The organism is Castellaniella sp., from assembly GCF_047971665.1.
In the GTDB taxonomy this organism is placed as follows: domain Bacteria; phylum Pseudomonadota; class Gammaproteobacteria; order Burkholderiales; family Burkholderiaceae_B; genus Castellaniella.
Genome location: NZ_JBKEAA010000027.1, coordinates 112,643 through 170,313 on the forward strand (window position 1 = coordinate 112,643; position 57,671 = coordinate 170,313).

The following is a 57,671-nucleotide window of genomic DNA, read 5'->3' on the forward strand; positions in this document are numbered from 1 at the left end:
CGCAGACCTACCAGTCCGAGATCAACGGCAGGAAGGTCGAGCTCATTCAGCTCGATGACGCCTCGGACCCCAGCACGGCGGCGCGCAACGCCCGCAAGCTGATCGAGGAGGACAAGGTCGATGTCATCATCGGCACGGCCGGCTCGCCCGGCGCGCTGGCGATCGCCGCAGTGGCCCGGGAGTCCAAGACCCCGTTGATCTCGATTGCGCATGCCGCCCTGACGGGACCTGAAGCCGAGTGGGTCGTGACGGTCCCCCAGCCCGCCGGTCTGATGATCAGCGCCGTGGTCGATCACATGAAGAAATCCGGCGTCAAGACGCTGGGCTACATCGGTTTCTCGGACGCCTGGGGCGATCAGGTCTATGAGGCGCTGGAGAAGACGACGCCTGCGGCGGGCATCAAGGTCATGACCAATGAACGCTATGCGCGCAGCGACACTTCCGTGGCGGGCCAGGTGCTGAAGATCGTCGCCAAGCGTCCCGATGCAGTGATCACCGGCAATTCGGGCACGCCGGGCGCGCTGCCGTACCTGGCGCTGGCCGATCGCGGCTACAAGGGCAAGCTCTACGGCACTCACGCCCTGATCAATCCGGCCTTCATCAATGTGGCGCGCAGTTCCGTCGAGGGCTTGCTGGCGCCGACCGGGCCTGTCATCGTGGCCGAGCAGTTGCCTGAGAGCAATCCGATCCGCAAGGTGGCGATGGCCTACCGGGATGCCTACCAGAAGGCCAATGGCGAACCGGCGGCGGATGCCTTTTCCGCCTATTCCTTCGATGCCTGGCTGATCTTCCTGGATGCGGCCAGGCGCGCCTCTGCCAAGGCCGAGCCGGGCACACCCGAGTTCCGCCTGGCGTTGCGCGATGCGATCAACAGCACGAAGGAGCTGGTGGGCACGCATGCGGTCTACAACTTCAAGCCCGACACGACCTACGGCACGGACGAGCGTTCCCGCGTGGTGGTCCAGCTCGTGAAAGGACAGTGGAAGCTGGTTCCCTGAGTCATGATTCCGCCACCGGCGCCAGCCGGTGGCGGTCTGCGGCCGGCACTTGGAGAGACGTATGGCCTTGTTTCAGGAAATATTTGCGGCATCACGCGCATGGCGCTGGCTGATCCTCATCGGCGCATCCTGCCTGTCGTTCGTCGCCTGGGGCGCCGACCTGAAGATCGGCGTGATCAGTTCACTGACCGGGCCGGTCTCGGCGCTGGGCATCCCTTATGAAAAAGGGGTGCGCGTCGCCCATGCCCGGATGCCCGCGGTGGCGGGACATAAAGTCGAGGTCATTGTCCTGGATGATGCGTCCGATCCGGCCACCGCCGCCCGCAATGCGCGCAAGCTGATCAATGAGGACAAGGTGGATGTGTTGATCGGTACGTCGGGGGTGCCCGGCGCGATGGCCATTGCCGCTGTCGCTCAGGAATTGAAGACGCCGCTCATTTCTCCGACGCCTGTTTCTCTGCCTGGACCGGGACATGACTGGACCGTGTCGGCTTCGCAGCCGTTCCCGTTGATGGTGGCCGCCGTCGCCGGGCGAATGAAGGCCGAGGGGGTCAGGACGGTCGCATTTATCGGCTTTTCGGATGCCCTGGGCGATCTGGCCTATGACTCGCTGGTCCGCAGCGCGAAAGAACTGGACATCGAGGTTGTTGCCAATGAGCGCTACGCGCGTGGAGACATGTCAGTCGCCGGACAGGTACTGAGGATGATCAGCAAACGGCCGGATGCTGTCTTCGCGGGCAACAGCGGGACACCGGGTGCGTTGCCCTATCTGGAACTCGCGCACCGCCGTTATGCCGGACGGCTCTATGGTACGCACGGCCTGATCAATGCCGATTTCGTCCGGGTGGGCGGGGAGGCGATCGAGGGGCTTGAGGTGCCAAGCGGCCCCGTGCTGGTCGCCGAGCAGTTGCCGGCCGATGATCCGATCCGCGAAGTCTCGATGGCTTTTCGCGCCACCTATCAGAAGCTGTATGGCGCGCCGCCGACGGATGCGTTCTCGGCCTATACCCATGATGCTTATCTCGTGTTGGCGGATGCCGTCTCGCGGGTGCAGGGCGGTGCGCAACCGGGGACGCCGGAATATCGGCAGGCGCTCAAGGACGCCATCGTATCGACCCGGGAGCTGGTGGGGACCCACGGCATCTACAGCTTCAGGCCCGACAGCCGCTATGGCCTGGATGAGCGTTCAGTCGTCATTGTCCGCATGACGGGCGGGCAATGGAAGCTGGCTGTTCAGTCGCCCCCGGCGAGCCAGTGATCAGCGGTCTGTGGCGATGCAACGAAGGAATCTGACATCATGACATGGGATATCGTGCTCATTCTGGGCATCGACGGCCTGGCCAACGGTGCCATCTATCTGCTCGCAGGGCTGGGGCTGGTGCTGGTCTTTTCGGTCACGCGGGTCGTGTTCGTGCCATTCGGGGACATCGCCGCCTTTGCCGCGTTGAGTCTGGCCGCTTTCGAGGCGGGCCGGGTGCCTCCCACGATCGGTCTGGTGGTTTTTCTGACGATTGCGGCGCTGCTGACGGAACTGGCGAGCCTGGTGCGCAAGGGCGAAGGACGTCGCATGCCCCGCGCCTTGCTGATGTGGGGTGTGTTGCCCCTGATCCCCTGCCTGATTGCCTGGGGGGTCGCAAGCGCCGGGGCGCCGACACCCATTCAGGTCATTGCGTCGGTGTTGCTGGTGGTGCCGATGGCGCCGTTGCTGGCGCGGGTGGTGTTTCAGCCCATCGCCGATGCTTCCGTGCTGGTGCTGTTGATCGTTTCCCTGGCCCTGAGTTTCCTGCTTTCCGGCCTGGGTCTGCTGTTTTTCGGTCCCGAGGGCACCCGCACCACCCCCCTGGCAGCGGGATCGCTTCCGATCAGTGACGGCATCGAGGTCAGTGGCCAGGTGGCGCTCATGGTGGCGACGGCAATCGTGCTCAGCGGACTGTTCTACCTCGCTTTCGAGCGGACGGCGATGGGCAAGGCGCTGCGCGCAACGGCGATCAACCGCGTCGGCGCGCGGCTGGTGGGCATCCGCCCCGCCCGCACGGCCATGCTGGCCTACGGTTATTCGTCTCTGCTGGCGGGATTGATCGGCATCCTGATCGCGCCCGTCACCACCATGTACTACGACTCCGGCTTTCTCATCGGCCTGAAGGCCTTCGTGGCCGCCATCATCGGTGGACTGGTGAGTTATCCGGCCACCGCCCTGGGCGCTCTGGCCGTCGGTATTTTTGAGAGTTTCGCGTCCTTCTGGAGCGGTGCTCTCAAGGACGTGATCGTGTTCAGTCTGCTGATCCCCGTGCTGATGGTGCGCTCCTATCTGGCGAGCCACAACGAGGAGGAACTCGAGGAGATCGATCAATGAAACCGTTCGCCTCCAGAATCCTGATCGCGGCGCTGATCGTCGTGTTCCTCCTCATTCCCCAGTTTGTGGGGACCTTCACCGTCTCGCTGCTCAACGAGATCGGCATCGGCGCCCTGGTGGCGCTCGGGCTGGTCCTGCTGACCGGTGTGGGGGGCGCGACTTCGTTCGGCCAGGCCGCCTTTGTGGGCATCGCTGCCTATGCCAGCGCCTGGCTGACGACGGCCCAGGGGATGTCGCCCTGGCTGGGCCTGCCGTTCGCGCTGCTCCTGACGGGACTGTCCGCGCTGGCCATCGGCATGCTGACGTTGCGTCTGGGCGGGCATTTTCTGGCCCTGTCGACGATTGCCTGGGGCCTGTCGATCTCCATGCTGTTCGGCAATCTCGAGGCCCTGGGCCGTCATACCGGTCTCTCGGGCATCCCGCCCCTGGAACTGGGCGGCTGGTCGCTGATGGAGCCGCAGGCCATGTACTACCTCGTCTGGGTTGTGGTGGGTCTGGCGCTGCTGTTCAGCCGCAATCTGCTCGATTCCCGTCCGGGGCGCGCCATCCGGGGGTTGCGCGGCGGGGCGACGCTGCTTGCCAGTGTCGGCGCGGACGCCTACCGGCTGCGGCTTTCACTGTTCGTCATGGCGGCATTGCTGGCCGGCCTGGCGGGCTGGCTGTATGCGCACATGAACCGGTTCGTCAGTCCCTCGCCGTTCAGTGTGCATGCCAGTATCGAGTATCTGTTGATGGCGGTGGCCGGCGGTCTGGGCAGTCTGGCGGGCGCCCTGGGCGGATCCGGTCTGGTATTGATCCTCAAGAACGTGTTGCAGGATGTGCTGCCGTGGTTCACTCAGCGGGCAGGGCAGCTTGATGCCATTGTGTTCTCCGCGCTGTTCATCGCCTTGCTGCATTTTGCCCGCGGGGGGCTGATGTCCTTTGTGCGGCGCTGGCGCCGTCGTCATGAGGCCAGCCGGCCAGCGCCCGTGCATGCCGCGCCGGCCCGGCCGCTGCCGAATCGGGTCATGCCGGCCCGGGGGACCCCGATCCTTTCGGTGCAGGGGGCGGTCAAGCGTTTTGGCGGTCTGGTGGCCGTCAACGATGTCAGCTTCGAACTGAATGCGGGCGAGATCCTGGGCCTGATCGGCCCCAACGGCGCAGGCAAGTCGACCATGTTCAACCTGCTGACCGGCACGCTGCCCATGACGTCGGGCCGGGTCCGGTTCCTGGATCGCGACGTGTCCGGCCTGCGCCAGCTCGAGATCGCCCGCCTGGGACTGGGGCGGACCTTCCAGCACGTCAAGCTGCGGCCATACATGAGCCTGCTCGACAACGTGGCGCTGGGGGTTCATGCCAGGACGCGGCCCAGCATCCTGCGCGCCGGGCTGCGCCTGGACCGGGAGGAAGAGCGCCGGATCATGCTCGAGGCGAGCCGTCAGCTCGACCGGATCGATCTGGGCGAACGCGCTCACGAGATGGCCGGCAGCCTGCCGCTGGGGACCCAGCGCATCCTGGAGATCGCCCGCGCGCTGGCTTCCGATCCCGTGCTGCTGGTGCTCGATGAGCCTGCCGCGGGCTTGCGGCGTCAGGAAAAAATCGCGTTGGGCAATCTGCTGCGCAAGCTGCGCGATGACGGCATGACCATCCTGATCGTGGAACATGACATGGATTTCGTCATGAATCTGGTGGACCGGCTGGTGGTGATGAATTTCGGCTCCAAGCTGGTCGAGGGCGTGCCGGCGGCCGTGCGCGCCGACGAACGGGTGCAGGCCGCCTATCTGGGAGGAACCGCATGAGTGCGCCGATGCTGGAAATCGGAGACCTGCGGGTCTCGTATGGACGGGTGGAAGCGGTGCGAGGCGTCTCGATCGACCTGCAACCCGGACAGATCGTCTCGGTCATCGGTCCCAATGGCGCCGGCAAGACGACGCTGCTGTCCGCGGTGATGGGGCTGCTGCCCTCGCAGGGCACCTTGCGTTTCGGCGGCGAAAACCTGAGCGACCTGGACGTCGAAGCGCGTGTCGAGCGCGGCTTGTGCCTGGTGCCCGAGACGCGGGAGCTGTTCGGAGAACTCTCGGTGCTGGACAACCTGCAGCTCGGGGCATATTCGCGCCGGCTGCGGCCGCAGGCCTTGCGGGATCGGCTGGATTCCGTGTATGCGCGCTTTCCCCGGTTGCAAGAACGGCATGCGCAGCGCGCCGATACCCTGTCCGGAGGCGAGCGCCAGATGCTGGCGGTCGGCCGCGCGCTGATGTCGGCGCCGCGCCTGCTGATGCTCGATGAGCCAAGCCTGGGCCTGGCGCCGCTGATCGTGCAGGAAATCCTGGCGATCGTGCGTGCGTTGCGCCAGGATGGCGTGTCGATCCTGCTGGTCGAGCAGAATGCCCGGGCTGCGCTCGAAAGCTCCGACTTTGGTTATGTGCTGGAAACCGGGGAAATCGCCCTGTCGGGTGATTCATCGGTGCTGGCCGAGGATGCGCGGGTGCGTGCCACCTATCTGGGAGGAGGAACCGATGACGATGCATGAAGGATTGCCGCCCGAACAACGAACTGTGCCCAGGATGCTGGCGCGCCAGGCGGCGCTGTTCGGTGAGCGGCCGGCCTTGAGACTGGGCGAGGTCCGCTGGACGCATGCGGATGTGGCGCCGATCGCCGCGCGGCGGGCGGGCGCATTGCGCGCGGCCGGGGTGGGGCGTGGCGATCGCGTGGCGATCATGAGCTCGAACCGGGCAGAGGTCCTCGAGGCCTTCCTCGGCTGCGGCTGGTCGGGGGCGGTTGCCGTGCCGATCAATACGGCTTCCCGAGGGCCTCAGATCGAGTATTTTCTGGCCAATAGTCAGACCAGGCTGCTGGTCATCGAGGCGCAATATCTCGAGCGGCTGGCAACCGCCGATCTGGGCAAGACCTCGTTGAGGCAGATCTGGGTGCTGGATGGCGCCGCCGCGGCGGGCGCGATCGGCGAAGTCCCGTCCGGCCCCTGGCCGTCCGATGGACCGGCGCTGGAGGCCGAGGCGGTGGGACCGGGCGACACGCTCGCCATCCTCTATACCTCGGGGACGACGGGACCGTCCAAGGGGGTGCTCTGCCCGCATGCGCATTATTACTGGTGGGGCGTGAACACCTTGCGCGTCCTGGGGGTGACGCAAGATGATGTCCTGTGCACGACGCTGCCCCTGTTCCATGTCAATGCCCTCAATACCTATGCGCAGGCCGCGCTGGCCGGCTGCGAGGTCGTTTTCGAATCCAAATTCTCGGCGTCGGGCTTCTGGGCGTCGATGCATACCTGTGGCGCGACCGTGGTCTATCTGCTGGGCGCCATGGTGCCGATCCTGCTGGCGCAGCCGGAAGGAGCCGCCGAACGGACGCATCGCATCCGGATCGGGTTGGGACCGGGGGTTCCCGCCCAGGCGGGTGAGACCTTCCGGATGCGCACCGGGGTGCAACTGCTCGAGGGCTATGGCTCGACCGAGACGAACTTTGTCATCTGCACTGCGCCCGATTCTCCCCGGCGCGGCGTCATGGGCTGGATCATGCCGGGCTTTGAGGCGCGCGTGGCCGACGAGGACGATGTCGAAGTGGCCGATGGCGAGGCCGGTGAGTTGCTCTTGCGGGCACAGGAACCCTATGCCTTTGCCTCGGGGTATTTCAATATGCCCGAGAAGACCGTCGAGGCCTGGCGCAACCTCTGGTTCCATACCGGCGACCGGGTGCTGCGGGAAGCCGACGGGGCGTTCCGCTTCGTGGACCGGATCAAGGATGCCATCCGGCGGCGCGGCGAGAATATTTCTTCCTTCGAGGTCGAGCAGGTGCTGCTGAGCCATCCGGCCGTGGCTGCGGCGGCCGTTTATCCTGTCGGCTCCGACCTGGCCGAGGACGAGGTCATGGCCGCGCTGGTCGTGCGGCCCGGCCAGGACCTGGATCTGCCGGGACTGGCGAGCTGGTGCGAATCCAGGCTGCCGTATTTTGCGGTGCCGCGCTACATTGACGTGCTCGAGGATCTGCCGCGCACCGAGAACGGCAAGGTCCAGAAATACAAGCTGCGCGAGCGCGGCGTATCGGCGGTAACCTGGGAGCGTCCCCAGACCGCGCGCAAGCAGCGGACCTGAGCCGGGAGATTGCTTTATGCTTGAGGGCGGCTGTGTTCATCAGCACGAGGCGGCGGAGTCCGACATGAACGATAATGCGATAAAAAGGAGAATGCGTGTGACCGCTCATACCAAACATTTCCGTCTGGTGCAGTCTCTGGGCGATGACCACATCGGCCTGGAGGCGCGTGCGCAGATCGATGACCACATGGAGACCAAGATCTGGTTGCGCCTGCTGGCCTGCAGCACGCAGATCGAGCACCAGATCCGCCATCTGCTGCGGGTGCGTTTCGGCACCAGCCTGCCCCGGTTCGACTATCTGGCCCAGCTCGATCGCTATCCGGACGGCCTGCGCATGAACGTGTTGTCGCGCTACCTGATGGTCACGGGCGGCAATGTGACCGGCCTGACCGACCAGCTGGTCAAAGAGGGGCTGGTGCGCCGCATCGTCAATCCGGAGGACCGCCGGTCCTGGCGTGTGACGCTGACCGACAAGGGCCGGGTCGAATTCGCGGAAATGGCGGCCGAGCATGAGCGCTGGCTGGTCGAGATGTTCAATGGCCTGCCGGGCGAGAGCCGGGATGCCTTGTACGAGCACCTGGGCCATCTGCGGGTACACCTGGCCAATCGCCGGATCGAGGTCGAGGCCGCGCCGCCCGTGTCGCCTGCGCCGTCCGCGCCTCGGCGCAAGACCGGCAAGTCATCTTCCTGATTGGGGATATTCCCTATTGATCGCCCTTATGGCGCTCAATAGCATTACAACTAAATATATGATTTTGGATTTATTTATATGGAAAGAAGGAATGCTTCCGGCGTTGCGAGGAGCCGCAAGACATTCCGCAGCATCTCAGGCATTTAATTCGAAATTCAATTGAAATCGGAAATAAAAGGCGCGGCGTCATTCGACATGCCGACGCCTCCAGGCAGCAAGACGACAGGCCCCGATCCATGGAGACAAACATGACTGACACCACGTCCTTGCCTGCAAGCATCCGCTCGCAGGTCGAGCTGGAAGAACTCTTGCAGGAAATCCGCGCGCGTCGGCGGGAATTCGAGACCCTGGGGCATATTCCCCAGGAAATCATCGACCGGTTCAAGGCCCTGGGCATCTACCGTTCGCTGACGCCGGCGCGTTTCGGCGGGGTTGAATGTTCGCCCGGCGAGTTCTGCCGCCTGATCGAGCTGATTTCCGAGGCGGACGGCTCCACGGGCTGGGTCGCCAGTTTTGCCATGGGGCCCATCTATCTTTCGGCCTTGCCGGTGGCGACGCAGGAAAAGCTGTATGCCAGCGTCGGTGTGGACCTGGTCTTCGCCGGGGGGATTTTCCCTCCTCAGAAGGCGCCGGCCGTCGAGGGCGGTCTCAAGGTGTCCGGTCGCTGGCATTTTTCCAGCGGCAGCATGGGCGCGGATGTGGTGGGTGTCGGCGTCATTCCGACGCACGGGAATGATGCCGGTCTGCCCCGGATGGCGGTCATGCGTCGTGACCAGATCCGCATCGAGCAGAACTGGGACGTCATGGGCTTGAAGGCGACCGGCAGTAACGATCTGGTGGCCGATGGCGTGGTGGTGCCGGAGGACTGGACCTTCGTGCGGGGCGGCGCCTCGGCGCTGGAGACGCCGTTGTTCCGCTATCCTTCCCTGGCCCTGGCGGCGCAGGTCCTGGCCGTGGTCGCGCTGGGCATCGGACGAGGCGCCATCAACGAAGTCCTGCAGATGGCCGAAGGCCGCAAGTCCGTGACGGGCGCGCCGAATCTGGGTGAGCGCATTTATGCGCAGCTGGAGGTCGCGCGCATCGAGGCCGAATTGCGCGCGGCGCGCAGCTGGTTCTACGAGGCGATCGACGATGTCTGGCAAGTGCTCCTGGCGGGCGGTACGCCCGAGGACCACCTGGTCAGCATGTTGCGTCTGTCCACGACCCATGCCGCGCGGGTCGGAGCCGAGGTGGCCCGCCGCGCCCAGATGATCAGCGGCATGACCGGTGTCTATGAAAACAGTCCGTTGGCCCAGCAGGTGCGCGATGCCCAGATGGTGACTCAGCACGCCTTCATGGGCGACATCACCTACCAGAACGCGGGCGCCATGCTGTTCGGCCTGGCGCCTCTGCCGGGCTATCTCTGATCGCAACCCGCGCCCCACCTCAAGGAGAAACACATGGAAGACAAGAAATCGTTGCGCGTGCTGTTTTGCATCGGCGTGAATCAGAACTTCATGGATGGCAGCGCGCAGGACATGAAGGATGTCTGGCAGGCGTTCCTCACCATGATGCGCGGCATCCGCGATCTGCCCGGCGTCCGTGTGCTGGGCAATCTGGATGATGACCAGATCATGGTGGGCCCTTCGGTCCAGTTCCCCTGGACCACCTATGTGCTGGCCGATGTGCCGGATTACCAGACCGTGACGGCCGCCTGCAATCTGTTCCGGGTCACGCCCGTGGGTGACGGAGCGCACAAGCTGTGGAAATACATGCGGGTCGAGGCCCGCATCGGCCGCGAACTGGTCATCGATTGACCTCGGGTCCGATCCGTTCTCAGGAGAGATACCATGGATCAAATTGCGCTTGTCACCGGCGCTGCGCAGGGGCTGGGCCTGATCATTGCCCAGCGCCTGCATGCCGCCGGATTCAAGGTCGTCCTGACCGACCGCCAGCTGGACATGGCTCAGAAAGCAGCGGCGCAGATCGACGCCCGGGGCGAGACGGTGCTGCCCCTGAAGCTCGACGTCACGCGCAAGGCGGATTTCGAGCAGGCCCTGGCTGCCGTTCTGGCGCAGTGGGGCGATCTGCATGTCCTGGTCAACAATGCCGCCATGACCAAGGCCACGCCCGTGATGGACATAGGCCCCGAAGAGTTCGACGCGGTGCTGTCGATCAACCTGCGCGGGACGCTGTTCGGCTGTCAGGTCATGGGGGCCCACATGGTCGGCAAGGGCTATGGGCGCCTGGTCAACATGGGGTCTCTGGCCGGGCAGAACGGGGGGACGGCCACGGGCGCGCATTACGCGTGCTCCAAGGGGGCGATCATCACGCTGACCAAAGTTTTCGCGCGCGAGTTCGGCCCGCATGGCGTGACGGTGAACTCGGTTTCGCCCGGCCCCATGGATCTGCCCTCGGTGCGCGCGCTGGTGCCGCCCGACAAACTGGCGCAGATCGTGCAGGGCATTCCCGTCAGGCGCCTGGGCAATGCGCAATTCGTGGCTGATCAGGTGGTGCGGCTCGCCTCGCCCGAGGCCGACTTTGTCAACGGCGCCACCTGGGATGTCAATGGCGGTCTTTTCATGCGCTAGCGTGGATGGAACCGAGGAACGCAATAGGAGAGAATCATGATCGAGCCTTCAGTCGCGGTTCCCGTGTCGGTGCCGACAACCTGGCATTGGGCCTATAGTACGGATCATCAGGAGAGTACCGTGGCAGACATAGCTGCATTTCGCAACGCAATGGCCATGCTGGCCGGTGCGGTCAACATCATCACTACCGATGGCCCCAGCGGGATGGCCGGATTCACCGCGACCGCGGTGTGCAGTGTCACGGATCAGCCCCCCACGCTGCTGGTTTGCATGAACCGCTCATCCTTCGCGCACCGGTTCTTCCAGGGCAACGACGTCCTGTGCGTCAATGTGCTCGGGGCTGCGAACAAGGACGCGCCCGCCATCTTCGCGGATCGCAACATCCAGATGGAGGATCGGTTTGCGCGGGTCCCCTGGAGCCGGCTCGTCACGGGCAGTCCTCTGATCGATGGCGCCATCGTCAGCTTCGACTGTCGGATCAATGCCATCAATGCGGTCGGTTCTCACAGCATTTTCCTGTGTGAGGTCCAGGATATCCGGCGCGGCGCGGCGCAGGGCGGGCTGGTGTATTTCAACCGCGATTATCACCAGGTAGGCGCTGATGTACCGCTGGTCCCTCCGACCAAGAATTGAGGCGGTGCCCGGTTCAGGTCGAGGCTTTGAAATTCTGATTGACATGAATTTACTTCATAAGTAAATTAAATAGAAATAAATTAAATTCCCGGATTCCAGGAGACATGAGATGAAGATCGTTTGCATCGGCGGTGGACCCGCGGGTCTGTATCTGGCGCTTCTCATGAAGAAGCTGAATGCGCAGCACGAGGTGGTCGTCGTCGAGCGGAACCGGCCTTACGACACGTTCGGCTGGGGCGTGGTGTTTTCCGACGCCACCATGGACAACATGCGACAGTGGGACCGGGAAACGGCCGACGAGATCCAGGAGGCCTTCAACCACTGGGACGACATCGAGCTGCGTTTCAAGGGGCGCACCATCCGGTCCGGCGGTCACGGTTTTGTGGGGATCGGGCGCAAAAAACTGCTGAATATCCTGCAGGCGCGTTGCGAGCAACTGGGGGTGGAACTGGTCTTCGAGACCGAGGTGAATTCGGATGAGGACTATCCGGATGCGGACCTGATCATTGCCAGTGACGGCATTTTTTCCAAGATCCGGGACAAGTACGCCGACACCTTCAAGCCGGATATCGTCACGCGGCCCAATCGCTATATCTGGCTGGGCACGAACAAGCTCTACGATGCCTTCACGTTCGACTTCCGCAAGACCGAGCACGGCTGGTTCCAGGCGCACATCTACAAGTTCGACGAGAAGACCACCACCTTCATCGTCGAATGCCCCGAGCATGTCTGGCTGGCGCACGGCCTGGACAAGGCCGACCAGCAGCAGTCGATCGCCTTCTGCGAAAAACTGTTCAACGAAGGCAATCTCGAGGGGGCCGCGCTGATGACCAATGCGCGTCACCTGCGTGGCGCGGCGTGGTTGAATTTCCAGCGCGTGGTGTGTGATCAATGGTGGCTCAAGAACAAGCACGGCAGCCATGTCGTGCTGATGGGCGATGCGGTGCATACCGCCCATTTCGCAATCGGTTCGGGCACCAAGCTGGCGATCGAGGATGCCATTGAACTGACGCGCCAGTTCCAGTTGCTGGGCGACGGCGTGGCGCACCTGCCTGAAGTGCTGACCGCCTACCAGGAGGCCCGCCGCATCGAGACCCTGCGGCTGCAGAATGCGGCCTGGAATGCGATGGAATGGTTCGAGGTCTGCGGCGAGCGCTATTGCGACCAGTTCGAACCCGAGCAGTTCATGTATTCCATGCTGACGCGCAGCCAGCGCATCAGTCACGAAAACCTGCGCCTGCGCGACAGGGAATGGCTGGAGGGATACGAGCGCTGGTTCGCCGAGCGGGCGCAGGTGCCCGCCCAGGCCGGCCGTGTCACGCCGCCCATGTTCACGCCCTGGACGGTACGCGGCCTGACCCTGAAGAACCGCATTGTGGTCTCGCCCATGGCCCAGTATTCGGCGGTGGACGGCACGGTGGGGGATTACCATCTGGTGCATCTGGGCGCACGCGCCCAGGGTGGCGCGGGTCTGGTGTTCGCCGAAATGACCTGCGTCAGCCCGGAGGGCCGCATCACCCCCGGCTGCCCGGGACTGTACAAGCCCGAGCATACGGCGGCGTTCAAGCGGATCGCCGACTGGATTCACGACAACACCGATGCCAAATTCGCCATCCAGATCGGTCATGCGGGGGCCAAGGCCTCCACGCGCCTGGCCTGGGAAGGCATCGACCAGCCTTTGCAGGCGGGGAACTGGCCCTTGATTTCCGCATCGCCGCAGCAGTACCTGGAAGGCGTGAGCCAGGTGTCGCGGGCCATGACGCGGGCCGACATGGATGCGGTCCGGGATCAGTTCGTGGCATCCGCGCGCGCCGCCGACGAAGCCGGTGCGGACTGGCTGGAGCTGCACTGCGCGCACGGCTACCTGCTGTCGTCCTTCATCTCGCCGCTGACCAATCAGCGTACTGACGAGTATGGCGGTTCGTTGGCCAATCGGCTGCGTTACCCGCTGGAAATGTTCGAGGCGGTACGCGCGGTCTGGCCGCAGGACAAGCCGATGTCCGTGCGTATTTCCGCGCATGACTGGGTCGAGGGTGGCATCACGTCGGCCGATGCCGTGGAGATTGCCCGTGCCTTCAAGGCTGCCGGTGCGGACATGATCGATGTGTCCTCCGGCCAGGTGAGCAAAAAGGAAAAACCGATCTACGGACGCATGTTCCAGACGCCGTTTGCCGACCGGATCCGTCAGGAGGCGGGCATCGCCACGATCGCGGTGGGCGCGATCAGCGAGGCCGATCACGTCAACAGTATTCTGGCGGCGGGCCGCGCCGACCTGTGCGCGGTGGCGCGCCCGCATCTCGCCAACCCGGCCTGGACGCTGACCGAAGCCGCCAAAATCGGTTATATCGGCACCGCGTGGCCCAAACAGTACCGGGCGGCCAAACAGCAGATGGAAAACAATTTCGCGCGGGAGAAGGCCGCTCAGGCCGCAGCAGCAAAGGTGGGCTGAATGAGTGAAGCAAAAACGGGCGGGCGCCATGCGTTGGTGACCGGCGGCGGCCGCGGGATCGGCGCGGCCATCGCCTCGCGTCTGGTGGCCGATGGTCTGCGGGTGACCGTGCTGGGGCGCAGCCCCGGCCCCGTCGAAGCGTTGGCGGCCCGCGATCCCGGGCGGCTCCATGCCGTGACGGCCGATGTGGCCGACGCGGCGCAGGTCGCCCGCGCGCTGGCCGATGCCCAGGCGCGTTTCGGGCCGGTGAGCGTGCTGGTCAACAATGCCGGCCAGGCGGAAAGCACACCCTTTCTGAAGACGGATGCCGCGTTGTGGCAGCGCATGCTGGCGGTGAATCTGACCGGGGTGATGATCTGCACACAGGCTGTCCTGCCCGGCATGCTGGAAGGCGGCTGGGGGCGGGTCGTCAATGTGGCCAGCACGGCCGGCCTGAAGGGCTACGCCTATGTTTCGGCCTATTGCGCCGCCAAGCATGGCGTGATCGGTCTGACGCGTTCGCTGGCTCTGGAGCTGGCGGCCCGGGGCGTCACCGTGAATGCGGTCTGTCCCGGATACACCGACACTGACATCGTGCGCGACGGCGTGGCCCGCGTGGTGGCGAAAACCGGCCGTGATCCGCAGGACGTGCGCGCCGAATTCGTCAAGACCAATCCGCAGGGCCGTCTGGTGACCCCCGAGGAAGTCGCCGACGCAGTGTCCTGGCTGTGCGGTGAGGGCGCCGGCGCGGCCACCGGGCTGGCGCTCCCCGTCTGTGGCGGCGAAGTCATGTAGGGCCGGACCGCCCGCAATCACGCCATTTTCCTGATGCATGTGAACGGCCCTGGCCCGATGGTGCGCGATGCGTGCAATGACGAGGAGAGTTTCCGATGAGTAATGACGCTGTGGATCCCCGGCTGCTGGCCGGCAATCGCCGCCCCATGGCAGGCTACCGCGCCACGCATTTCCTGTGGGCGGTGGAGCAGGGAGTGGCGACGATCACACTGAACCGCCCCGAGCGCAAGAATCCGCTGACCTTCGACAGCTATGCCGAGCTGCGCGACCTGTTCCATCAGTTGAAATGGGCCGATGACGTAAAGGCCGTCGTGGTCGCGGGCGCCGGAGACAATTTCAGTTCGGGCGGCGATGTGCATGACATCATCGGCCCGCTGGTGAAGCTCAAGGCGCCGGAACTGTTGATGTTCACCCGCATGACGGGAGAACTGGTCAAGACCATGCGCGCCTGCCCGCAGCCCATCGTGGCGGCGGTTGACGGGGTCTGTGCGGGGGCGGGCGCCATCGTCGCCATGGCTTCCGATCTGCGGCTGGGCACGGAGCGCAGCAAGACGGCATTCCTGTTCAACCGTGTCGGGCTGGCTGGTTGCGACATGGGCGCCTGCGCCATCCTGCCGCGCATCGTGGGCCAGGGCCGCGCCAGCGAACTGCTGTATACCGGCCGCAGTCTGGGCGGGGCGGAAGGCGAGCGCTGGGGGTTCTTCAATCGCCTGTGCGAGCCCGCTTCGCTGCTGGCCGAAGCCCAGACGCTGGCCGGGCAGTTGACCCAGGGGCCGAGTTTCGCCAACGGCATCACCAAGACCATGCTGCACCAGGAGTGGGCCATGACCGTCGAACAGGCGATCGAGGCCGAGGCCCAGGCTCAGGCGCTGTGCATGCTGACCCAGGATTTCACGCGCGCCTACGAGGCCTTTGTGGCCCGCCAGCAGCCCGTGTTCAAGGGGAATTGACATGGCCGACCTGACCTATCTGGAATGGCCGTTCTTTGAACCGCATCATCGTGATCTGGCCGTGGCGCTCGATGCCTGGGCCAGCGCGCATGTCGCCGCCGCGCATGGCCCGGATGTGGATGCCGATTGCCGCGCGCTGGTGCGTGCGCTGGGACGGGATGGGTGGCTGCGCCATGCCGTCGCGGGCACGGCGCATGGCGGGATGGGCGAAGTCATCGACACGCGGGCCGTCTGCCTGATCCGCGAGACGCTGGCCCGCCATTCGGGGCTGGCGGATTTTGCCTTTGCGATGCAGGGCCTGGGGTCGGGTGCGATCTCGCTGCACGGCACGCCCGAACAGCGGGAACGCTATCTCGTGCCCGTGTCCGCGGGCGGGGCCATCAGTGCATTCGCCCTGTCCGAGCCGGACGCGGGCTCGGACGTCGCGGCGCTGGCGTGTCGGGCGCGCGCCGACGGGGATCATTACGTGCTCGACGGCGAGAAAACCTGGATTTCCAATGGCGGCATCGCCGATTTCTATGTGGTCTTTGCCCGCACGGGCGAGGCGCCGGGCGCGCGTGGCATCACGGCCTTCATCGTGGACGCGGACACCCCGGGCCTGGAGATCGCTGAGCGCATCGAGGTCATCGCGCCGCATCCTCTGGCGCGGCTGCGGTTCGACGCATGCCGTGTGCCGGCCGCCCGGCGTCTGGGGGCGGCGGGAGAGGGGTTCAAGGTGGCGATGCGCACACTGGATGTGTTCCGCACCTCCGTGGCGGCTGCGGCATTGGGGTTCGCCCGACGCGCGTTCGATGAGGCGCTGATGCGTGCCACCACGCGGCGGATGTTCGGCGGCGTGCTGGCGGATTTCCAGTTGACACAGTCCAGGCTCGCGCAGATGGCCACTGCGATCGACAGCGCCGCGCTGCTGACCTATCGGGCCGCATGGCAGCGCGATCAGGGCGGCAGGGTGACGCGCGAGGCGGCAATGGCGAAGATGACGGCCACCGAGAACGCCCAGCAAGTGATCGACGCCGCCGTGCAGATGTTCGGCGGACTGGGCGTGGTCAGCGGGCAGCCGGTCGAACATCTGTACCGGGATATTCGCGCCTTGCGCATCTACGAAGGCGCGACCGAGGTGCAGCAGCTCATCATCGCGCGCGAGTTGTTGCGCCCGGCGGAGGCCCGAGGATGACCGCCTTCGTTGCCGATGCCATGTCCGACCCCCGCTTCGAGCGGGATTACCGGATCCGTTTTTCGCACTGCGATCCGGCGGGCATCGTGTTCTTTCCACAGTATCTGGTGCTGTTCAACCAGCTGGTCGAGGACTGGTTCACGGACGGCCTGGGGATTTCCTATGCGGACTTGCTGGGACCGCGCCGCATCGGTCTGCCCATCGTTCATCTGGAATGTGATTTTCGCGCCATTGGCCGGATGGGGGAGACCTTGACCTTTGGTCTGGCCGTCGAGCGTGTCGGCGGCAAGTCGTTGACCCTGGCGCTGGATGCCGGCGCCGACGGGATTGAGCGGGTCGCCTCGCGTCAGGTGCTGGTGTTCACGGACCTGGAGACCCATCGCGCCATCGGATTGCCCGAGGATGTGCGTGCCGCCCTGGCGGTGTCGCATCGTCTGCGTTTTGATCGTTGACAAGGAGATTTCTCATGCAAGTCCTTCTCCCCCCAGGCTGGCCTCGGCCCAAAGGATATGCCAATGGGGTGGCCGCGCGCGGCCGCATGGTGTTTGTGGCGGGCATGATCGGCTGGGATGCGCAGGGCGAATTCCAGACCGATGATCTGGTGGGTCAGGTGCGTCAGGCGCTGCAGAACATCGTCGACGTCCTGTGCGAAGGCGGTGCGCGGCCCGAGCATATCGTCCGGATGACCTGGTACATCACCGACAGGGACGAGTACGTGGCGTCCTATCCGGAAATCGGCAAGGCGTTTCGCGAACTCATCGGCAGCTTCAATGCCGCCATGACGGCTGTCGAAGTCGCCGCCCTGGTCGAGCACCGCGCCAAGGTCGAGATCGAAGTCACGGCCGTCGTTCCCGATTGATGCCACGCGGGCGTGGCCGTGTCCGCAAGGGTCTGGCGGCATCGCATGGCATCCGCCCCGCGCCGGATCCTGTCGGGGCGACCCGGGCCTGGCGCCGGGCCCGGCGCGCCGCGAGTTACACTGCATGCCAACCTGTCTCCGACAACCGAACCGCCATGCCCATCCATGAAATCCGCCATCCTTTGATCCGTCACAAATTGGGCCTGATGCGTCGGGCCGATCTCAGCACCAAGAATTTTCGCGAGATGGCGCAGGAAATCGGCTCTCTCCTGACCTATGAGGCCACCAAGGATCTGCCGCTGGAGCCGGTCCGCATCGCCGGCTGGGCGGGCGAGATCGGCGTCGAGAAACTCGCCGGAAAAAAAGTCACCGTGGTGCCCATCCTGCGTGCCGGGATCGGCATGCTGGACGGCGTGCTCACGCTGATTCCAGGAGCCAAGGTCAGCGCGGTGGGCATCGCGCGCAACGAGGAAACCCTGCAGGCGCAGCCCTATCTGGAAAAACTCGTCGGCCAGCTGGACCAGCGCCTGGCACTGATCGTCGATCCCATGCTGGCCACGGGCGGGTCGATGGTGGCCACCATCGATATGCTCAAGCATGCCGGCGCGCGCACCGTGCGCGCCCTGGTGCTGGTGGCTGCGCCCGAGGGCATCGCCGCCGTCGAGCGCGCCCATCCCGACGTTCATATCTATACGGCGTCCATCGATGATCATCTGAACGAGGATGGCTACATCATCCCGGGCCTGGGAGATGCCGGCGACCGGATTTTCGGGACGCGGCAGAAGCCGGATTGAGACAGAAGCCGGACTGATTTTCGTTCTTCTTTTCATCGCAACCTTCATGTTTTGAAACATCGGGGTTTCTCCTGTAAGGTAGGATGAATGCTCATCGTTCCCATTTCACAGGAGATGTTCATGGTCACCCGCAAGCAAATTGCCACGCAATCCGCCCGAGACGCCCTGATCGAAGACCTGAAGTCCAGCCTGGATCAGGCCGAAAAACTCCTGCGCGAGTCCGCTGACGCGACAGGGGAGAAGGCCGCTGATCTGCGCACCCGGGCGCTGAAGGCGCTGGATCAGGGCCGTGAGGTGCTGTCCGACACGCAGGCCAGTCTGATGGAGCAGGGCCGCAAGGTCGTGCATGACACGGACGAGTATGTCCAGGCCAATCCCTGGAAAGCTGTCGGCATCGCCGGCGTGGCCGGCCTGCTGCTCGGTGCGCTGCTGTCCCGCCGCTGACCGCCATGGGACCGATTGGCCGCGCGTTTTCCGATCTGGCCGCCCATCTGGCGGCGCTGGCCGGGACGCGCCTGGAGCTTTTCGGGCTGGAGGCCCGGGATGCCGGCGATCGCCTGCTGTGCCGTCTGGCGGTGCTGCTGGCGGCCGTCGTCTTCCTGGTGCTGGCGCTGCTGGTCGCCACGTTGACCCTGGCGCTGGTTTTCTGGCCGACCGAATACCGTTTTCTGGCTTTGGGTCTGCTGGTGCTGTTGTATGCGGTGCTGGGCGTGGGCCTGGCGGGCTGGTTGATCCATCGTCTGAAACACGATCCCGCGCCGTTCTCCGTGACGGTTGAAGTGTTGCGCGAGGATGCGCAGGCGCTGACCGCCGCCCGCGATCGTCCGGCGGCCGACGAGGACGCCGCGCAGGACCGGCGCGATGCGTGCCCTGCGCCGGACAGCGTCTTTCCCGGAGATATTACATGTCCATGAGCATGTCGTGGCATTTCAGGTACCCACTGAGGCATGCCGGGCGCATGTCGAGTCCTTTGATGAGGACGTCGAGGCCTGCGGCTGTCAGGAGCGCATCGTGAATGCCGTATCTCGGGATCGTCCCGCGCGCGTGACGGCGGCGGATCGCCGTGTGCGCATCGAGCTCCTGCGCATGCGCGCCAGCTATGAACGCCTGGCGGTGCAGCGCAGCGCCTGCCGGCTGGCCGGTGAACTGCAACCCGAGTCCCTGATGGCGCGGGTGCGGGACCGGCTGGGCGCCGCGGGTCTGGGCTGGCTGGGGGGCGGGTTGCAGACCCTGCGCCGCTATCCCATGCTACTGTCGGTTGTGGCCTCGATGGTTTCCACCCGTCGGCGGCGCGGCCTCGCCCTGAAGACTGCCCTGATCGCCAGCCTGGTCTGGCTGGTACGCGGCCGGTCATAGGCCGGTCCCGGTGGACTGACCTGTGACTGGCGCGTCCGGGCGGCTTGCAAGCCGCGAAGTATTTCTTCAATGTCCCTGTGAGGGGCTCACAGCCCCAACTGCCCCCACATCGCGTCCACGCGCTGTTTGACGTCGTCGGTCATCTGGATCGGCCGGCCCCATTCCCGCCGGGTTTCGCCCGGCCATTTATTGGTCGCGTCCAGCCCCATCTTGCCGCCCAGTCCGGAGACGGGCGAGGCGAAATCCAGATAGTCGATCGGCGTATTGTCCACCAGCAGCGTGTCGCGCACCGGGTCCATGCGTGTGGTCATGGCCCAGATGACCTCGGGCCATTGCCGGGGGTCGATATCCTCGTCCACCACCACGATGAACTTGGTGTACATGAACTGTCGCAGTACGCTCCACAGGCCGAACAGAATCCGCTTGGCGTGTCCCGGGTACTGCTTGCGGATCGACACCACGGCCAGCCGGTAGCTGCAGCCTTCGGGCGGTAGATGAAAATCGACGATTTCCGGGAACTGGCGCTTGAGCAGCGGCACGAAGACCTCGTTCAGGGCCACGCCCAGGACGGCGGGCTCGTCGGGCGGCTTGCCCGTGTAGGTGCTGTGATAGATGGGGTTGCGCCGATGCGTGATGCGTTCCACCGTAAAGACCGGGAACCAGTCCTGCTCGTTGTAATAGCCCGTATGGTCGCCGTAGGGGCCTTCCAGGGCCATTTCGTAGCCGGTGTCCGGCGGCGGAGCGACCTCCTCGGGAACCACGGGACGCAGCGCTCGCGGGTCGGATGCCGGCAGGATGTGGCCTTCGAGAATGATTTCAGCGTGCGCCGGCACAGACAGGCCGCTGCCCAGCGCGGGCGCCAGCTCCGTGCGCGAGCCGCGCAGCAGCCCCGCGAACTGGTATTCCGAAAGACTGTCGGGGATGGGTGTGACGGCCGCCAGCGTGGTGGCGGGATCGGCGCCCAGCGCCACCGCGATCGGAAAGGGCTTGCCGGGGTGAGCCAGGGCATGATCGCGGAAATCCAGCGCGCCGCCGCGATGGGACAGCCAGCGCATGATCAGTTTGTTGCGGCCGATCAGCTGCTGACGATAGATGCCCAGATTCTGGCGGCGTGCGCGCGGGCCGCGCGTGATGGCCAGTCCCCAGGTCAGCAGCGGGGCCACGTCGCCCGGCCAGCAGCTTTGCAGGGGCAGCGTATTCAGATCCACATCCCCGGCCTCGATCACGATTTCCTGGCAGGGCGGGGTGCGCAGTTGCCGGGGGTTCATGTCCCACAGGGCCGATTTCAGCATGGAGACTTTCGACAACGCGTCACGCATGCCCTGGGGGGGCGAAGGCTCGCGCAGCGATGCCAGCAGCTCGCCGGTTTCTCGCAGAGCGGAGACGTCTTCAGCACCCATGCCCCAGGCCACACGCTGGGCGGTGCCGAACAGATTGGTCAGTACCGGTGTGGCGCAGGCCTGACCGGCATGTTGCGGCTGTTCGAACAGGAGTGCCGGGCCCGAGGCCCGCAGGACCCGGTCGCTGATTTCGGTCATTTCCAGGGCGGTGGAAACGGGATGCGCAATGCGCTTGAGCTGGCCCTGGCGTTCCAGTTGGGCGATGAAGTCCCGGAGGTCGCGATATTTCACGGAATAGGGGGGGTCAGGTTACAGTGATGTCGTGCCCAAGATTACCATTCCCCCGTCCGGACGGTTTCCGGAGGTTCCCATGCGGTCCCTTTCTGAGCAGCTGCAGCACAGCGCGCGTGCCGTTTTGCGGCCCGTGAGCGAGTTCATTCATGTCAGCGCCATCTACCTGGGCCTGGCTGTGCTCACCACGCTGGGCCTGAGCCTGGTGCTGCCGTCGATGCGCGAGCAGTCGCAGCAATTGCACGGTGTCGTCCTGGCGATGTTCCAGGCCGACGGCGGCGGTTATGCGGCCGACGATATGGGCGACCTGCCGGACTGGGCGCCGACGCAACTGGCGCAGGCGTCGGACAATGGCGCCTCTTCGCCCATCGCTCCGGACGATGATGACGGCGCCGATGCGCCGGACGCGCCTCGAGCGGGTCAGGCGGGTCAGGCGGGACAAACCGGGCAGACAGGGCAAGCGGCACAGGCGGGGGCATCGGATCAACCGGGACGCACCGCAGAAGGCGGGGTCAAGACCGCGCGTTCAGCCTTTGTCGGCGCCTTGGCCGCCAGCCTGCGCGGCCAGCCGATCCAGGGCGTGACCCGGGATCAGGAACACGCGCTGCGCAGCTATCTGGCGCGCAAATATCGTATCGCCGGCAGCGTGGCAGGGGCGTTGATCCGGACGGCCTTCGACGTCGCTCGCGAAAAGAAACTGGATCCGCAGCTGTTGCTGGCCGTGATCGCCATCGAGTCGCGCTACAACCCCTTCGTCGAGAGTTCCGTGGGGGCCCAGGGATTGATGCAGGTCATGACCCGGGTGCATCGGGACAAGCTGCAGCCCAGCGGCGGGCCGGTGTCGGCCTTCGATCCGGTGGTCAATATCCGGGTCGGAACCCAGATCCTGGCGGACTGCATCCGTCGGCGGGGAGGCATTCAGGGGGGGCTGGCCTGCTATGTCGGGGCCACCGGACCCAGCGATGGTGGTTATGGCGCCCGGGTGCTGGCCGAGCGCCGCCGCATTGCGCTGGCATCAGGGATTCCGCCCAAGGACTGAGCCCCTATGCCGGGTTCGGGGTCCCGACCGGCCGGGCGGGCCTCCCGGCGCTGCACCCTAGCGATGTGCCAGGAATGCCGCCATCCGGTCGACGGCCTCATGCAGGCGGCCCAGATCGGTCGCATACGAAAAACGCACCGTATGGCGCGCGTGCGCCTGACCGAAATCCAGGCCCGGGACGGCGGCCACCCCGGCTTCGCGCAGCAGGCGATGGCAGAATGTCGTGCTGTCCATGCCCAGTGCCTGGATGTCGGAAAAAATATAGAAGGCCCCGTCGGGCGCGGCCGGCACGCTCAGGCCCAGGCGTTTGAAGGCGGGCAGCAGAAAGTCGCGCCGTTCCTTGAACGACAGGCGGCGGCGCTCGTAGACCTGCATGACCTCGGGCTCGAAGCAACTGAGCGCGGCGTGCTGCGCCAGCGCCGGGGCGCAGATCGCCAGGCTGGAGGCCAGGCGCTCGAGGGCGGGCATCATGGTCTCGGGGGCCATCAGCCAGCCCAGGCGCCAGCCCGTCATGTGGAAGTATTTCGAGAAACTGTTGATGATCAGCAGGTCGTCGTCCAGCGTCAGGCCGCTGCGCGGTGGTTCGTCGTAGTACAGGCCCAGGTAGATTTCGTCCAGGATGATGAAGCCGCCGCGCGTCCGCACGGCGGCGATCAGCGCGCGCAGGGCCTCGCGCGGCATGGAGGTGCCGGTGGGGTTGCTGGGCGAGGCGATCAGTACGCCGCGCGTGGCCGGTCCCCAGTGCGCTTCGATGTCCTGCGGGCGCAGCTGATAGCGGTGTTCCGCTGTGGTGGGCACCAGGCGCGTGATGCCGCCGGCTGCCGTGATGAAATTGCGGTTGGCCGGGTAGGACGGATCGGGCATCAGGATCTCGTCGCCCGGATTGATCAGGGCCATGGCGGCCAGCAGCAGAGCGCCCGAGGCGCCCGAGGTGACCAGAACGCGGGCCGGATCGACGGACGCGCCGAAGGCCGTGCCGTAATAGTGGGCGATGGCCTCGCGCAGGGCCGGAATGCCGGCTGGCGCCGTATAGCCGCTCAAGCCGGCGTCGGCCGCCTGGTTCAGGGTTTCCAGCACGCGCGAGGGAGCGGTGAAGTCGGGTTCGCCGATGCCCAGACTGATGATGTCGCGTCCCTGGGCAGTGAGGGTCTGCGCCTGTTTCAGGACTTCCACGGCGTAAAATGGCGCCGTGCGTTCGGTTCTGTCGGCCAGTCTGACCATCGTGCAACCTTCTTGCCTTGCGGTTTGGAATGAAAGCCCGATTGTAGGCCGTAGGCCCTGTTCACACGAATCACCTCAATTCCCGGAGCCCCGCCATGCAGTCTCCTTCGCGCCGCGCATTTCTGGTCGGTCGTCGCCCGGAACGATCTCCCTGGGAAACCTTCCTGATGCGCCTGCGCCGTGCCGCGCAGGGCGCCGTACATGAATTCTCCACTGAGGCGGGCAGCGCCCGACTGGTGCCGGGGCATATGCAGGACGTCTATCACGCCCGGTCGCTGTGCGCGGAATACGGGGTCACGCTGGCACTGGACGGCATGCCTTCGTCGGAACGGCTGGATGAGAGTCCCGTGCTGTGGGTCGAGCCCGGGGTCGCCATGTCGCGTTGCGAACGCCTGGGGCCGGACGACTCACGCTGGTTCGTCCAGCCCGGCTGCATGATCGGTACGCTGGAACAGGCCGGGTTGCCGCAATTTCGCGACCAGCCGCCGCACCTGACGGTGGCTGCCTGGCTGGCCGATCGCCAGGGCTGCGACTGGGATTGCGGCGATACGGCCGCCAGCGGACTGGTGCATGCGCTGGTGCTGTTGGCCGACGGCACGCAGGCCAACCTGGGCGCCTTCGGGGTGGACAACCACAAGCCGCTGGATAATGCGCGTGTTCAGGGCATGATTCCCCGGCTGTTCGAACTCGCCTCGGCGCCCGCCGCCGACCGATTGCGGGCCGATGACCTGTGGAACGGGCGCTACCGGCTCGATGCCTTGCGCCCGGCGTCCGGCGCTACCATCAATCTGGCGCACTTGCTGCTGGGCCATGGCGGAGCACTTGGCTGGGTCGAATGGCTGGTGTTCGACGAGCGTGACGGCCGTCCGGCCGAGCGCGATTATGAGCGGCGCTACGGGACCCGCCCGGGCATCGATGCGGCCGATGAGGAAACCGACCTTGCCGTGCGCGCACTGTTCGATCCCGACGGCGTTTTCCCGGAACGGGGCCAGCGATTCTGACTTTTTCCATATGACCCGCATGCCGCCCGCGCCATACCGCGGGCCGGCGCAAGCGGCTAGAATGGCCGGCAGCACACTCATTTATTTCCATCACGAATCAGGAAGGCGGCTCCACCATGGACGAATCCTTGCGCGCAGCGGCGCTCGAATATCACGAGCACGGCCGGCCCGGGAAAATCTCGGTCACTCCCACCAAACAGCTCTCCAATCAGCGGGATCTCGCCCTGGCCTATTCCCCCGGCGTCGCCGCCGCATGTGAAGAAATCGTCGCCGACAGCCACAACGCCTTCCGCTATACGGGACGCGGCAATCTGGTCGGCGTCATCACCAACGGCACGGCCGTGCTGGGACTGGGCAATATCGGCCCCCTGGCGTCCAAGCCCGTGATGGAAGGCAAGGCCGTGCTGTTCAAGAAATTTTCCGGCCTGGATGTGTTCGACATCGAGATCAACGAGCAGGATCCTGACAAGCTGGTGGACATCATCGCCGGTCTGGAGCCGACGTTCGGCGGCATCAATCTCGAGGATATCAAGGCGCCGGAATGCTTCATCGTCGAGCAGAAGCTGCGCGAGCGCATGAACATCCCCGTCTTTCACGATGACCAGCACGGCACCGCCATTTGCGTGACCGCGGCTTTCCTCAATGGCCTGGAGGTCGTGGGCAAGGACGTCTCCAAGGTCAAGGTCGTAGTGTCCGGCGCCGGGGCGGCCGCCCTGGGCTGCCTGGAACTGATGATGGACATGGGGCTGCCGCTCGAGCACATCTGGGTTTCCGACATCGAGGGCGTCGTCTACCAGGGCCGCACCGTCCTGATGGACGAAAAGAAAGCCCAGTTTGCGCAGAAAACCGACGCGCGCACCCTGGACGACATCATCGGCGATGCCGATGTGTTCCTGGGGCTGTCGGCCGGCGGGGTGCTCAAACCCCACATGATCGAGAAAATGGCCGAACGTCCGCTGGTGCTGGCGCTGGCCAACCCCAACCCGGAAATCCTGCCGGCCGATGCGCTGGCGGCGCGGCCCGATGCCGTGATCGCCACCGGGCGGTCCGATTTTCCCAATCAGGTCAACAACGTCCTGTGCTTTCCATATATCTTCCGCGGTGCGCTGGACGTCGGCGCGACCACGATCACGCGCGGCATGGAAAAAGCCGCCGTCATGGCGATCTGCAAGCTGGCTCGTGAAGAACAGAACGACATCGTGGCGGCGGCCTATGGCCTGTATGACGTGTCCTTCGGATCCAATTATTTCATTCCCAAGCCCTTCGATCCGCGTCTGATCGTGCGGATCTCTCCCGCCGTGGCCAGGGCGGCCATGGAGGACGGCGTGGCCACCCGGCCCCTGACGGACCTGGAAGGCTACGCGGGACAGCTCGAACAGTTCGTCTACCACTCCGGGGCCTTCATGAAGCCGCTGTTCTCGGCGGCGCGCACCATGGTGCGCGAAGGCGGCAAGGGGCGCATCGTCTTTGCCGAGGGCGAGGACGAACGCGTGCTGCGCGCCGTGCAGATCGTGGTCGACGAGCGCCTGGCCAGGCCCATCCTCATCGGCCGCCCTGCCGTGCTGGCCAGCCGCATCGAAAAATACAGCCTGCGCATCCGCCTGGGGGTCGATGTCGAGGTCATCAACCCCGATCACGACGAGCGCTTCCACCAGTACTGGACCACGTACTGGGAACTGATGTGCCGCCGGGGCATCACCAAGGAAATGGCGCGGGTCGAAATGCGCCGCCGCCTGACCCTGATCGGCGCCATGATGGTCCGCCTGGGCGATGCCGACGGCATGATATGCGGCACGGTCGGGTCCTATGGCAACCATCTGCGCTTCGTCGACGAGGTCCTGGGACTGCAGCCTGGCGCCCGCACCTATGCGGCCATGAATATCCTGCTCCTCGAAGAGCGCACCGTGGCGCTGGCCGACACGCACGTCAACGACAACCCCGACGCGGCCCAGATCGCCGAGATCGCCCTGATGGCGGCCGAGGAAATGCGCCGCCTCAACATCGAGCCCAAGGTCGCCCTGCTATCGCGCTCCAACTTCGGCACCGGCAGCTCGTCCTCGGGCGAAAAAATGCGCCAGGCCCTGGCGCTGGTGCGCGAGCGCAACCCCGAACTGGAGATCGACGGTGAGATGCATGGTGATTGCGCCCTGGATCCGGCGTTGCGCGAACGCATCCTGTCGTCGACCACGCTGCATGGCGAGGCCAATCTGCTGATCTGCCCCAGTGTGGATGCAGGCAACATCGCCTACAACCTGCTCAAGACGGCGGCGGGCGGCAATGTCGCGGTCGGACCGTTCTTGCTGGGCGCCAATGCGCCGGTGCATATCCTGACTTCCAGTTCGACCGTGCGCCGGATCGTCAACATGACCGCGATGACCGTGGTCGATGCCAACAAGCCACGCCACGGCTAGGGAAGTGCCGAATCCGCATTCCGCCATCGAAGCACCGCCCAGGGTCGGCCTGGTCCTGACCGGAGGCGGCGCCCGCGCCGCCTACCAGGCCGGCGTCCTGTCGGGCGTACTCCAGATCCTGGACCCGGACCGCCGGCCGGATTTCCGCAATCCCTTCGATATCGTGTGCGGCACCTCGGCGGGCGCCATCAACGCAGCGGCGCTGGCCTGCCGCGCCCACCAGCCGCATCGCGCGGTCGATCGTCTGTGCGACCTGTGGCAAGCATTGCATACCCGGGACATCTATTACTCGGACGCGGTCCAGTTGATGCGTACCGGTCTGCAATGGCTGGGCATGCTGACCCTGGGATGGATCCGGCCGCAATTGTCCCGCTACGCCCCTCATTCCCTGCTCGACAACACGCCCCTGGCCGGGTTGCTGGGCCGCTCGATCAGCTTTCCCCGCCTGCGCACCAACCTCGAGCGCGGCCACCTCAGCGCCCTGGCCATCACCGCCACGGCCTACACCACGGGCGAACACCTGACCTTCTACCAGGCGCAGCAGTCCATCCAGCCCTGGTCGCGCACGCTGCGCCGGGCCGTCTCGTGCGCCATCGGGGTGGATCATCTGATGGCTTCCAGCGCCATTCCCTTTGTCTTTCCCGCGCGCGCCATCCAGATGGACGGACGCACCCTCTGGTGCGGAGACGGGTCGATGCGCCAGCTGGCGCCGATCAGTCCGGCCATCCATCTGGGTGCCGAACGGGTGTTCGTCATCGGGACCAATTACCGGGACGAGATCAGTCCCGATGCCCACGAACCGGATCCTCCCTATCCCAATCTGGCGCAGGTCGCCGGGCACACGCTGTCGAACATTTTTCTCGATGGTGTTTCCCTGGACATGGAGCGCCTGGAGCGGATCAATGAGCTGCTTGCACGAATCCCCGCAAATCGATTAAAAAGCGATTCATTGCGGCCTATTCATACTTTGATGATCGAGCCCAGCAGGTCTCTCGACGAACTGGCGCTGGAGTATCTGGATGAGTTGCCGGGTGCCGTGCGCACCCTGTTTCGCGTACTGGGCGTCTCGCCGCGAAGCATCGATTCAGGGGGTGGCGCGCTGGCGTCCTATTTGTTGTTCGAATCCGGCTACACCCGCAGCCTGATCGAGCTGGGCAGGGCGGACAGCCTGAGTCAGGCTGAGAACGTCATCGCTTTTTTCAAGGAGTGGTCCGCATGAGTCCGGCCCAGATAAAAAAAATGTTAGCGCGGGGCGTGGTGGATGCCCAGGCGGTCAGCGAACAGGAGGCCCTGTCTGCTGCGACCGAGGCCGGACTGGCTGCCTTCGTTGTCGATTGCGATCGGGCGCGCAACCGCTCCGCCGTCTTGCGGGCCGTGGTCAAGGCGATCGACTATCCGGAATACTTCGGCGGCAATCTGGACGCGCTGTACGATGGCCTGTGCGATACTCTGGTGGACCAGAAAGAGGGCCTGTTCCTGTGGTTCCGGCATCTGCATTCCGGCGATCCGGCCCTGACCGATGATGCCCAGGCCATTCAGACCGTTTGCGATGATGTCGTGGAATTCGGGCAGAACAACGAGCGCCATTTCGTCTACGCCATTCAGCATGCCGGCGCGCACCCCGCACCCGAGCCGGGCGTCGATCCCACGCCGTATTCCGGCCGCGAGGAATCCTGATCTACCAGTCCAGCAGGGCCGTGGCGGCGGCCGCCATGGCCAGACCGGCCGTCTCGGTGCGCAGCACCCGCGCGCCGAACCGCACGCCCTGCAGCCCCTGACGTTGCGCCAGGGCCAGTTCCTCTGGCGCCCAGCCGCCCTCGGGGCCCACCATCAGCGTCAGGCTGTCCCGCACGCCGGTCAGGGCGGCGCGGAAATCCAGGACGCCTTCCGGGTGGCAGAACAGCGCCGGGCCTTGCACAGTTTCCAGACAGGCCGCCAGCGGCGCGGGCGGATGGATGCGCATCAGCCGATTGCGGCCGCATTGCTCGCTGGCTGCCCGGGCAATGGCGCGCCAGTGATCCAGGCGCCTGTCCAGCCTGGAGCCGGACAGGCGAAGAACGCTGCGTTCCGCAGCGACGGGGCGCAGTTCGGCCGCACCCAGTTCGACAGCCTTTTCCACGATCCAGTCCATCTTGTCGCCTGAGGCCAGCCCCTGGATCAGGGTCAGGCGCCCGCGCAGTTCGCCCTCATGAGATTCGTGGGCGCCCAGCTCGGCCCGGGCGTGCCTGCCCTCGATGCGCAGCGTGGCGGGGTATTGGCCGCCCCGGCCGTCGAACAGGGTGATGGCGGCACCGTCTGCGAGTCGCAATACGCGCAGTGCATGGTGCGCCAGGGCGTCCGGCAGATCGATACGACGGCCGGCGTCCAGCGGCGTCTCGCAGAAGAAGCGGGGAGGCGGCATGGCAATGATCGTTGTGCGGGTGCCGAGGACTATAAACCGGATCGGGCAGGGTGGTAAAATCCCTGGCTTTGTGATTCTGTATGCGGTGAGGCCATGGCTTCGGTCGTGCAGCGCTTGCCCCCCAAGACCCTATGAGCGCCTTGCCCGCCCCCGATCCATCCATGGCCGATGCCATCCGCGTCCTGTCCATGGATGCCGTCCAACAAGCCAATTCCGGGCACCCCGGAGCGCCCATGGGCATGGCCGATATTGCACATGTGCTCTGGACGCGGCACCTGCGTCACAATCCGGCCGATCCGGCCTGGTTCGATCGTGACCGCTTCGTGCTGTCCAACGGCCACGGCTCGATGCTGATCTATGCATTGCTGCATCTGACCGGTTATGACCTGCCGATCGACGAATTGCTCCGGTTCCGTCAACTGCATTCACGCACGCCAGGCCATCCCGAAGTCGGTATCACGCCGGGCGTCGAGACCACCACGGGCCCGCTGGGTCAGGGGCTGGCCAATGCCGTTGGCATGGCGCTGGCCCAGTCGCTGCTGGCGGGCGAATTCAATCGTCCGGGGCACGAACTGATCGGCCATGACGTCTATGCCTTCGTTGGCGATGGCTGCCTGATGGAGGGCATTTCCCACGAGGCCTGCTCGCTGGCCGGCGCCCTGGGCCTGTCGCGCCTGATCGTGTTCTATGACGACAATGGCATCTCCATCGATGGCGAGGTCGAGCCCTGGTTTGCCGATGATACCCCGGCGCGTTTCGAGGCCTATGGCTGGAATGTCCTGCGCGGCGTCGATGGCCATGACATGGCCGCGATCGATGCCGCGATCGTCCAGGCCCAGGCGCATGCCGCCACCGGCAAAGGGCCGACCTTGATCTGCTGCCGCACCGTGATCGGCCGTGGTGCGCCGACCAAGGCCGGTACCGAGAAAGTCCATGGGGCGCCGTTGGGCGCCGACGAGATTGCCGCCGCGCGCAAGGCCATGGGCTGGAATCATCCCCCCTTCGAGATTCCGCGCGAAACCTACCGGTACTGGGATGGCCGCGCGCGTGGCGCGGATCTGCAGGCGGAATGGCAGGCGCGGTTCGACCGCTATGCGCAGGCGCACCCGGAACTGGCCGCTGCACTGAGCCGGCGCATGACGGGCGAATTGCCGGCCGATTTCGCCGAGCGGGCCCGGGCCTATGTCCTGTCCACCCAGGACAAGGCGGAATCCATCGCGTCGCGCAAGGCCTCCCAGCAGGCCATCGCCGCTTTTGCCGAGGTCCTGCCGGAACTGCTGGGTGGTTCGGCCGACCTGACCGGTTCCAATTTCACCGACTGGAAGGGCGTCGAGGCCGTGCGCCGCGCCGCCGGCGGCCCCCGCTCCGGACGCCATATCAACTATGGGGTGCGCGAATTCGGCATGGCGGCGATCATGAACGGGATCGCCCTGCACGGCGGCTATCTGCCGTTCGGCGGTACCTTTCTGACCTTCTCCGACTACTCCCGCAATGCGCTGCGCATGGCGGCGCTGATGAAACAGCGCGTGGTGCATGTCTTCACCCACGACTCCATCGGCCTGGGCGAGGATGGCCCCACCCACCAGTCGATCGAACATGCCGGCAGCCTGCGCCTGATCCCCAACCTCCATGTCTGGCGGCCTTGCGACACGACCGAGACGGCGGTGGCCTGGCAGTCTGCCCTGGCGCGGCCCGCCAGCCTGGGCATGACCGTTCGGGACGGCGGTCCCTCGGCGCTGCTGCTGTCGCGCCAGAATCTGCCCTTTGTGGCCCGTGATGCCGCCACCACCGACGCCATCGCCCGGGGCGGCTATGTATTGCGTGACATGGTGGGCGCGCGCGCCGTGCTGATTGCCACCGGCTCCGAGGTCGGACTCGCCCTGCGGGCCCAGGACTGCCTGGCCGAGCGCGGTGTGGCGACCCGCGTGGTGTCCATGCCCTGCACCCAGGTGTTCGATGCCCAGGAGGCCGACTGGCGTCAGGCCGTGCTTCCGGCAGGTCTGCCGCGCGTGGCCATCGAGGCCGGGGGCACCGCAACCTGGTACAAGTACGTGGGCACGACGGGCGCCGTCGTGGGCATCGACGTCTATGGCGAATCCGCGCCTGCGGGTGAGCTTTTCAAACATTTCGGATTGACGGCCGAGCATGTGGTTGCCGTCGTCGAGCAGCTTTTGTAAAGGAGATTCCTCATGACCATCCGCGTCGCCATCAATGGCTATGGCCGTATCGGCCGCAACATCCTGCGTGCCCACTACGAAGACGGTAAAAAACACGACATCCAGATCATTGCCATCAACGACCTGGGCGATCCCGAGACCAACGCGCACCTGACCCGCTACGATACGGCCCACGGCCGTTTCCCCGGCACGATCGAGGTCGATGGCAATGACATGGTCGTCAACGGCGATCGCATCCGCGTGCTCGCCGATCGCGACCCCGCCAATCTGCCCTGGGGCGAGCTGGGCGTGGACGTGGTGCTGGAATGCACGGGGTTCTTCACCTCGAAGGAAAAGGCCTCGGCCCACCTCAAGGGCGGCGCCAAGAAAGTCATCATCTCCGCGCCGGGCGGCAAGGACGTCGACGCCACCATCGTCTATGGCGTCAATCATCAGGTCCTGAAAGCCTCGGACACGGTGATCTCCAACGCCTCGTGCACCACCAACTGCCTGGCTCCGCTGGTGCATCCGTTGCATCAGCAACTGGGCATCGTCAGCGGCCTGATGACCACGGTGCATGCCTACACCAATGACCAGGTGCTGACCGACGTCTATCACTCCGACCTGCGCCGCGCGCGTTCGGCCACGCACAGTATGATCCCCACCAAGACCGGCGCGGCCGCTGCCGTGGGACTGGTGCTGCCCGAACTGAACGGCAAGCTCGACGGTTACGCGATCCGTGTGCCGACGATCAACGTGTCGATCGTCGATCTGTCCTTCGTGGCGGCGCGCGACACCACGGTCGAAGAGGTCAACGGCATTCTCGAGGCCGCCGCCAACGGCCCGCTCAAGGGTATCCTCGCCTATACCACCGAACCTCTGGTGTCGATCGATTTCAACCACGATCCGGCCTCCAGCACAGTGGATGCCGCGCTGACCAAGGTGTCCGGCTCTCTGGTCAAGGTCTCCTCCTGGTACGACAACGAGTGGGGCTTCTCCAACCGCATGCTCGACACCACCGTGGCCCTGATGGCCGCCAAATAAGGCATCGGTATCGTAATGGTGGCGCAGGGCGGGGCAACCCGCCCTCGTCATATCCGGCGCCTGCCGCCCCCGCCTGAACAGAACTCCGAAGGAACCGCCTCCATGACCATACAGACACTTTCCGGCCTGGCGCAGTCCGGCGCCCTGAAGGGCAAGCGCGTCTTTATCCGCTCCGACCTGAACGTGCCCCTGGACCAGGGCCGCATCACCGAGGACACCCGCATCCGGGCCTCGGTGCCGGCGATCCGGCTGGCGCTGGACGCGGGCGCCGCCGTGATGGTGACCTCGCACCTGGGCCGCCCCAAGGAAGGCACGGTCGGCCCGGACGACACCCTGCGGCCCGTCGCCGGGCGCCTGGCCGAACTGCTGGGCCGGCCGGTGCGGCTGGCCGCCGACTGGGTCGGCGGCGTGGACGTGGCGCCCGGCGAGGTCGTGCTGCTGGAAAACTGCCGCTGCAATCCCGGCGAAAAGAAGAACGATCCCGAACTGGCCCGCCGCATGGCCGCGCTGTGCGATGTCTACGTCAACGACGCCTTCGGCACGGCGCACCGCGCCGAGGCCACCACCGAAGGCATCGCCCGCCATGCGCCGGTGGCCTGCGCCGGCCCGCTGCTGGAAGCCGAACTGGACGCCCTGGGCCGGGCGCTGCAATCGCCCCGCCGCCCGATGGCGGCCATCGTCGGCGGCTCCAAGGTCTCGACCAAGCTGTCCATCCTGCAGTCCCTGGCCGACAAGGTCGATCAACTGATCGTGGGCGGCGGCATCGCCAACACCTTCATGCTGGCCGCCGGCCTGCCCATCGGCAAATCGCTGGCCGAGCCCGACCAGGTCGACCAGGCCCGGGCTGTCATGGACGCCATGCGGGCGCGCGGCGTCGAGGTCCCCATCCCCGTGGACGTGGTGGTGGCGACCACTTTCGCCGCCGACGCGCCGGCCACCGTCAAGGACGCGGCCGACGTCGGACCCGAGGACCTGATCCTGGACATCGGTCCGCGCACGGCCGCCGCCCTGGCCGACCAGTTGCGCAAGGCCGGCACCATCGTCTGGAATGGCCCGGTCGGGGTGTTCGAGTTCGAAGCCTTCGCCGGCGGCACCCGGGTCATCGCCCAGGCCATCGCGGAATCCGATGGCTTTTCCATCGCCGGGGGCGGCGACACCCTGGCGGCGATCGCCAAGTTCGGCATCGCCGACCGGGTCGGCTACATCTCGACCGGCGGCGGCGCCTTCCTGGAGTTCCTGGAAGGCAAGACGCTGCCTGCCGTCGCCGCCTTGCAGGCGCGCGGGGTCTGAGCGGTCCGTGCGCCCAGGCGGGCGGCCGTCCGGGCATTGACCTTTCTTGACGCTCCGGGCGTCGGGACGGGCGCATCCTGTTGTTATCATGGGGTTTTACGCGACTCAGTGTTTACCCTATGAAAAAGCTGTTTGCCGTTTCCGTCCTGGCTCTGGCGCTCGGCGCCTGCGCCCAGGCGCCGAATGAATCCGCCCCGGGACACACCGCCATGACCGTCGACCGTGCCGCGCCCGTCCTGGACAAGGCCACCCTGTCCGCCTACGACTGGCGCCTGACCGAGGTCGTGGACCGCCACGGTCAGCCCGTCGAGGCCTTGCGCGCGGGGTTCGAACGGCCGCTGCGCCTGTCGTTTTCCGATACGTCGGTGAACGTACAGGGAGGCTGCAATACCCAGTTCGGCGGCTACACGCTCGAATCCGGCGCGCTGCGGGTCGAAGGCCTGGCGGCCACGATGAAGGCCTGCGCGCCGAATCTCATGCGGCTGGATGCCGAAATCGCCGCACGTCTGAAGGGCCACCTGGCTGCCCAGGTCCAGGGTGGCGCGGACGCGCCCCGGCTGCGCCTGACCACGGCCGGTGGGGACGTGCAGGTCTTCACGGGTGTGCCCACGCCCGAGACGCGCTACGGCGGCCCGGGCGAGACCGTGTTCCTGGAAATCGCGCCCGAGCGCGTGGCTTGCAGTCATCCTCTGATCCCCGATCACCGCTGCCTGCGTGTGCGCGAGCGCCGCTACGACGCCGCGGGCGTGCTGCAGCCGCCCGCCGCAGACTGGCAGCCGCTGTACCAGCCGATCAAGGGCTATGAGCACCGGGATGGCGAGCACGCCATCCTGCGGGTCAAGCGGTTCACGGACCCCCATCCTCCGGCCGATCGTTCGTCCCGGGTCTACATCCTGGATCTGGTCGTCCAGCGATCCATTTGAAAAATGGATGATGAGGATTCCAATATTTAATTGGTAAATATCGCGGTCGCCCGTTAAGGTGGGGCATCCGTTTCCGGATATCCCATTCACGGCCCCCGCACGGAGGCCGCAACGCACGACCCGTGGAGTTCCCATGTCCAGGACCTACTATGCGCCGCACGGCGGCCATCCCCCGCAGACCGATCTGCTGACCGACCGCGCGATGTTCACCGAGGCCTACGCCGTCATCCCGAAGGGCGTGATCCGTGACATCGTCACCAGCCACCTGCCGTTCTGGGACAACACCCGGTTGTGGGTGCTGGCGCGTCCGCTGACGGGCTTCGCCGAGACCTTCGCCCAGTACATCGTCGAGGTCGGCGCGGGCGGCGGCAGCGAACGGCCGGAGCAGGACCCCGAGGCCGAAGGCGTGCTGTTCGTCGTCGAAGGCGAGCTCGAACTGACCCTGGCCGGCGCGAAGCACGTCCTGAAGCCGGGGGGCTACGCCTTCATCCCGCCGGCCTCGGACTGGGCCCTGCGCAACCGCGGCGGCGAAGCCGCCCGCTTTCACTGGATCCGCAAGCGCTACCAGGCCGTGGACGGCGTGCCTCATCCGGAGGCCTTCGTCACCAACGAGCAGGACGTCGAGCCCATCGCCATGCCGGGTACCGAGGGCCGCTGGGTCACCACGCGCTTCGTGGACATGGCCGACATGCGCCATGACATGCACGTCAACATCGTCACTTTCCAGCCCGGCAGCATCATTCCGTTCGCCGAGACCCACGTGATGGAGCACGGCCTGTACGTGCTGGAAGGCCAGGCGGTCTACCGCTTGAACCAGGACTGGGTCGAGGTCCAGGCCGGGGACTTCATGTGGCTGCGCGCCTTCTGCCCGCAGGCCTGCTACGCTGGCGGCCCGGCCCCCTTCCGCTACCTGCTGTACAAGGACGTCAACCGCCACGCGCCCCTGACGCTGGGTGATCTGGGCCGGCGCTGATCGCGCCGAGAATGTTTCCCCAGAAGGTTTGAGTGAAAAAATCTCCGCCGGGCTGACCAGCGGAGATTTTTTTCGGGGATACGACGAGGAGCGCCGGGCATTCTTTCTGCGCGTGGTGCAAGCCCCGAGCCAGGTCGTCGGTCTGGCCCATGGTCGGTTTCCGTCGGGTTTGTCACTCCGGGCAAGTACGGGTGGCGGAGGAGCAGGTGCGCCGTTCGCGCACGTTTTCGACTGTCCTGTGTCCCTCCTCATCCAGCAGGTCCGCCAGGGCCCGCGCCAGCGCCTGGACGGTGGCGTCCGCCGTGGGGCGGTGAACAGAGGCCGATCTCGTAGTCGTCGACGGCCGGCAGGCCTTCGCGGGATCCGAGGATGGCGTGGTCCGGCGTCACGGTCCGCAGGGGCAGCAGGCTGATCCCCAGGCCGGCGGCCACCGCGTGCTGGATGCCGTTCAGGCTGGAGCAGGTGTAGGCGACGCGCCAGTTCCGGCCCATGGCCTCGAGGGCGCGGATGATGTCCTCCCGGTACAGGCCTCGGGGCGGAAAGGTCACCAGCGGCACCGGGTCGGCCTGGAAGCACGGATGCCGCGCGCTGTCGATCCAGGCCAGGGTTTCCGGACGGTAGGCGACGGCCGCGCGGCTGTGGCGGCGCTGCTTGATCAGGATCAGGTCCAGTTCCCCCCGGTCGTAGCTGGCCACCAGCCCGGAGCACAGACCGCTGGTGATTTCCAGCTTGACCTGGGGATGGCGCCGGCTGAAGTCCGCCAGAACCTGTGTCGCGCGGCTGGCGACGAAGTCCTCCGGCACGCCCAGCCGTACGGTGACGGCGACCGCCGCGCCGGCCATCACGTCCAGGAGCTGGTCGTTCAGCGCCAGCAGGTGGCGGGCGTGGTCGAGCAGCGCCTGGCCGGCGTCGGTCGGCAGGATCTCGCGGCCGCTGCGATCCAGCAGGCGGTGGCCGACCAGGTCCTCCAGCCGGCGGATTTTCTGGCTCACGGTCGATTGCGTGGAATGCAGGCGGGCTGCGGCGGCGGTGAAGCCGCCGCAGTCCACCACCGCGACGATTGCCTTCAGCAGGTCCGGATCAAGGGGCGGCCGGTTCGGCCCATTGGGTTTCGTGCTGGATTCCATGCTGTCATCCGTGTGATGCATGGATTATCCCGCATTCATCGCCTCAACAACCGCAGGCCGTTGCCCACCACCAGCAGGCTGGCGCCTACGTCGGCGAACACCGCCATCCACAGGGTGCCCAGGCCGGCGACCGTCAGGACCAGGAACGCGACCTTGATGCCCAGGGCGAGGGCGATGTTCTGCACCAGGATCCGATGGGTGTCGCGCGACAGCCGGATGAACCAGGGGATCTTGCGCAGGTCGTCGTCCATCAGGGCGACGTCGGCGGTCTCGATGGCGGCGTCCGTGCCCATCGCGCCCATGGCGAAGCCGACGTCGGCGCGCGCCAGGGCGGGCGCGTCGTTGATGCCGTCGCCCACCATGCCCACGGCCGTCCCTGGCTCGGCCAGGCCGCCGACGATCCGCAGCTTGTCCTCCGGCAGCAGGTCGCCTTCGGCGCGGTCGATGCCGACCTGGGCCGCGATGGCCGCGACGGTGTGGGGGTTGTCGCCCGACAGCATGGCGGTGCGCACGCCCAGCGCGTGCAGGGCCCGGATCGCGGCGGCGCTGTCGGGCTTGACCGTATCGGCGACGGCGTAGAGCGCCAGGGCGCGGTGCTCGTCGGCCAGCAGGACGACGGTCTTGCCCTGACGTTCCAGGGCTTCCAGACGGGCCTCCAGTTCGGGCGAGCACAGGCCGCGTTCGTGGATCAGCCGGTGGTTGCCCAGGAAGTGCGGGCGGCCATCGACCAGGCCGCAGGTGCCGCGCCCGGCCAGGGCCTCGAAGTCCTCGACCGGCGCGGCGGCGGGGCCGGCGTCCAGTCCTTGCGCCACCGCCCGGGAGACGGGATGGTCGGAGCGGACGGCCATGGCGGCGGCCAGGGCGTGGCTGCGTGCGGGGTCGGCCGTGTCCAGCGCCACGGTGTCGGTCAGCGCGGGCCGGCCGTGCGTGACGGTGCCGGTCTTGTCCAGCGCGATCCAGCGCAGCAGGCGGCCCTGTTCCAGGTGGACGCCGCCCTTGATCAGGACACCGTGGCGGGCCGCAGCCGCCAGGCCGCTGACGATGGTCACCGGCGTCGAGATCACCAGGGCGCAGGGGCAGGCGATCACCAGCAGAACCAGCGCCTTGTAGACCCATTCGGTCCAGCCGCCCAGGCCCAGCAGGGGCGGCAGCACGGCGATGGCCACGGCCAGCAGCACCACCAGCGGGGTGTAGATGCGAGCAAAGCGGTCCACGAAGCGCTGCGTGGGCGCGCGCGCCGATTGCGCCGACTCGATGGCCCGGATGATGCGCGCCAGGGTCGATTCGCCGGCGGCCGCCAGGACGCGGTAGTGCAGTTCGCCCGTGCCGTTGATGGTGCCGGCGTAGACCGGGTCGCCGGCCGCCTTGTCCACGGGCAGGCTTTCACCGGTGATGGGGGATTGGTCCACGGCCGAACGGCCCGATTCGATTTGCCCGTCCAGGGCGATGCGTTCACCCGGACGGGTGCGCACCAGGTCGCCCGGGGACACGGCTTTGGCCGGGATGTCGCGCCAGCCGCCGTCGGCCTGCCGCACGGAGGCCTGGTCGGGGGCAAGCTGCATCAGGCCCTGCACGGCGCGGCGGGCGTGGTCCAGCGAGCGCGCCTCGATGCGTTCGGCGAGGGTGAACAGCACCATCACCATGGCGGCCTCGGCCCATTGGCCCAGGACCAGGGCGCCGGTGACGGCGATGCTCATCAAGGCGTTGATGTCCATCCGGCCGTGGCGCAGCGCGGCCCAGCCCTTGCGGTAGGTGTCCAGGCCGCAGCCCGCGATGGCGAGGATCGCCAGGACCGCGGAGACGGCCCAGGGCGCCTCGAACCAGTGGGCGGCCTCGGCCGCCAGGGCGCCGGCGCCCGAGGCCGCCAGCGGCCACCAGGCACCGTCGGTGTGGCCGTGGCAGCAGCCGATGTCTTGTCCGATGGTTGTGGCGGAGGCCTCGGTCTCATGGCTGTGGCCATGGCCGTGACAGCAGGCCGCGCCCGCGTCCGGCGCGTGATCGTGGTCGTGATCGTGGTCGTGGACTGAGCCGGAGGCGGGGTGTCCGTGGACATCCCGGCAGGTGTTTTGGCAGGTGGCGTGCGGCATGACGGATCCCTGTACTGCGATTTATGATGGCAGTACACACCTTGTAGCCGCTACAAGGTCAAGCATCCGGAACGTCCCAGGAGGATCCTGCATGAAAATCGGCGAACTGGCCGGCGCCGCCCGGTGTTCCACCGAGACCGTCCGCTTCTACGAGCGGGCCGGCCTGCTGCCCGCGCCCGCCCGCAGCGAGGGCAACTACCGGCAGTACGGACCGGCGCATCTGGAACGCCTGCGCTTCATCCGCAACTGCCGGGGGCTGGACATGGCGCACGACGAAATCCGCGCGCTGCTGGACATGATCGACCATCCCGCCCGCGACTGCGGCCCGATCAACCACCTGCTGGACGAGCACATCGCCCACGTCGACGTGCGCCTGCGCGAGCTGCAGGACCTGCAGCGGCAGCTGGTCGGGCTGCGGGAGCAGTGCCGCGCCGAGCAGGCGGTGGACGCCTGCGGCATTGTGCAGGGGCTGGCGCGCATGGAGACGGCCGACGGGCCGGCGCGCGGATCGCACATCGGTTGATCGAGACGGGCCGCCCTAGACCGGGTCGAAGTGCGTCATCACGTCCAGCACCGGCAGGTCCGCCATGACCCGTTTGCGGGCCTCGACGGCGATGGCGTGACCCGCCTCGATCGTCAGCCGGGCATTCATTTCGATATCGACTTCCACCCAGATCATGTCGCCCATCTTGCGGGTGCGCAGGTTGTGCAGCCCCATCACGCCGGGCGTGCCCAGGATTCGCTCGCGGATGGCGCGCTCGGTGTCGGTGTCGGCGGCCCGGTCCACCAGGTCGTTGAAGGCCTGCCAGGTGAATTTCCAGCCCATGCGGATGATCATCAGCCCCACTACCAGCGCGGCGATGGGATCGGCCAGGGGCAGACCGGCCAGATTGGTCCCCACGCCCAGGGCCACCACCAGAGATGACGCGGCATCCGAACGGGCATGCCAGGCGTTGGCCACCAGCAGCGTGGAACGCACGCGGCGCGCGACGCGCAGCAGGTAGCGGAACAGTCCTTCCTTGGCCAGCAACGCCAGCAGCGCGACATAAAGCGCGATGGCATGGACGGTCGGGATGAGGTCCGGGTCCTGCAGCCGCTCGAAGCTGCGCCACAGCATGCCCAGGCCGACCAGGATCAGAATCAGGCCGATCGCCAGCGTGGCGGCCGTTTCGAAACGCAGATGCCCGTAGGGATGATCGGCATCGGGCGCCTTGGCGCCGTGTTTGTTGGCGACCAGCACGATGCCGTCGGACACCAGGTCGGACAGCGAGTGGATCGCATCGGCCACCAGGGCCTGGGAATGGGCATACAGGCCGACGACCAGCTGGGCGCCGGTCAGCGCCAGGTTGGTCCAGACGCTGACCCAGGTGCTGCGCCGGGCCGCTGCCTGCCGCTCTGGTGTATCGATACGGGGATGAGGCTCAAGTGACATGCCCGCCAGTATACGGGCGGTTCCGCCCGGGGCGTGAGGTAAACTGAAGCCCCTCCCGGCTCTACAGGAAGACGGTCTGCATGTGGTTTCAACCTGGCTTTGCCCTGGCGCGTGGCGTTCGCCGGCTGCGCCAGCTGCCCTGGCAATGGCTGCTGGCTGTGCTGGTCGCGGTCGACGGCTATGTGTTTCTGCAGCCGCTCTGGGAAACCATCACCAGCCAGGGGCTGTTGCAGACGCTGCAACTCCGTGACAGCGCCGGCATCACGGCGTTCCTGGGATCGGGCGGCATCGGCCAGCTGGCGCGGTTGATGCTGGGGCTGGGCGTGCAGGTGATGGCCATCGGCCTGCTGTACCGCGCCCGCATCGCCTGGAGCCTCTCGCTGGTGCTGCTGGTCGCGATCGGCACGGTGTCCCTGTGGCGCGGGCAGGGGCATTACGGCCTGATTGTCTTTACGGTCATGCTGGCGGTGGTGTTGACCAGCTACTGGCGCTATTTCGATCGGGCCAGCCTGGCCGCGGGCGGTCTGTTCGCCCTGCTCAGCGTGGTCAGCCTGCTGTTCTATGCCGTCTTCGGCGTCCTCTACTTGGGCGAGGAGTTTTCGCCGCCCGTGCACGATCCGGTCTCCGCCCTGTATTTTTCCATCGTCTCCATGTCCACGGTGGGATACGGGGATATCAGTCCGAAGACCGACACCGCCCGTTTGTTCACGATTTCCATCATCATTCTGGGAATCACGGTCTTTGCCACGTCCATCAGCGCCGTGGTCGGGCCCATGATCGGCGGCAACATCAGCCGTCTGATGCACGGAAGGAAACCACGCACCATGCGAAAGAACCACATCATCCTGGCAGGCGTCGGCCCCCTGGCTCAGAGTCTGTACGGCGCACTGCGCCAGCGCGACTATGCCGTCACGGTCATCGTGCCTGCGGCGCAGGGCCACCCGTATCCCGCCGATGCCGACATTCTGGTGGGCGATGCCTCGGAAACCCACATCTTGAGTCAGGCCGGCGCGGCGCATGCCCGGTACATCCTGGCCCTGCGCCAGGATGACGCCGAGAACGCCTTCATCGTCATGGCGGGCCGCGAGATCGGCGGGCCCGACACCAAGCTGGTTGCGATGGCGAACTCGTCTCAGCATCTGGCCAAGATCCGACGGGTGAATCCCGATATCGTGATCTCGCCGCAGATGCTGGGCAGCGAGATCCTGGCCCGCACCCTGAGCGGCGAGCCCATCGACGAGGCGCTGATCACGCGCCTGCTGTTCGGCGAAGACGAAAAGGCGCCCGATCCCGCCGTCTGATGCCCGGCGGCGCGCGCCTGTCAGGGTGCGCGCGTGAACCCGGACTTAGCGGATGCGCATGCCTGGCTGGGCGCCTTCCCAGGGTTCCAGGATGTAGATGCCGGGGTGCGCGTCCTCGTCGGCGTGGCTGGCTGCCAGCACCATGCCCTCCGAGACGCCGAAGCGCATCTTGCGCGGAGCCAGATTGGCGACCAGGACCGTCAGCTTGCCGGTCAGATCATCAGGCTTGCAGGCGGATTTGATACCCGAAAAGACTTGCCGCAGGCGGCCTTCGCCCACATCCAGGGACAGGCGCAGCAGCTTGTCCGAGCCTTGGACTTCCGCGCACTCGACGATGCGCGCGATGCGCAGGTCGATCCGGCCGAAATCCTTGATATCGATGACCTCGGCGATAGGCTCGCCGCCCGGAATCTCCGCAGGCGCCTGAGGCGGCTCGAACAGGGCGTCGAGCAGGGCCGGGTCGACGCGTTGCATCAAGTGCTTGAACGCGGCGATGCGCGCCGGCAGCTCGCCGGCATCGGACCAGATGTAGGTGCGGTTGCGCCCGAACAGCTCGCGGGCGACGCGTTCAGTCAGGGCCGGCAGCACGGGTGAGAGCATGACTGACAGCGCCTGGAATCCCGCCAGGGCGCGCGAGCAGATGTCTTGCAGCGCGGCTTTTCGCGCGGGTTCGGCCTGGGCGAGGCCCTTGGCGAGCACCCAGGGCTGGGCGGCGTCGAAAGCCTGATTGATGCGATCGGCCTGGGCCATGATGCGGCGGATGGCGCGGCCGTATTCGCGCGCCTCGAAATCCGCCTGGACCTGTTCCGTGCAGTCGCGCAGTTCGGCCTGCAGCGCCCCGGCGTCGCCGGCATAGGCCAGGGCGCCGTCGAAGTGGCGGGTGATGAATGTCGCGGCGCGGCTGGCGATGTTGACGTATTTGCCGATCAGGTCGCTGTTGACCCGGGCGACGAAATCGTCGGGATTGAAGTCCAGGTCCTCGACGTGGGCGTTGAGTTTGGCGGCGATGTAGTAACGCAGCCATTCGGCGTCCATGCCGATGTCCAGGTAGCGCAGCGGAGAGATCCCCGTGCCCCGGCTCTTGGACATCTTTTCGCCGCTGACGGTGATGAAGCCGTGCACGTGCAGCATGTCGGGGATCTTGCGACCGGAGAATTTCAGCATCGCTGGCCAGAACAGCGCATGGAAATAGACGATGTCCTTGCCGATGAAGTGCACCTGCTCGGTGGTGGCCTGCGGCGCCAGCAGCGCGTCGAAGTCCAGCCCGTTTTTCTGGCAATAGGCCTTGAGTGAGGCCAGGTAGCCGACCGGCGCGTCCAGCCAGACATAGAAATATTTGCCCGGCGCATCGGGGATGGGGATGCCGAAGTAGGGTTCATCGCGGGAGATATCCCAGTCGGCCAGATTGGCCTCGGCGCCTTCGGCCGTGCCCAGCCACTCACGCGTCTTGGCGAGAACCTCGGATTGCAGCCGGGCGGTGCCATCGGCCCGCGTGCCCGTGGTCCATTCCTGGAGAAAGGCGACACAGCGCGGATCGGACAGGCGGAAGAAAAAGTGTTCCGAGCTGCGCAAGACTGGCCGCGCCTTGCTCAGGGTGGAATAGGGCTCGATCAGTTCGGTCGGACTGTAGACGGCGCCACAGGACTCGCAGGAATCGCCGTACTGGTCCTTGGCGTGGCAGCGCGGACATTCGCCCTTGATGTAGCGGTCGGGCAGGAACATGCCCTTGACCGGATCGTAGAACTGCTCGATCTCGCGGCTGTCGATGAAGCCGGCGGCCTTCAGCGCGCGGTAGATGTCCTGGGACAGCTCGATGTTCTCTGGGGTGTCGGTGCTGTGCCAGTGATCGAAGCGGATGTGGAACCCGTCCAGGTATTTCGGCCGTTCGGCGGCGTAGCGGCCCACCAGCGCCTGGGGCGTGATGCCCTCGGCCTGCGCCTTGAGCATGATGGGCGCGCCGTGCGCGTCGTCCGCCCCGACGAAATGCACGGTGTGGCCGGCCATGCGCATGGTGCGCACCCAGGTATCGGCCTGGATGTATTCCATGATGTGGCCGATATGAAAGGAGCCGTTGGCGTAGGGCAGGGCGGTGGTGACGAAGATCGTGCGCGACATGGGGCGGGCAAAGGGAGGAGAGGAGGCAAAGGACCGATTTTATCAGTCCGGGCCCGCACCATTGTCAGGGTCAGGTCTGGTCCATGCGCACGCCTGGAACCGGATGCCCGAGCGTGTCTCCCCAGGCCACGAGGCATGAGGATTCCGTCCGGCGCCGGCGCCGCGTTTTGCTCAGGGGATTTCGCGCATTTCTATGTCGGTGACGTCCCGTGCCCGGGCGGGTTGCCCGGAGCGTGACCAGGCCCCGGGCCGCGGCGGCATGGTCGGGCGGCGGCGCTCGGCCCAATAGGCCTTGACGCCGAAGGGCCGGCCCTTGATCCGGGCGATGATGTACAGCACGCCGATCGCCAGGGCGGTCGAGGCCATGAAGACAAAGGCCATCACCAGGCCGAAGAAGGCCAGGACCAGGAACAGGACGGCGCGCAGGATTTGCTGGATCAGATTCATGAGGGTTGGACTCCTGGGGCCGGAAAAAGTTGCGTGCACGGCGCGATCGGGCGCCGGCCGGACGGGCATGGCGCGCGGCCAGAACCGGCGCAGACGCCATACACATCCATATTGGGGTCAATCAGCGGAATTCCAAGTGAATCCGCTATGCTTGTGGTTTTGACTGCTTTCATCCTGATCTCTTATGACTACCACGATACAGGACATCCGCGCGATCCTGTCCAGGGTCATCAACCCCGATACCCGGAAAACGCTGGCGGTGACCGAACCCGAGTTGCAGATCACGGCCTCGGGCGATGTCGTCCACATCACTGTAACCCTGGGCTATCCCTTGTTCAATGGTGAGCAGGCCCTGGATGCCGCCATCCGGACCGCGCTGGAGGCGGTCGGAGTCCGTCTCGGGACGCTGGAATTCCAGTCACGGATCGTGGCGCATGCGGTCCAGCGAGGATTGCGTCCCCTGGACAGCGTGCGCAACATCATTGCCGTGGCGTCCGGCAAAGGCGGGGTCGGCAAGAGCACCACGGCCGTCAACATGGCCCTGGCCCTGCAGGCGCAAGGCGCCCGTGTCGGCTTGCTGGACGCCGATATCTACGGTCCCAGCGTGCCCATCATGCTGGGGCTGTCGGGCAAGCCCAAAAGCGTCGATGGCAAGAGCATGGAACCCATGATCGGCCATGGCTTGCAGACCAACTCGATCGGCTTCCTGATGGACGATGATGGCCCGGCGATCTGGCGGGGCCCCATGGTGACCCAGGCCCTGACGCAGTTGCTGTCGCTTACCAATTGGAACGATCTGGATTATCTGATCGTGGACATGCCCCCTGGAACAGGCGATATTGCCCTCACCATGGCCCAGAAGGTGCCGCTCACGGGAGCGGTCATCGTCACCACGCCCCAGGATCTGGCCCTGGCCGATGCCCGCAAGGGTCTGATCATGTTCCAGAAGGTAGATGTCCCGGTGCTAGGGATCGTTGAAAACATGTCCGTTCATGTGTGCTCCAACTGCGGGCACGCCGAGCCGATCTTCGGCCAGGATGGCGGCCGCCAGCTGGCGGCGACCTATCATTTGCCCTGGCTGGGCGCTTTGCCGTTGCAGCTCGATATCCGCGAGGAAACCGACTCCGGCCGGCCGAGCGTCGTCGCTTCGCCCGATGGCGAGGCGGCGCGCCGATACCAGGACATCGCCCGCCAGCTGGCCATTCATGTGGCGGGACAGCCGCTGGATGATTCCGGTACACGACCCAGGGTCGTGGCGCGCACGACCTGATGCGGTGGGGTGTGCCGACTTCCGGCCTGAGGCTTTCCCCGTTGCGTCAGGTGCTGCTCGGCGCCGGCATCGTCGCCTGTGCGCCCGCCCTGGCGGCGCCTCCGGAGGTCATCATCGATCCCGGCGGCGCGCCGCCCAAGGTGTTACAGGCCATTACCGATGCGGTCGGCGTCATCACGCGCCTGACCGAGGATCAGGATGTGCGCGAGGTCTCGCGCTTGCGCCGGCGGGCGTGGAAGGCGGCTCAGGCCGCCTTGCAGACCCAGGGCTATTTCGGGGCGACCGTGACGCTGGACGTATCGTCCGGCGCCGCCAATGGCGGCGAGTTCTGGGACATCACGATCGACACCGGCGAACGTGCCCGGGTGCGTCAGCTAGGTCTGCGGTTCGAGGGAGCGCTCGCCGGAGAGGCCTACGCCGCCCGGCGCCAGTCCCTGCGGGACGCCTGGCTGCTCAGGCCGGGCATGCCTTTCATCAACGATGACTGGAGCCATGCCAAATCCGCCTTGCTGGACGACACCGCACGCCGGGATTTCTACTATGCCCGTTACGCGCAGACCCGGGCGGTCGTCGATCCTGAAGTCGCCAAGGCTGACCTGGAGGTTGCGCTGGACAGCGGACCGCCCGTCCGGATGGGAGATCTCCAGATCATCGGTCTGAAGCGGGTTCCCGAATCCCTGATCCGGCGCTATGTACGCTATGACCCGGGCGATGCCTACGATCAGACTCGCCTGGATGACTGGCAGCAGGCCCTGCAATCCACCTCGTTTTTCCGGGGTGCCTTCGTCACCCTGGACGATGGCACCGCGCCCGCGTCGCAGGCGGATGCTGCCGCCGACGCCGGGACGCCTTCGACAGCGGGCGCCCCGGCGTCGCCGCCTGAACGCCCCTCGGGAGATGCGCCCGTGACGCTGCCGGTGCGGGTCCAGGTCACCGAGGGACCGGCGCGTTACGCCAGCGGCTCGCTGGGCGTCGACAGCGATCACGGCATCCGGGTCGAAGGCCTGTACCGCCAGAATGTGGTCTTTGGCCTGCCAGTGTGGATCGAGACCGGGGCCGGTGTCGATGAAAAGCGCCAGCGCGCTTTCTTCGATGTGCATCTGCCGCCGACCATGAATGGCAGCACGGACAGTTTTGGCGTGCTCTACGAGCACTCCGATATCGAGGGCCTGGACACCAGTCGTGCCGGCCTGGGATGGAAGCGCAGCCAGACGCGCAAGGCGGCGGGTGACAGCCGCGTCGAATACGAGGTTCGCTGGGGGGCGCTGGTCGCCTACGACAAGACCCGTATTTCCGGTGGCGCCCGCTATGAGGTGCCCAGCTGGGCCGCCACCTGGCAGTGGCTGCGCCGCGATGTCGACTCGAAATACGATCCGCGCGAAGGCAATCTGATCGAGGTCGGTCTGGGTGTGGGCACGACCCTGGACGATGGCAAGGATTTCTACCGCACCAGCCTGCGCGCCCAGCAGTGGTGGCCGATCGGCGATCGCGATGTCTTGACCGTGCGCGGCGAGATCGGCAAGGTCTGGTCGCGCACCGACCGGCTGCCGCAGGACTTCTATTGGCGCACGGGCGGCTCGCGCAGCATCCGCGGCTACCGCTACCGGAGCATCGGCCTGGAGCGGGGCGATGCCGTGGTCGGCGCCCCCGTGCTGGGCGTGGCCAGCATCGAATACACCCACTATTTCACCGATGTCCTGGGCGCCAATGTCTTTGTCGATGCCGGCGATGCCGCCGAGTCCTTCGACCAGTTCGACTGGCATCTGGGGTATGGCGCCGGTCTGGCGGTTCGGACCCCCGCAGGGCCGTTCTACGTCGACCTGGCCTGGGGGCAGAAGGATCGCCGCCTGCGGCTGGAGTTTTCCCTGGGGATCGCGTTTTGAGGAAGATCTTCTGGCGCGGTCTGCGGTTCTTCGGACTCTGGGGACTGCCGCCCATCGTGATGGCGCTGGTGCTGGTCATCGTCTTCGCCGCCTGGTGCGCGTCCAGCGCGACGGGCACCCGCTGGCTGCTGCGCACCGTGGCGGAACAGCTGGGCGGCCAGGTCCAGGGCGTACGCGGCACGCTGGCCGACGGAGTGTACGTCGAAGATATGACGATTGCCTTGCCGGACGTGGATGTGCGCGTGACAGGGCTGCATCTCAAGGCGCTCTGGCGCGAGCTGCTGGAGCGCCGCCTGCACATCAATGACCTGTCCGCCTCGCGTGTGGATGTGGACGTGCGCACCGCGCCGGATACCGCGCCCCCCGACGCCGAGCCTTTCCGGATGCCGACGTTGCCCTTGAGCCTGCGGGTCGACCGGTTGGCGCTGGAGGGGCTGGGCCTGCGGATCGACCAGACGCCGCTGCCCGTCGATCTGCTGTCGGTCTCGACTGCGCTGGCGCTGGATGCCCGTACCGCGACCGTGACGCTGAACGATCTGCAAGCCGCCTACCAGGGCATGTTGCTGCAGCTTGGCGGGGATCTGGCAGTGCGTGAACTGGCTGCGCCCTGGCCCTTCGAGCTCAAGCTGCACGGGGCTGCGCAGGATCGTGGCGCACAATCGCCCGTCTGTCTGCGGCAGATGGTGGCGGCCGGCATGCCGCAGGCTGGCGATAAGACGCCCGAGGGCAAAGACGATTGCCGGATCGACCTGGACGTGCGCCTGACCGGCGATCTTCAGGCTGTGCATCTGCAGGCTGCGGGGCAGGGCGAAGGCATGGCCTTGCAGGCCCGGGCCGATATCTTTCCTGATCAGCCCTTCCCGCTGGGAGCCGCGCAGGCGGATGTGCAGCTTCCGGGCGATGCTCGCGTGACGCTGGCTGTCACGCCCGAAGCGCCAGGGCCCGACGGCCTGCGGCCGGTCAATGCGCAGTGGTCCGTGCAGCAACTGCGACCGGCGGCCTGGTTGCCCCGGGGCCTGGGGCCGACGCTGCTGAACCTGAAGGGCGCGGTGCAGGCGCGTCTGGATGCCGGACAGCGCTTGCAGGATATCGGGCTGAATCTGGTGTTCGATGGCCCCAATCGCTGGAATGGCCAGCCTCTGTCGGGACAAGTCCGGCTGGATCGTCTGTCGCGGGCCGATGGGGTCCTGTTCGATGCCCAGGCTCAAGCGCCGGTGAACCTGCTGGGGCTTCAGGCCGCGGGCCTGGATGTGGATCTGGCGCTGGGGCCGGACCGGGTGCGCGCCGGCGGCGATGTGTCGGTGGCCGCCAGCCGGCTGACGCTGCGGGCGCAGTTGCCGGCCCTGGCCGCCGTCTGGCCCGATGTGCCGGGGGGCGCGCAGCTGGAGATGGATTTCTCCGGGCCGCTGGCGAATCACCAGGGCCGTCTCAAAGCCCGCTATACCCCCGCCGGCGCGCGCGAGCGGGTTCCCGGCCAGGCGCCCATGAGTCTGGATCTGGCGTTCGGGGGCGGCTGGACGCAAGCGCAGGGCTGGCGGGGTCGGTTGACCTCATTGCGCGCCGAACATGCCGGTCTGATCCTGGACAGCCGGACGGCGGTGGCGCTGACGCTCGATGCCGAAGGCGGCTGGCAGGTCGGTGAGGCGACGCTCGGCGTGGCGCTGGATGGCGAGTCTCTGCTCAGTCTGCATCATCAGGCTTCGGCCGGTCGGCAGGGGCGATGGGAAACGCGCGGGCGCGTCGATCCGTTGACGATCTCGCCCGAACGCATCGCCCGCTTGCAGGCCTGGCTGGGCCAGATTGACGGGAAGCAGGGCGGGGTGCGCATCCAACCGTCCAGACAGGCGCAGCGCAGTCGCTTGAATGCGAGCCTGGACTGGGCCTTGAAGTTCGATGATGCGCTGAGCGGCGACATTCATCTGGCGCGTCGGGAGGGCGATCTGACCGTGCCCGGCGATGTGCCCATCCGGCTGGGCCTGGAAGACGCCCGCCTGGATATCGCCATCCGGCGTCTTGGCGCCGGGCTCAGCCGCGCCGACGCGGATCTGCGGATCAGTACCCGCAAAATGGGCAGCATGCGCCTGCGGGCCGATACACCGATCCACATGGCGGCGAGTGGCGGTCCGGTGCTGCGGCCGCAGGATGAGCGGCATGTGCGTTTCGAGGCCAGGTCCGAGAATCTGGCCTGGGTGAACCTGTTGCTGGGTGATGAGATGGAGGTCGGCGGTACGCTGCAGGCCGACGTCCAGGGCCGTAGCCGCCCTGACGGCAGCTGGGTCCTGTCGGGGCCGGTCAGCGGCAATGGCCTGCGCCTGCTGATGGCCGACCAGGGCGTGCGGTTGCTGGACGGCACCTTGCAGGCGCATTTTGATGGCGCGCGGGTGGTGCTGGATCATCTGCGCTTTCCGGCGGTGCGCCGGGTCGTTCCCAAGGAATGGCGGACCGCCACCTGGATTTCGGAAAATCCGGATGCCCGGGACGGTGCGCTGGACCTGTCGGGCGCCTGGGATCTGCTCGAGCATCAGGGGCAGGTGGATGTGTCCTTGCGGCGTTACCCGGTGCTGCAGCGGTCCGACCGCTATGCCATGGTCAGCGGCACTCTCCAGATCCGGGCCACGCTGCCGGAAATTCTCATCAGTGGCAAGATCACGGCCGATGCCGGCTGGTTCGATCTGGATATGCTCAACGCCATTCCTTCTCTGGACAGCGATGTGGTGATCCTCGAGCCGGGCACCAAGGAGGCGGCCCCCTCGAAAGCCCCGCCCCTGGATCTGCGAGCCGATCTGACCATCGATCTGGGGCCGCGTTTCTACCTGACCGGGTTCGGCCTGGACTCGGGGCTGGTCGGCAGCATGGACCTGCACATGAGGGACGGCAAGCTCACGGCGCTGGGCCAGCTGCGCACCCGGGGCGGCGCGATCAACACCTACGGCCAGCATCTGCAGTTGCGGCGCGGCACCATCACCTTCCAGGGGGATGTGTCCAATCCCGTGCTCGATATTCAGGCGCTGCGCACCGATGTGGCCGTGCAGGCCGGTGTGCGGGTGGCCGGCACCGCCCGGCGTCCTCGGATCGATCTGATGTCGCGCCCGGAAGTCAGCGAGGCTGAAAAGCTGTCCTGGCTGCTGTTGGGCCACGGGCCGGATCAGGGCGGCGCGGACATGGCGCTGCTGTTCTCGGTGGGCAGTTCCTTTCTGTCCGACGGCGAGCCGTTCTACAAGCGCTTTGGCCTGGACGAGCTGAGCATGCGCTCGGGCGAACTGGGCAGCGCCGGCAGCATCCTGCCGGTCGAAAGTGTCGTCAGCGGGCTGGAAACGGGCGCCAGCCCTATCGAGCAGCGTTTCATCCTGGCCGGCAAGACCCTGACCGACGACCTGCGGCTGAGCCTGGAGCAGTCGCTGGCGCAGACCGGCACCGTGGCGCGGCTGAGCTATCGCCTGATGCGTCGTTTGCAGGCCGAGGTGACGGTCGGCACCGTCAATGGCCTGGCGCTGGTCTATCGCTGGTTCTCGATGGATTGAAAGGAACGGGCGCCAGTGCGCCGTCCATCGTTGATGTGCCTTAAAATACCGCAACTTTGAACAGAGGGCGCTCATGAGCATCAAAAACGACCGCTGGATCCGGCGCGCTGCGCAGGCCGGAATGATCGAACCCTTCGAGCCCGGTCAGGTGCGCTCGATCGATGGCCAGAAAATCGTCAGCTATGGCACCAGCAGCTATGGCTATGATGTGCGCTGCGCCAACGAATTCAAGATCTTCACGAACATCAACTCCAGCATCGTCGACCCCAAGGCCTTCGATGAAAGATCCTTTGTGGATTTCCAGGGGGACGTCTGCATCATCCCGCCCAATTCCTTCGCCCTGGCCCGCACGGTCGAGTTCTTCCGCATCCCGCGCTCCGTGCTGACCGTGTGCCTGGGGAAAAGCACCTATGCCCGTTGCGGCATCATCGTCAACGTCACGCCGCTGGAACCCGAATGGGAAGGCCATGTGACGCTGGAATTTTCCAACACCACCCCCCTGCCGGCGAAGATCTACGCGGGCGAGGGCTGCGCCCAGATGCTGTTCTTCGAGAGCGACGAGGTCTGCGAAACCTCCTACGCCGACCGGGGCGGCAAATACCAGGGACAGCAGGGTGTCACGCTGCCGCGTACCTAGCCGCCATGAAATTTCGTTTTCCCATCGTCATCATCGACGAAGACTATCGTTCCGAGAATGCCTCGGGATTCGGCATCCGCGCCCTGGCCTCGGCCATCGAGGCCGAGGGGGTCGAGGTTCTGGGGGTCACCAGCTACGGTGACCTCAGTTCTTTTGCGCAGCAGCAGAGTCGCGCCAGCGCTTTCATCCTGTCGATCGACGACGAGGAATTCGATGAGGATTCCCCCCAGGATGTCGCCAACGCGATCAAGAATCTGCGCGCCTTCATCGGCGAGTTGCGGTTTCGCAACGAGGACATCCCCATCTATCTGTATGGCGAGACCCGCACCTCGCAGCACATCCCCAACGACATCCTGCGCGAACTGCATGGTTTCATCCACATGTTCGAGGACACGCCGGAGTTCGTCGCGCGCCACATCATCCGTGAGGCCCGCGCGTACCTGGACAGCCTGCCGCCGCCGTTCTTCCGCGAATTGCTGGATTACGCCTCCGATGGCTCCTATTCCTGGCACTGCCCGGGCCATTCGGGCGGGGTGGCCTTCCTGAAGAGTCCCGTGGGACAGATGTTCCACCAGTTCTTCGGCGAGAACATGCTGCGCGCCGACGTCTGCAATGCGGTCGACGAACTCGGCCAGTTGCTGGATCACACCGGGCCGGTGGCCGAGTCCGAGCGCAATGCCGCGCGCATCTTTCATGCCGACCATTGTTTCTTCGTCACCAACGGCACCTCGACGTCGAACAAGATCGTCTGGCATGCCAACGTGGCCGCGGGAGACGTGGTGGTGGTGGATCGCAACTGCCACAAGTCGATCCTGCACGCCATCACCATGACCGGCGCCATTCCGGTGTTTCTGCGCCCCACGCGCAATCATCTGGGCATCATCGGTCCGATTCCGCTGGAGGAATTCGACCCCGAGAGCATTCGTCGCAAGATAGAGGCCAATCCCTTTGCGCGCCAGGCCGCCAACAAGCGCCCGCGCATCCTGACGCTGACGCAGAGCACCTATGACGGCGTGATCTACAACGTCGAAATGATCAAGGAAAAGCTCGGCTCGGAGATCGACACCCTGCATTTCGACGAGGCCTGGCTGCCGCATGCGGCCTTTCACGAGTTCTACGAGGACATGCATGCCATCGGGCCGGATCGCCCGCGCAGCAAGGACACGATGATCTATGCGACGCACTCCACGCACAAGCTGCTGGCGGGACTGTCGCAGGCTTCGCAGATCGTCGTCCAGGATTCCGAGGACCGCAAGCTGGACCGCAACCTCTTCAACGAGGCCTTCCTGATGCACACCTCGACCTCGCCGCAGTACGCCATCATCGCGTCCTGCGACGTGGCTGCGGCCATGATGGAGCCGCCGGGCGGCACGGCCCTGGTCGAGGAATCCATTCGCGAGGCGCTGGATTTCCGTCGCGCCATGCGCAAGGTCGAATCCGAGTTCGGCAAGAACGACTGGTGGTTCAAGGTCTGGGGCCCCAACCGCCTGGTCTCCGAGGGCATCGGCAACCGCGAGGACTGGGTACTGGGTTCGGGCGATGAGTGGCATGGGTTCGGCGATCTGGCCGAAGGCTTCAACATGCTCGACCCGATCAAGGCCACCGTGGTGACGCCGGGGCTGGATATTTCCGGTACTTTTGCCGATTCCGGCATTCCCGCGGCGCTGGTCTCGCGTTATCTGGCCGAGCATGGCGTGGTGGTCGAAAAGACCGGTCTGTACTCGTTCTTCATCCTGTTCACCATCGGCATCACCAAGGGACGCTGGAACACGCTGCTGACCGCCTTGCAGCAGTTCAAGGATGACTACGACCGCAATCAGCCCCTGTGGCGGGTGTTGCCGGAATTCAGCCGTTCCCACAAGCGCTACGAGCGGATGGGGCTGCGCGATCTGTGCCAGAAAATCCACGAGGCCAACCGTCATTACGATTTCGCGCGCCTGACCACGCGGGTGTATCTCAGCGACATGGAGCCGGCCATGCGGCCGGCCGACGCCTACGCGCGCATGGCCCACCGCGAGGTCGAGCGGGTGCCCGTCGATCAACTGGAAGGCCGGGTCACCGGGGTACTGCTGACCCCTTATCCACCAGGCATTCCGCTGCTGATTCCGGGCGAGCGGTTCAACCGCGACATCGTCGATTACCTGAAATTCACTCAGGAATTCAATCAGCAGTTCCCGGGCTTCGAGACCGACGTCCACGGACTGGCATTCGAAACCGACGGGCAGGGCCGGCGCCACTACTACGTCGATTGCATTCGCGAAGGCGCCTGATGCGCCGCCGCCTCGGTTCGTGCGTGGATCCGGCATCGTGACGGATGGGGGGGGCGCATGAGCCGCGCCCCGTTCGATGTCGCCGTCATTGGCGCCGGCGCCGCCGGCATGATGACGGCCGCCGTGGCGGCGCAACGCGGCCTGCGGGTCGTTCTGATCGACCACGCCCAACGGCTGGCTGAAAAGATCCGCATCTCCGGCGGCGGGCGCTGCAATTTCACCAACCTGGGGACGAGTCCCGCGCAGTTCCTGTCACGCAATCCGGATTTCTGCCGCTCGGCCTTGCGCGCCTATGGACCGGGCGACTTCCTGGAACTGCTGCGCGCGCATGGCGTGACCTGGCATGAAAAGCACCGGGGCCAGCTGTTCTGCGATGATTCCAGCGAATCGATCATTCAGGTGCTGCGCCGCGAATGCGACGCGGGCGAGGTGCAATGGCGCATGCCTTGCGCCGTCCGCGCCGTCAGCCGGGAACCGGCGGGGTTCCTGCTGGAGACCGATGCGGGACCGGTCCGGGCCGCCCGGCTGGTGCTGGCGACCGGTGGTCTGGCGATTCCGCAATTGGGGGCCACCGATTTCAGCCTGCGGATTGCGCGGCAGTTCGGCCTGCGCATCGTCGAACCGCGCCCGGCGCTCGTGCCGCTGACTTTCGATGCTGGACAATGGCGGCCCTACGCGGCGCTGGCCGGCGTGTCTCTGGAAGTCCGTCTGTCGCATGAGCGCATCGTCGCGCAGGGCGGCGGCAAACGATCCAGGTGTCCGGCGCGCGCCGAATTCCTGGAGGATCTCCTGTTCACTCATCGCGGTCTGTCGGGGCCCGGCATCCTGCAGATTTCCAGCCACTGGCAGCCGGGCGATCCGATCCGCATCGATCTGGCGCCTGGGCGGGACATGGGGACCGAACTGATGGCCGCCAAGGCCGGCAGCCGCCAGACGGTCGCGGCCGCTCTGGCGACGACATGGCCCAGACGGCTGGCCGAGGCCTGGCTGGACGCCGGTGGCGCCGCGGACCCTGGCGGGCATCCGGCGCGCGTGACGCGTCCAGGCGGCCCGGCCCGCCCGGACAGCCTGGATGACCTGGACCGCCGGAATGACCCGGGCCGCCTCGATGATCCGGCCCGCCTGACGGCATGGGCCGGGCTGCGGCTGGCCGACGTGCCCGACCGCCGCCTGCGCGCCCTGGGGGAGCGCATTCACGACTGGACGCTCTGGCCCACGGGCACCGCCGGTTACAAGAAAGCCGAGGTCATGCGTGGTGGCGTGGACACCGATGAACTCGATCAGCGCAGCCTGGAGTCGCGCCGCTGTCCCGGGCTGCATGTGGTCGGCGAGGCGGTGGACGTCACCGGCTGGCTGGGCGGCTACAACTTTCAGTGGGCCTGGTCCTCCGGCATGGCCTGCGGCCGGGCCCTGACGGCAGGCTGAGATAGAATCGTCAGGATCGCCATCATTGCCATCGGAGGACGAACATGCGCAAACCCCTGGACGGCATCCGTGTGCTGGAAATGGGCCAGCTCATCGCCGGGCCGTTCGCGGCCAAGATGCTGGGCGAATTCGGCGCCGAGGTCATCAAGATCGAACCTCCGGGACAGGGCGACCCCCTGCGCAACTGGCGGTTGCTGCATGAGGGGACTTCGGTCTGGTGGCAGGTGCAGTCGCGCAACAAACAGTCGGTGACGCTGGACTTGCGTCAGCCCGAAATCCAGGCCGTCGTGCGCCGCCTGGCCGCCGAATGCGACGTGGTGGTCGAGAATTTCAAGCCGGGCACCCTGGAATCCTGGGGGCTGGGCTGGGATGAACTGCATGCCGCCAATCCGCGCCTGATCATGCTGCGCGTCTCGGGGTATGGCCAGACCGGTCCCTACCGCGACCGGCCCGGCTTCGGCGTGGTGGCCGAGGCCATGGGCGGGCTGCGCCATCTCAGCGGCGAGCCGGGACGCACCCCGGTGCGCGTGGGCGTGTCCATTGGCGATTCCCTGTCGGCCCTGCATGGCGTCATCGGTGTGTTGCTGGCGCTGCGCGCCCGCGACCGCGAGGGCATCGGACAGATGATCGACGTGGCGTTGTACGAGTCCGTTTTCAACATGATGGAAAGCCTGTTGCCCGAATACGCGGTGTTCGGCGAGGTCCGCCAGCCGGCCGGCAGCAGCCTGCCGGGTATCGCACCCAGCAATGCCTACGCCTGCCGTGACGGCTATGTGCTGATCGCCGGCAATGGCGACAGCATCTTTCGCCGGCTGATGCAGGCCATCGGCCGGATGGACCTGGGCGACGATCCGACCCTGGCGCACAATGCCGGCCGTGTGACGCAGGTGGACCGTATCGATGGCGCTATCGGTGACTGGGCCGCATCGCGGTCTCAGGACGAGGTCCTGGACATTCTGAATGCGGCACGCATCCCGTCCGGGCGTATTTACGATGTGGCCGACATCGCCGCCGATCCGCACTACCAGGCGCGCGACATGATCCTGGATCAGCCGCTGCCCGACGGCACGCCCTGTCAGGTGCCCGGTATCGTGCCGAAACTGTCCGCGACGCCGGGCGGCATTCAGTCGCGGGCGCCCGTCCTGGGGGAGCACACCGACGTGGTGCTGGAGCGGCTGGGCGTGGATGACGAGACGCGCGCGCGCTGGCGGGAACAGGGGTTCGTCTGAATGGCGGGATGTGATTGTTGAATCACCCCGTTTCAGAGTATGCTTCATCCTTGCTGTCACCCGATGCGGGTGGGAGAGCGCCGCCCCGCGCATCGGGTGGCCGCCGAAGGCGCAATTCGCCCGGAATCGCTCAGGCACCCCGTACCATCCGCATGATGCCGTCATCGCATCGCAGCATTCTGGAGAGATCCGCTCCCTGATCCGGACGCGGGCGCCGAAGGTGAACCCCCCGCAGCGCGGGGCAACTCTCAGGCAAAAGGACAGAAGGGCGTTGCCGGCATTCCCGCCGCCCCTTTGTCTCGTTCGGAGTTTCCATGCCCGCGCAAACCCCCCTGTACGAAACCCACGTCGCCCTGGGCGCCAAGATCGTCGATTTCGGCGGCTGGGACATGCCCCTGGCTTATGGTTCCCAGCTCGAAGAGCACCATGCCGTGCGCCGCGCGGCGGGCATGTTCGATGTGTCCCACATGCTCAATGTCGATGTGGCCGGCGCCCGTGCCCAGGATTTTCTGCGCCATCTGCTGGCCAATGACGTGGCGCGCATCGCCGGTCAGCCGGGCAAGGCGCTGTATTCCTGCATGCTGCATCCCGACGGCGGGGTGATCGATGACCTGATCGTCTATTTCTTTTCTGCGGAACGCTGGCGCATCGTCGTCAATGCCGGGACGGCGGACAAGGACCTCGCCTGGATGCGGGAACAGGCCGCTGCCTACGAGGTGACTGTCACGCCCCGGCGCGACCTGGCCATGGTGGCGGTCCAGGGCCCTGGCGCGCGCGAAGCCGTCTGGTCGGTGCATCCCGACTGGAAGCCCGCCTCGCAGGACCTCAAGCCCTTTACCGGCACGATGATCGACGAGAACACGCTGGTAGCGCGCACGGGTTACACGGGCGAGGACGGTTTCGAGATCGTCCTGTCGGCCACCGCCGTCAAGGGATTCTGGGATGCCCTGGTCGCGGCCGGCGTGCGGCCCTGCGGCCTGGGCGCGCGCGACACCCTGCGTCTGGAAGCGGGCATGAACCTCTACGGCCAGGATATGGACGAGACTGTCCACCCGCTGGAATCCGGCCTGGCCTGGACCGTCTCGATGAAGGACGAGCAGCGCGATTTCATCGGCCGCGCCGCTTTGGTCCAGGCGTCCCGCGCCCGT

48 protein-coding genes, 1 pseudogene and 2 riboswitches (2 of these 51 running past the window's edge) are annotated in these 57,671 nt (G+C 66.2%); of the genes and pseudogenes, 41 read left to right on the forward strand and 8 right to left on the reverse strand.

The features are described from left to right. The 21 genes from ACK5JE_RS11090 to ACK5JE_RS11190 all read left to right on the forward strand — a co-directional run. Nucleotides 1-998, forward strand: the 3' portion of a protein-coding gene (locus ACK5JE_RS11090; protein WP_416801766.1) for an ABC transporter substrate-binding protein. It extends 169 nt beyond the left edge of the window; only the last 998 of its 1,167 coding nucleotides appear in the window; its start codon lies beyond the left edge, outside the window; its stop codon occupies nt 996-998. Nucleotides 999-1,059: 61 nt separating this feature from the next. Beyond that, the gene (locus ACK5JE_RS11095) at nt 1,060-2,256 is read left to right on the forward strand and encodes an ABC transporter substrate-binding protein (RefSeq protein WP_416801767.1); all 1,197 of its coding nucleotides are present in this window, start codon (nt 1,060-1,062) and stop codon (nt 2,254-2,256) included. 39 nt (nt 2,257-2,295) lie between these two features. Next, complete coding sequence (locus tag ACK5JE_RS11100) at nt 2,296-3,351, forward strand: branched-chain amino acid ABC transporter permease (protein WP_416801768.1); 1,056 nt, start codon at nt 2,296-2,298, stop codon at nt 3,349-3,351. Beyond that, nucleotides 3,348-5,129 (forward strand): ABC transporter permease subunit, encoded by a 1,782-nt coding sequence (locus tag ACK5JE_RS11105; protein WP_416801769.1) that lies wholly within the window; start codon nt 3,348-3,350, stop codon nt 5,127-5,129. Before ACK5JE_RS11100 ends, ACK5JE_RS11105 begins: the two co-directional genes overlap by 4 nt. Next, the gene (locus ACK5JE_RS11110; RefSeq protein WP_416801770.1) at nt 5,126-5,860 is read left to right on the forward strand and encodes an ABC transporter ATP-binding protein; all 735 of its coding nucleotides are present in this window, start codon (nt 5,126-5,128) and stop codon (nt 5,858-5,860) included. The genes ACK5JE_RS11105 and ACK5JE_RS11110 overlap by 4 nt, the downstream gene beginning before the upstream one ends. Beyond that, a complete protein-coding gene (locus ACK5JE_RS11115; protein WP_416801771.1) occupies nt 5,847-7,439 on the forward strand; it encodes an ATP-dependent acyl-CoA ligase in 1,593 nt (530 codons plus the stop codon). Before ACK5JE_RS11110 ends, ACK5JE_RS11115 begins: the two co-directional genes overlap by 14 nt. A gap of 91 nt (nt 7,440-7,530) precedes the next feature. Continuing rightward, on the forward strand, nt 7,531-8,130 hold the full coding sequence (locus ACK5JE_RS11120; RefSeq protein WP_416801772.1) for a MarR family winged helix-turn-helix transcriptional regulator: 600 nt from the start codon (nt 7,531-7,533) through the stop codon (nt 8,128-8,130). A 248-nt stretch (nt 8,131-8,378) separates the two neighbouring features. After that, nucleotides 8,379-9,536, forward strand: coding sequence for an acyl-CoA dehydrogenase family protein (locus ACK5JE_RS11125; protein ID WP_416801773.1), 1,158 nt, complete (start codon nt 8,379-8,381; stop codon nt 9,534-9,536). 33 nt (nt 9,537-9,569) lie between these two features. Next, the gene (locus ACK5JE_RS11130; protein WP_416801774.1) at nt 9,570-9,926 is read left to right on the forward strand and encodes an IacB protein; all 357 of its coding nucleotides are present in this window, start codon (nt 9,570-9,572) and stop codon (nt 9,924-9,926) included. Nucleotides 9,927-9,959: 33 nt separating this feature from the next. After that, on the forward strand, nt 9,960-10,700 hold the full coding sequence (locus ACK5JE_RS11135; RefSeq protein WP_416801775.1) for an SDR family NAD(P)-dependent oxidoreductase: 741 nt from the start codon (nt 9,960-9,962) through the stop codon (nt 10,698-10,700). Between the two features lie 120 nt (nt 10,701-10,820). Beyond that, complete coding sequence (locus tag ACK5JE_RS11140) at nt 10,821-11,333, forward strand: flavin reductase (RefSeq protein WP_416801776.1); 513 nt, start codon at nt 10,821-10,823, stop codon at nt 11,331-11,333. A gap of 109 nt (nt 11,334-11,442) precedes the next feature. Then, entirely contained in the window at nt 11,443-13,782 is a 2,340-nt protein-coding gene (locus tag ACK5JE_RS11145; protein WP_416801777.1) for a bifunctional salicylyl-CoA 5-hydroxylase/oxidoreductase, read from the forward strand. Beyond that, complete coding sequence (locus tag ACK5JE_RS11150; RefSeq protein ID WP_416801778.1) at nt 13,783-14,556, forward strand: SDR family NAD(P)-dependent oxidoreductase; 774 nt, start codon at nt 13,783-13,785, stop codon at nt 14,554-14,556. It begins immediately after the preceding gene. Nucleotides 14,557-14,651: 95 nt separating this feature from the next. Beyond that, a complete protein-coding gene (locus ACK5JE_RS11155) occupies nt 14,652-15,506 on the forward strand; it encodes an enoyl-CoA hydratase family protein (RefSeq protein ID WP_416801779.1) in 855 nt (284 codons plus the stop codon). 1 nt (nt 15,507) lies between these two features. Beyond that, nucleotides 15,508-16,680: an acyl-CoA dehydrogenase family protein gene (locus tag ACK5JE_RS11160; RefSeq protein WP_416801780.1), complete on the forward strand. Its 1,173-nt coding sequence runs from the start codon at nt 15,508-15,510 to the stop codon at nt 16,678-16,680. 20 nt (nt 16,681-16,700) lie between these two features. Continuing rightward, complete coding sequence (locus ACK5JE_RS11165; RefSeq protein ID WP_416801820.1) at nt 16,701-17,132, forward strand: acyl-CoA thioesterase; 432 nt, start codon at nt 16,701-16,703, stop codon at nt 17,130-17,132. A gap of 14 nt (nt 17,133-17,146) precedes the next feature. Continuing rightward, nucleotides 17,147-17,539, forward strand: coding sequence for a RidA family protein (locus ACK5JE_RS11170; protein ID WP_416801781.1), 393 nt, complete (start codon nt 17,147-17,149; stop codon nt 17,537-17,539). 155 nt (nt 17,540-17,694) lie between these two features. Beyond that, on the forward strand, nt 17,695-18,333 hold the full coding sequence (upp, locus tag ACK5JE_RS11175) for a uracil phosphoribosyltransferase (RefSeq protein WP_416801782.1): 639 nt from the start codon (nt 17,695-17,697) through the stop codon (nt 18,331-18,333). A gap of 120 nt (nt 18,334-18,453) precedes the next feature. Continuing rightward, entirely contained in the window at nt 18,454-18,777 is a 324-nt protein-coding gene (locus ACK5JE_RS11180; protein WP_416801783.1) for a DUF883 family protein, read from the forward strand. Between the two features lie 5 nt (nt 18,778-18,782). After that, entirely contained in the window at nt 18,783-19,247 is a 465-nt protein-coding gene (locus ACK5JE_RS11185; protein WP_416801784.1) for a phage holin family protein, read from the forward strand. 7 nt (nt 19,248-19,254) lie between these two features. After that, nucleotides 19,255-19,689, forward strand: a complete 435-nt coding sequence (locus ACK5JE_RS11190; RefSeq protein WP_416801785.1) for a hypothetical protein — start codon at nt 19,255-19,257, stop codon at nt 19,687-19,689. 86 nt (nt 19,690-19,775) lie between these two features. On the opposite strand, the gene ACK5JE_RS11195 is transcribed toward ACK5JE_RS11190, so the two are convergent. Next, nucleotides 19,776-21,320, reverse strand: coding sequence for a UbiD family decarboxylase (locus ACK5JE_RS11195; RefSeq protein WP_416801786.1), 1,545 nt, complete (start codon nt 21,318-21,320; stop codon nt 19,776-19,778). Between the two features lie 79 nt (nt 21,321-21,399). On the opposite strand from ACK5JE_RS11195, the gene ACK5JE_RS11200 reads away from it, so the two are divergent. Continuing rightward, complete coding sequence (locus tag ACK5JE_RS11200) at nt 21,400-22,359, forward strand: transglycosylase SLT domain-containing protein (RefSeq protein ID WP_416801787.1); 960 nt, start codon at nt 21,400-21,402, stop codon at nt 22,357-22,359. A 57-nt stretch (nt 22,360-22,416) separates the two neighbouring features. On the opposite strand, the gene ACK5JE_RS11205 is transcribed toward ACK5JE_RS11200, so the two are convergent. Continuing rightward, nucleotides 22,417-23,580, reverse strand: coding sequence for a pyridoxal phosphate-dependent aminotransferase (locus tag ACK5JE_RS11205; protein ID WP_416801788.1), 1,164 nt, complete (start codon nt 23,578-23,580; stop codon nt 22,417-22,419). Nucleotides 23,581-23,675: 95 nt separating this feature from the next. Here ACK5JE_RS11205 and ACK5JE_RS11210 point away from each other — a divergent pair, with 95 nt between their 5' ends. From ACK5JE_RS11210 to ACK5JE_RS11225, 4 genes are all read left to right on the forward strand, one after another. Further along, the gene (locus ACK5JE_RS11210; protein ID WP_416801789.1) at nt 23,676-24,581 is read left to right on the forward strand and encodes a hypothetical protein; all 906 of its coding nucleotides are present in this window, start codon (nt 23,676-23,678) and stop codon (nt 24,579-24,581) included. 116 nt (nt 24,582-24,697) lie between these two features. Then, the gene (locus ACK5JE_RS11215) at nt 24,698-26,992 is read left to right on the forward strand and encodes an NADP-dependent malic enzyme (protein ID WP_416801790.1); all 2,295 of its coding nucleotides are present in this window, start codon (nt 24,698-24,700) and stop codon (nt 26,990-26,992) included. After that, nucleotides 26,967-28,211 (forward strand): patatin-like phospholipase family protein, encoded by a 1,245-nt coding sequence (locus ACK5JE_RS11220; protein ID WP_416801791.1) that lies wholly within the window; start codon nt 26,967-26,969, stop codon nt 28,209-28,211. The genes ACK5JE_RS11215 and ACK5JE_RS11220 overlap by 26 nt, the downstream gene beginning before the upstream one ends. Continuing rightward, entirely contained in the window at nt 28,199-28,669 is a 471-nt protein-coding gene (locus tag ACK5JE_RS11225) for a barstar family protein (protein WP_416801792.1), read from the forward strand. The genes ACK5JE_RS11220 and ACK5JE_RS11225 overlap by 13 nt, the downstream gene beginning before the upstream one ends. 1 nt (nt 28,670) lies before the next feature. Here ACK5JE_RS11225 and ACK5JE_RS11230 read toward each other — a convergent pair whose 3' ends face one another. Next, nucleotides 28,671-29,393 carry a 16S rRNA (uracil(1498)-N(3))-methyltransferase gene (locus ACK5JE_RS11230; protein ID WP_416801793.1) on the reverse strand — a complete coding sequence of 241 codons (723 nt, stop codon included), beginning with the start codon at nt 29,391-29,393 and terminating at the stop codon, nt 28,671-28,673. Nucleotides 29,394-29,524: 131 nt separating this feature from the next. On the opposite strand from ACK5JE_RS11230, the gene tkt reads away from it, so the two are divergent. The 5 genes from tkt to ACK5JE_RS11255 all read left to right on the forward strand — a co-directional run bounded on the left by tkt (nt 29,525) and on the right by ACK5JE_RS11255 (nt 35,779). After that, the gene (gene tkt, locus ACK5JE_RS11235; protein ID WP_416801794.1) at nt 29,525-31,570 is read left to right on the forward strand and encodes a transketolase; all 2,046 of its coding nucleotides are present in this window, start codon (nt 29,525-29,527) and stop codon (nt 31,568-31,570) included. 12 nt (nt 31,571-31,582) lie between these two features. Continuing rightward, nucleotides 31,583-32,593, forward strand: a complete 1,011-nt coding sequence (gene gap / locus ACK5JE_RS11240; protein WP_416801795.1) for a type I glyceraldehyde-3-phosphate dehydrogenase — start codon at nt 31,583-31,585, stop codon at nt 32,591-32,593. Nucleotides 32,594-32,695: 102 nt separating this feature from the next. Next, the gene (locus tag ACK5JE_RS11245) at nt 32,696-33,883 is read left to right on the forward strand and encodes a phosphoglycerate kinase (RefSeq protein ID WP_416801796.1); all 1,188 of its coding nucleotides are present in this window, start codon (nt 32,696-32,698) and stop codon (nt 33,881-33,883) included. Between the two features lie 119 nt (nt 33,884-34,002). Beyond that, nucleotides 34,003-34,806: an META domain-containing protein gene (locus ACK5JE_RS11250; protein ID WP_416801797.1), complete on the forward strand. Its 804-nt coding sequence runs from the start codon at nt 34,003-34,005 to the stop codon at nt 34,804-34,806. Between the two features lie 133 nt (nt 34,807-34,939). Beyond that, on the forward strand, nt 34,940-35,779 hold the full coding sequence (locus ACK5JE_RS11255) for a bifunctional allantoicase/(S)-ureidoglycine aminohydrolase (RefSeq protein ID WP_416801798.1): 840 nt from the start codon (nt 34,940-34,942) through the stop codon (nt 35,777-35,779). 172 nt (nt 35,780-35,951) lie between these two features. On the opposite strand, the pseudogene ACK5JE_RS11260 reads toward ACK5JE_RS11255, so the two are convergent. Together ACK5JE_RS11260 and ACK5JE_RS11265 are read right to left on the reverse strand one after the other, a co-directional pair. Further along, a pseudogene (locus ACK5JE_RS11260) lies at nt 35,952-36,906 on the reverse strand (LysR substrate-binding domain-containing protein). A gap of 35 nt (nt 36,907-36,941) precedes the next feature. Beyond that, nucleotides 36,942-38,993, reverse strand: a complete 2,052-nt coding sequence (locus ACK5JE_RS11265) for a heavy metal translocating P-type ATPase (RefSeq protein ID WP_416801799.1) — start codon at nt 38,991-38,993, stop codon at nt 36,942-36,944. Nucleotides 38,994-39,084: 91 nt separating this feature from the next. On the opposite strand from ACK5JE_RS11265, the gene cadR reads away from it, so the two are divergent. Continuing rightward, nucleotides 39,085-39,516, forward strand: coding sequence for a Cd(II)/Pb(II)-responsive transcriptional regulator (gene cadR, locus ACK5JE_RS11270; protein WP_416801800.1), 432 nt, complete (start codon nt 39,085-39,087; stop codon nt 39,514-39,516). Nucleotides 39,517-39,531: 15 nt separating this feature from the next. Here the strand turns inward: cadR and ACK5JE_RS11275 are convergent, their stop codons facing one another. Beyond that, nucleotides 39,532-40,425 (reverse strand): cation diffusion facilitator family transporter, encoded by an 894-nt coding sequence (locus ACK5JE_RS11275; protein WP_416801801.1) that lies wholly within the window; start codon nt 40,423-40,425, stop codon nt 39,532-39,534. 80 nt (nt 40,426-40,505) lie between these two features. Between ACK5JE_RS11275 and kch the strand changes: the two genes are divergently transcribed. Continuing rightward, entirely contained in the window at nt 40,506-41,726 is a 1,221-nt protein-coding gene (kch, locus tag ACK5JE_RS11280) for a voltage-gated potassium channel protein (RefSeq protein ID WP_416801802.1), read from the forward strand. 45 nt (nt 41,727-41,771) lie between these two features. Here the strand turns inward: kch and metG are convergent, their stop codons facing one another. Together metG and ACK5JE_RS11290 are read right to left on the reverse strand one after the other, a co-directional pair. Beyond that, nucleotides 41,772-43,841, reverse strand: a complete 2,070-nt coding sequence (gene metG, locus ACK5JE_RS11285; RefSeq protein ID WP_416801803.1) for a methionine--tRNA ligase — start codon at nt 43,839-43,841, stop codon at nt 41,772-41,774. Nucleotides 43,842-44,012: 171 nt separating this feature from the next. Beyond that, nucleotides 44,013-44,288 carry a hypothetical protein gene (locus ACK5JE_RS11290; RefSeq protein ID WP_416801804.1) on the reverse strand — a complete coding sequence of 92 codons (276 nt, stop codon included), beginning with the start codon at nt 44,286-44,288 and terminating at the stop codon, nt 44,013-44,015. A 184-nt stretch (nt 44,289-44,472) separates the two neighbouring features. On the opposite strand from ACK5JE_RS11290, the gene apbC reads away from it, so the two are divergent. From apbC to gcvT, 8 genes are all read left to right on the forward strand, one after another. Further along, on the forward strand, nt 44,473-45,558 hold the full coding sequence (gene apbC / locus ACK5JE_RS11295) for an iron-sulfur cluster carrier protein ApbC (RefSeq protein WP_416801805.1): 1,086 nt from the start codon (nt 44,473-44,475) through the stop codon (nt 45,556-45,558). Nucleotides 45,559-45,569: 11 nt separating this feature from the next. Continuing rightward, on the forward strand, nt 45,570-47,441 hold the full coding sequence (locus ACK5JE_RS11300) for an autotransporter assembly complex protein TamA (protein ID WP_416801806.1): 1,872 nt from the start codon (nt 45,570-45,572) through the stop codon (nt 47,439-47,441). Next, nucleotides 47,438-50,962, forward strand: a complete 3,525-nt coding sequence (locus ACK5JE_RS11305; protein ID WP_416801807.1) for a translocation/assembly module TamB domain-containing protein — start codon at nt 47,438-47,440, stop codon at nt 50,960-50,962. Before ACK5JE_RS11300 ends, ACK5JE_RS11305 begins: the two co-directional genes overlap by 4 nt. A 73-nt stretch (nt 50,963-51,035) precedes the next feature. Beyond that, nucleotides 51,036-51,599, forward strand: coding sequence for a dCTP deaminase (gene dcd / locus ACK5JE_RS11310; RefSeq protein ID WP_416801808.1), 564 nt, complete (start codon nt 51,036-51,038; stop codon nt 51,597-51,599). A gap of 5 nt (nt 51,600-51,604) precedes the next feature. Further along, complete coding sequence (locus ACK5JE_RS11315; protein ID WP_416801809.1) at nt 51,605-53,869, forward strand: Orn/Lys/Arg decarboxylase N-terminal domain-containing protein; 2,265 nt, start codon at nt 51,605-51,607, stop codon at nt 53,867-53,869. A gap of 57 nt (nt 53,870-53,926) precedes the next feature. Further along, on the forward strand, nt 53,927-55,294 hold the full coding sequence (locus ACK5JE_RS11320) for an NAD(P)/FAD-dependent oxidoreductase (RefSeq protein ID WP_416801810.1): 1,368 nt from the start codon (nt 53,927-53,929) through the stop codon (nt 55,292-55,294). A 44-nt stretch (nt 55,295-55,338) separates the two neighbouring features. Continuing rightward, nucleotides 55,339-56,523: a CaiB/BaiF CoA transferase family protein gene (locus tag ACK5JE_RS11325; RefSeq protein WP_416801811.1), complete on the forward strand. Its 1,185-nt coding sequence runs from the start codon at nt 55,339-55,341 to the stop codon at nt 56,521-56,523. 60 nt (nt 56,524-56,583) lie between these two features. Then, nucleotides 56,584-56,680: riboswitch (glycine riboswitch) on the forward strand. 12 nt (nt 56,681-56,692) lie between these two features. Beyond that, nucleotides 56,693-56,797, forward strand: a riboswitch (glycine riboswitch). A gap of 40 nt (nt 56,798-56,837) precedes the next feature. Next, a protein-coding gene (gene gcvT / locus ACK5JE_RS11330; RefSeq protein ID WP_416801812.1) for a glycine cleavage system aminomethyltransferase GcvT crosses the window boundary here: on the forward strand, nt 56,838-57,671 show its 5' portion. Its footprint extends 249 nt past the window's final position; 834 of the gene's 1,083 nt are visible here — the first part of the coding sequence; its start codon is at nt 56,838-56,840; its stop codon lies off the right edge, out of view.

Coding starts and splice junctions, on each gene's coding strand:
- ACK5JE_RS11160 (WP_416801780.1), top strand. CDS start 15,508: ATGGCCGACCTGACCTATCTGGAATGGCCGTTCTTTGAACCGCATCAT.
- gap (WP_416801795.1), top strand. CDS start 31,583: ATGACCATCCGCGTCGCCATCAATGGCTATGGCCGTATCGGCCGCAAC.
- ACK5JE_RS11170 (WP_416801781.1), top strand. CDS start 17,147: ATGCAAGTCCTTCTCCCCCCAGGCTGGCCTCGGCCCAAAGGATATGCC.
- ACK5JE_RS11180 (WP_416801783.1), top strand. CDS start 18,454: ATGGTCACCCGCAAGCAAATTGCCACGCAATCCGCCCGAGACGCCCTG.
- ACK5JE_RS11320 (WP_416801810.1), top strand. CDS start 53,927: ATGAGCCGCGCCCCGTTCGATGTCGCCGTCATTGGCGCCGGCGCCGCC.
- upp (WP_416801782.1), top strand. CDS start 17,695: ATGCCCATCCATGAAATCCGCCATCCTTTGATCCGTCACAAATTGGGC.
- ACK5JE_RS11120 (WP_416801772.1), top strand. CDS start 7,531: ATGCGTGTGACCGCTCATACCAAACATTTCCGTCTGGTGCAGTCTCTG.
- ACK5JE_RS11250 (WP_416801797.1), top strand. CDS start 34,003: ATGAAAAAGCTGTTTGCCGTTTCCGTCCTGGCTCTGGCGCTCGGCGCC.
- ACK5JE_RS11115 (WP_416801771.1), top strand. CDS start 5,847: ATGACGATGCATGAAGGATTGCCGCCCGAACAACGAACTGTGCCCAGG.
- metG (WP_416801803.1), bottom strand. CDS start 43,841: ATGTCGCGCACGATCTTCGTCACCACCGCCCTGCCCTACGCCAACGGC.
- tkt (WP_416801794.1), top strand. CDS start 29,525: ATGAGCGCCTTGCCCGCCCCCGATCCATCCATGGCCGATGCCATCCGC.
- ACK5JE_RS11145 (WP_416801777.1), top strand. CDS start 11,443: ATGAAGATCGTTTGCATCGGCGGTGGACCCGCGGGTCTGTATCTGGCG.
- ACK5JE_RS11210 (WP_416801789.1), top strand. CDS start 23,676: ATGCAGTCTCCTTCGCGCCGCGCATTTCTGGTCGGTCGTCGCCCGGAA.
- ACK5JE_RS11185 (WP_416801784.1), top strand. CDS start 18,783: ATGGGACCGATTGGCCGCGCGTTTTCCGATCTGGCCGCCCATCTGGCG.
- ACK5JE_RS11095 (WP_416801767.1), top strand. CDS start 1,060: ATGGCCTTGTTTCAGGAAATATTTGCGGCATCACGCGCATGGCGCTGG.
- ACK5JE_RS11325 (WP_416801811.1), top strand. CDS start 55,339: ATGCGCAAACCCCTGGACGGCATCCGTGTGCTGGAAATGGGCCAGCTC.
- ACK5JE_RS11165 (WP_416801820.1), top strand. CDS start 16,701: ATGTCCGACCCCCGCTTCGAGCGGGATTACCGGATCCGTTTTTCGCAC.
- ACK5JE_RS11245 (WP_416801796.1), top strand. CDS start 32,696: ATGACCATACAGACACTTTCCGGCCTGGCGCAGTCCGGCGCCCTGAAG.
- ACK5JE_RS11155 (WP_416801779.1), top strand. CDS start 14,652: ATGAGTAATGACGCTGTGGATCCCCGGCTGCTGGCCGGCAATCGCCGC.
- ACK5JE_RS11205 (WP_416801788.1), bottom strand. CDS start 23,580: ATGGTCAGACTGGCCGACAGAACCGAACGCACGGCGCCATTTTACGCC.
- dcd (WP_416801808.1), top strand. CDS start 51,036: ATGAGCATCAAAAACGACCGCTGGATCCGGCGCGCTGCGCAGGCCGGA.
- ACK5JE_RS11110 (WP_416801770.1), top strand. CDS start 5,126: ATGAGTGCGCCGATGCTGGAAATCGGAGACCTGCGGGTCTCGTATGGA.
- ACK5JE_RS11315 (WP_416801809.1), top strand. CDS start 51,605: ATGAAATTTCGTTTTCCCATCGTCATCATCGACGAAGACTATCGTTCC.
- ACK5JE_RS11215 (WP_416801790.1), top strand. CDS start 24,698: ATGGACGAATCCTTGCGCGCAGCGGCGCTCGAATATCACGAGCACGGC.
- ACK5JE_RS11230 (WP_416801793.1), bottom strand. CDS start 29,393: ATGCCGCCTCCCCGCTTCTTCTGCGAGACGCCGCTGGACGCCGGCCGT.
- ACK5JE_RS11105 (WP_416801769.1), top strand. CDS start 3,348: ATGAAACCGTTCGCCTCCAGAATCCTGATCGCGGCGCTGATCGTCGTG.
- ACK5JE_RS11220 (WP_416801791.1), top strand. CDS start 26,967: ATGCCAACAAGCCACGCCACGGCTAGGGAAGTGCCGAATCCGCATTCC.
- kch (WP_416801802.1), top strand. CDS start 40,506: ATGTGGTTTCAACCTGGCTTTGCCCTGGCGCGTGGCGTTCGCCGGCTG.
- ACK5JE_RS11150 (WP_416801778.1), top strand. CDS start 13,783: ATGAGTGAAGCAAAAACGGGCGGGCGCCATGCGTTGGTGACCGGCGGC.
- ACK5JE_RS11135 (WP_416801775.1), top strand. CDS start 9,960: ATGGATCAAATTGCGCTTGTCACCGGCGCTGCGCAGGGGCTGGGCCTG.
- apbC (WP_416801805.1), top strand. CDS start 44,473: ATGACTACCACGATACAGGACATCCGCGCGATCCTGTCCAGGGTCATC.
- ACK5JE_RS11130 (WP_416801774.1), top strand. CDS start 9,570: ATGGAAGACAAGAAATCGTTGCGCGTGCTGTTTTGCATCGGCGTGAAT.
- cadR (WP_416801800.1), top strand. CDS start 39,085: ATGAAAATCGGCGAACTGGCCGGCGCCGCCCGGTGTTCCACCGAGACC.
- ACK5JE_RS11290 (WP_416801804.1), bottom strand. CDS start 44,288: ATGAATCTGATCCAGCAAATCCTGCGCGCCGTCCTGTTCCTGGTCCTG.
- ACK5JE_RS11265 (WP_416801799.1), bottom strand. CDS start 38,993: ATGCCGCACGCCACCTGCCAAAACACCTGCCGGGATGTCCACGGACAC.
- ACK5JE_RS11100 (WP_416801768.1), top strand. CDS start 2,296: ATGACATGGGATATCGTGCTCATTCTGGGCATCGACGGCCTGGCCAAC.
- ACK5JE_RS11275 (WP_416801801.1), bottom strand. CDS start 40,425: ATGTCACTTGAGCCTCATCCCCGTATCGATACACCAGAGCGGCAGGCA.
- ACK5JE_RS11255 (WP_416801798.1), top strand. CDS start 34,940: ATGTCCAGGACCTACTATGCGCCGCACGGCGGCCATCCCCCGCAGACC.
- ACK5JE_RS11200 (WP_416801787.1), top strand. CDS start 21,400: ATGCGGTCCCTTTCTGAGCAGCTGCAGCACAGCGCGCGTGCCGTTTTG.
- ACK5JE_RS11125 (WP_416801773.1), top strand. CDS start 8,379: ATGACTGACACCACGTCCTTGCCTGCAAGCATCCGCTCGCAGGTCGAG.